This window comes from Providencia lanzhouensis (genome assembly GCF_050469745.1).
GTDB lineage: Bacteria > Pseudomonadota > Gammaproteobacteria > Enterobacterales > Enterobacteriaceae > Providencia > Providencia lanzhouensis.
Map to the genome: position 1 here is coordinate 3,574,588 of NZ_CP174123.1, position 57,671 is coordinate 3,632,258.

Below are 57,671 nucleotides of genomic sequence, written 5' to 3' on the forward strand. Positions count from 1 at the left end.
CTAAGCAGTGTTGGCAGTAAAGATATCTCACTGTTAAATAGCTCATTTATAAAGTAGGCATATATTTTCCCTACATGTTTAATTCATTATATCTTAACAATAAAGAATAACTTTTATTTTTATTATAGCAATACCCCTACACCAATGGAGCTTTACCAATAACAATATGATTTTATAAATAAAAATATTTTTAAAAGTCCTGTTTATCGTATTAATGATAAATATATTAAACATTTAAATTATTTCAGCACAGCTGAGAACTTAATCTAACCACCTAAACAGTTATTTATACTTAGCCATTAAATACATGTGAAAAAATTAATCTATTAAATATAGAAAATTAACACTCTGATAAATCCATGGAGCGCCATTCTATTCATATGGCGCCCGACTTTTCATGCTTATTTATTATAGGTTAGTGAATAATAAATCGATCACTAAGAATAAAGGTAATATTCTCTTTTTTAGAACAAGAGAGTATCCCCTTTATATCTAAGGAATGGAATAAAGGAAATTAGCGAAACTTTAAATTGAATGTTTATAACTGATTCAACCTAAATTTAGCCTAGGTAAATAGATAATATCGGTATCATACGTATAGATATCTATAACGAAATAAGTCATGGAATACGAGCATATACAATCAATTTAATTATTTAACTTTGGACAAATAGGAATACTAATTATGTCATTTAAAACAACGGCACTTTCTACTGCTTTATTTATGAGCCTGTCAGCTTTAAGCCTGAACGCAATGGCAGCACCTTCTGCAGAAGTGACGCTGCAAGGGATCCTGACCAACACAACCTGTGATGTCACCATCAATGGCGGTAAATCAGTCTTAAACGTGGGTGTTTTAAAAACGTCTGTGGGTGAAGCAGATTCAGATTTTGCCGCTGTCAATGCAATGTCCTCTACAACCGTTGATATGCCAGTGACTTTAGTGGGTTGTGCTGAGGGTGAGGAAGGTAACTTAATCATTCAAGGGATCACTTCTGTCGGTAACAACGAGCAAGACATCTTTGTTGCAACAGATTCACAAACTGTTGGTTTTATGATTGAAGATGAAGCTAATAACCGCATCACTAACGGTAACGGTGCAAAGGTTGAAATTGGCGCAGGCAAAACTGCCGCGCAATACACCTTCAAAGTGGGTATGGCAACAACCACAGCGACTCCGAAAGCAGGTTCCTACAGCGCACCTATCTTAGTGGCTTATATCGTTGACTAATTCGATTTAATTAACTCAGTCGATTGAGGTAAGGCGGGCATCGTCTTACCTCCATCTGCCACGAAAACTATGAGGATAGACAAATGCGAAATAACCGATTTATGCAAGGGATCTGCGGTGGCTTGCTATTGCTATCTGGTTCATCGATAGCCGGGATCGCTATCGACACCACTCGAATTATCTTTTCAGAAAGTGATAACACCACCGGAAAAAGTGTGGGGATCACCAGCTCAAGCCAGTCACTCACGCCTTATTTAGTCAAAGCACAAATGTTGCGTGACCCTTATGGCGAGCAAGGAGAAACCCCTTTTGTGGTGACGCCCTCCTTATTCCGCTTAGAAAAAGGGTCGACCAATCAAGTCCGTATAATGAAAAACAGTGTGGCGCTCCCGCAAGATAAAGAATCTGTTTTTTATTTTCGTACCATCGCCATGCCGACCAGCGAAAAAGGGCTGAATGCCCCACAAAATAATATTGATGGCGCCGTACAAGTGTCGACGGGAAATATCATCAAGCTGTTTTATCGCCCGAATCAGTTAGGCATGACCCAGCCACAAGCCATGAAATCGCTGAAATTTTCGAGTGTAAATAATGGGGTTCAAGTGTCCAATCCGTCCCCGTACTACATCACCTTAGACAGCTTAAAAATTGCCAATAAGCCCGTTTCTCTGAGTACCAAAAAGGGAAATAACATGATTGCGCCGTTTAGCAGCATCACCTATTCCCATGTTCAACGACAATGCTCGGTTGAATGGAAAGCCATTAATGACTATGGCGGAAAGGACGAGTTTCATGCGCAAATTCAATAAATGTCTCGTGTTTTTTTTCGCCGTTTTACTTAACGGATGGCACGTAGCACAGGCAGAAAATACTGAGATTAGAGCGGTGATCACCGATGATGTCGGGTGTGAAATTCGCATTCCCAACTCATTGCAATTTACACCACTGCGCACATCCGATTTTCAAGGCGCGGTGACCACCCATCAAATTAAGCCTTTGAAAGCGCAATTTATCTGTGTGGATAAAACGGGAAATCTCACCCCCAAGATTACGTTACAGGGGAATACCCCCTATAACGAAAGCACCATTTTCTTAGATGGAACCCCAAATAGCACGGGGTTTATGTTACGCCTCAGTGATGGCACGCCGCTCTCCCTGAGTGATTTTTATGACACAAGCAAAGCCTTTAAACGCGGTGAACAGATTGCCTTAACGCCACTGACCAAAGAGAACCATCACCAAACCGAAGAGACTTTTCTCGTAGGGTTAGTGGGGCCCGTGGATGGGGAAGCCATCCCCGGTGAATTCTCAGCCTCATTGACGTTTAACCTTATTTTTCAGTAAGACCTAAAAATAGGAAATCATCATGACACTGACTCAAAAGTCACTCTATTCCCTGCTCATCCCCACTGCATTGTATGCGGCAAGTCTGGGGCAATCCGCGATAGCGGCAACCTCGGCCACCACTAAAATCAGTGCCAGCATTGTCGGTGGTGGCTGCCAAATTACCGCGCCCTCAACTGTTTCGATCCGTAACGGGGATCTTATTCCTGCTGAAGAGATCACCACCACCAGTGATATCAGCGAAACCTTTGATCTCACCATTCTTGGCTGTAAAGGTTACGGGTTAACCCCCTCGATAACCATCGAAGGAGAAACCGCTAATGCCTCCGGTGAAGATCTGTTTGTGAGCACCAGCAGCACCAGTACAGGCTATGGCATTTTATTATCCACAGACGGTAACAGTAATTTTAACCAAAGTGACAACTTGGCAACGAATAAAGAAATCACGGCACTGGTCACCACAGAGTGGAATAAAACCTTTGCCAGCACATTGGATGGAACCATCCCACTGAAAGCTACCGTCAGTTGTGGAACCTGTGCCGCCAATAACTTACAAGGCGGCGAGTTAACCGCCTCATTAACATTTAATTTTATCTATCACTGATTTTAAAGGCTGCTAATAACAATGATACGAAAACTGTCTTTCTTTAGCGTGATTGTAGGGTTGCTATTACCAGCCGGTGAATTACAGGCAGGCAGTGCCTCAACCACCCTCTCCTTTTCCGCCTTTTTTTATGGCGGTAGCTGTGAAATTAACGTCCCGGCACAACTGCCTTATAACAACGGTAACCCGATTCCAGATAATTCGATTAGCGATGACAAACGTTTCCGCCAGTTCGAGGTCACTCTGGCAAACTGTCAAGGCTACTTTATGAAGCCTAGGATCACCGTGACAGGTAATACCATAACCACCAGCGACGGTGTGAAACTCTTTGCTGATGCAACCAGTACCACAAAAGGCTACGGTGTGCGTATAGCGGCAACGGGTAATAAGTATTTTAACGATAACACTAATGCCGCCATTAGCAATGTCATCAGCGCCAAAGACTGGTCAGTAGATAGTAGCAATAACGCCGCTTCGTTAAATGGATCTCTTGTATTTAGAGCCTATCTCTCCTGCGGCGCCTGTACCGCAGGTGACAATTTGCAAAACGGTGAACTCACAGCAACCGTCACGTTTAGCTTCTTATATGACTAATTGGGTAATCAGCATGTTTTCAAATCGTTTTTTTGACTATCGCGCGCTTATTATTTTATTGATATGCAGCAGTTTTTCGACGCTCACCTTCGCAGCAGAAGGCGGACTGCGTTTGGCTCAAACTCGCGTCGTCTTTGATGCAGCCAATCCAAATACAAAACTTGCCATCAAAAATAGCAGCCCGCAGGTCTACTTAATCAAAGCTGACGTCCTCAATACGCCAGAGGGGAATGCCCACAAACCCGCGCCCCCGTTTATTGTGACACCCCCCATGTCTCGCTTAGAAAAAGAGAGCCAAAGCACACTGCTTATTGTGCGTAATGGGGCTTCGGAGCTGCCGACAGACCGAGAATCCGTGTTTTATTTAAGTTTATTAGCGATCCCTTCCACCACAAAAGCGAGTGCCCCCGAAGGCGAGATGACCAGTGCGCAAGTTTCGGTGGGGATCCGCAACGTGATCAAACTGTTTTATCGCCCGAAAGGGTTACCCATGAGCGTCGAAAGCGCCTCAAGCCAACTGACGTTTCGCCAGCAAGGTCAACAGCTCGAAGTCAGTAACCCAACGCCGTATTACATAACCTTGGCACAATTGAGTGTGGATCAGCACCCCATTGATGTACGAGAACTGGACCCTATGATTGCGCCCTTCTCCACCCAAATTTACCCCGTCAAAGGCGGTGCTACACGTGCAGAGTGGAGAGTGATTACGGATTATGGGGATATGAGCCCCGCGTATCAGGGGAAGGTTCAATCAGGAGATATTCGCGATGAACAACATTAAGTTATTGAAGATTAAAAAACCTGCGTTGTATCGCCTGATTGGCGGGATTGCCCTATTGGCTTCACTTTTTACCCAGACTGTATGGGGAAATAACATCCAAGACCAAATTAATGGGCTCACACTGCATTCAACCCGTATTATCTACCCCCATGATGCCAAAAACGGGGTGACGTACACTATCACCAATAATACGGCGATACCGTATTTATTGCAGGCGCGCTTATTACCGTGGGAAGGAAATTCATCAAGCAAAACGGCGAACGATAATCCCGAAGTAGCCGATGAAAATTTAACGGCATTTATTGCTTTACCACCGTTACAGCGCTTCGAACCGGGTGAAACACTCACATTGCGCATTCGTCAAAAGCATAATTTACTCGCGCAAGATAAAGAGTCGATTGCGCAGTTGTCACTGACGGCGATCCCCGCGCAATCAAAAGAGGCGGCGGAAGGCGCGCAAATGATCCTTGCCGTACAAAATAATCTGAAGCTGTTTTATCGCCCCGCGGGATTACCGGAACATCATCTCGACAATATCGCCGAACAGCTGCAATTTCAGCGTACAAAAAACACGCTAACCCTGAAAAACCCGACGCCTTTTTATGTCACGTTAGCGTCACTGTCGGTGGGGAAGAACGCCCTGAATTTAAGTTCCTCACGCATGATCCCCCCCTTTGGGGAGGCGCAGTGGCCCCTTGATGCCAGCCATATGGGAAGCGACATTCATTGGCAGCTCATGGAAGACGATGGCGGAACCGACAAAATGAGAACACGCCAACTCTCAGCAATGTAACCACACCCGACAGATAAACACATTCACCCGATGCGCATTGGCAACGGGGGGATTCTTGCATTCGCAAGATAAAGGAAGACCATGAAAAAAGCCCATAAAATTGCTGAACACCAGCCAAAAAATCCTTTTTTCCGTTATCACCCGCTGGCGTGTGTATTGCTATTGGCGGTCGCTCCAACACAGGCCGAAGATTACTTTGATCCCAGTTTTTTAGGGGTTGCAGGTGAAAACACAGACGTGGATTTATCCGCCTTCTCACAAGCCGGTGGCGTTGCTGAAGGGGAATACACCGTTTCCGTATTTGTGAACCAACAGGACGTGGGGCAATTTACGCTTAATTTTATCAAAAATACCCACGGTGAAATCGCACCGGAATTAACCCCTGAGCAGCTCGACACATTTGGGGTCAATGTGTCGCAAATTCCTGTCCTGAAAGACTTACCTAACGGCGAGTTTATTTCAGATTTAGGCGCCCTGATCCCACAAGCGACAACCCGATTAGATTTGTCACGCTTACGATTAAACATCAGCGTGCCGCAAGTGGCGATGCAATCTCAAGTCAATCGTAATGCCGATCCGTCATTATGGGACGATGGGATTCCGGCGCTCATGGCGAACTATAACGTCAGTGCAGGTCGCACCACCAGTCGCTATGATCACGGCAAAAAAAACCAAAATACCAACGTCTTTGCGTCCGCACGCTTGGGTGCCAATGCAGGGCCGTGGCGTCTGCGCAGTAACCTCACCCATTCCCGTTTCGAATACAGCGGGAGCGAGAACCAATCGGCCACGACCAACACCCAAACCTACTTTTCCAATACCACCCTATCACGGGATATTCGGGCATTACGCTCGACATTGTTAGTCGGTGAAAGCAGCACGGGCAGCGATGTGTTTGATGGTGTGCCCTTTAAGGGCGTGCAGCTAACCTCTAACGAGCAAATGCTGCCAAGCCAATTACGCGGCTATGCGCCGGCGATCAGTGGTGTTGCCAACAGCAACGCTCGCGTCACTATTCGCCAAAATGGCAATATCGTGTATGAAGCCTATGTGGCTCCAGGGCCCTTTTATATCAATGATATCCAGCAAGCGGGCTTATCCGGGGATTATGACGTCACAGTCACCGAAGCCGATGGCGCTGAACGCCAGTTTGTGGTGCCCTACTCATCTTTACCCGTGATGCTGCGCCCCGGCGGCTGGAAATACGAAGTGGCCTCCGGTCGCTATAACGGTAACTTGACCACCAGCTCACGTCGTTCTGACTTTATTCTCGGTACCGCTGTCTATGGGCTGCATAACGATGTCACGGTGTATGGCGGCGCCTTGCTGGCAAAAGATTATCAATCTCTGAGTGTGGGAACAGGAGTCTCTTTAGGTGACTTCGGTGCTGTCTCCACGGACGTCACGCACTCATCGGCTAAATTTACTTATTCCAACCCAGTTACCAGCTCTAGCGAGCGAAAAACGGGGCAATCTTACCGTATCCGTTATTCAAAAAGCTTAATGGCAACCGGCACGTCGGTGGATTTAACCGCATTACGTTACTCCACCGAGCATTTCTATAATTTTAGCGAATTTAACAGCCAAGGTTATCGCCTTGAAGAGGGTCTTAGCCCGTGGACTTTACAGCGTCGTCGCAGCAGCTTCCAAACCCAGCTCAGCCAACAGATGCAACAGTATGGCTCACTGCATTTTCGTGCTAACCGCGATGATTACTGGGGCAGCAGCCGAACCTTAACGGGTTTATCCATGGGCTACAGCAACAGCTTTAAAGGGGTCAGTTACGGTGTGAACTACAATATCGACCGCGTGAAAGACAGCCGCAATAACTGGCCGGAAAACCGCCAGCTCTCTTTTAACTTAAGCGTGCCGTTCAGTGTGTTTACCCAAGACCGTGATTTGCAGTCCATTTATGCCACCTACTCCATGAGTCATGACCAAAATGGACGCACGCAAAATAATAGCGGCCTGAGCGGCAGCTTTATGGATGGCAAGCTGTCGTATGGCGCGTCACAAAGCTGGGGAAATAAAGGGCAAATCGCGAACACCAACCTAAATGCAGGCTACCAAGGCGATAAAGGCAGTATCAGTACCGGTTATAGCTATAGCAATAATTCCCAGTCAATCAATATGAATGCCAGCGGCGGCGCATTACTGCACGCCGAAGGGCTGACATTAAGCCGCTCTATGGGGGATTCAGTTGCGCTTATCAGCGCGCCGGGCGCCGAAGGGGTCAGTGTTAATGGCGGAACCGCCGTGACCGATTGGCGAGGCTATGCCGTGGCACCTTATCTTTCCGACTATAACAAAAACAGCATTGGCTTAGACCCAAGCACGCTGCCTGAAAACGTCGATTTACCGCAATCCAATACCAACGTTTACCCCACCAAAGGCGCAGTGGTGAAAGCCAGTTTCCGTACCCGTATCGGCTACCAAGTGCTCATGACCTTAAAACAGGGTGCCAAGTATGTGCCATTTGGGGCAATTGCCACCTTAACGTCCGATAACAGCGCTGACAACATTAGCAGCATTGTGGGGGATGCCGGGCAGGTGTACCTGACGGGATTACCAGAAACCGGGGAATTGTTAGTGAAGTGGGGAGAGACAGCCGCACAGCAATGTCAGGTGAGTTTTGACTTGCGCCATGTGGATGTCTCCGCAGATATGCCAATCCGCCAAGTGTCTTATCGCTGTGTGAGTGGGCAACCGCAAGCTCAGCCTGTGGTATCGAATACATCCCAAACGGCTCAGCAGGTACTTGCTCCAATGGAAAACATCGAACCTTTACATCAAATACCCAATAAAACACGTTGGTTACAGTCACCAGCAGGAGAAAAATAATGAAATTGAACAATCAAAAACGCTGGGGGAAAATGTGGTCAGCCGCAGCAGGTTTAATGGTATACAGCGCACTTACAGCAATTAGTTACAGTGCTGAGAGCTGGGATTTTCCCAACGGAGCAGTGTTTAAAGAAGTAGGAAAAATAGTATGGGAAAGTGAGCCTATCGATAAGAGTCAAAAACAAAAATATAAGGGAACTATGGGTCATGTTATTCATGGCAAAGTGCTTTCTAATATCCCAAGTGCTTCCTGGGGGGTTGTTGATGGCTATCACGGCGTGGTTATTGAGCCTGGAATAATACTCACTTTTTCAGGAGAATCTAACACATCAACCTCCGATGGCGGATTTTACATTAACGTTAATTATCAATATAAAGCAGAACCGAAAGTAACTAGCCTATCTAATTTTAATGTGAAAAAAAATAATGGGCTATATAAATATAGCGCTGAATTAGCCACTCATTACTCCCAGGATATTGACGGAACTAACCAATATAAAGCGAGAAATTTACGGGTTGCCCTATATATCAGTAATTCAGTGAAACCCAAAACTTATTCCTATCAAGGGATTGCTTATTTTGAAGTGGGCGATATGCGTATCCTTCCCAATAATCAACTTGAGTTTACCTATGCGCCACCAATCCAATGCACCATCGATACCCCAGCAAAAATTGATTTCGGTAAAGTGAATATTTGGGATTGGGAAGGTAACACTTCTGGTACACCAGGAGGAAATCGTAAGGATGTTTTAGGGGTAGTTGATGGGAATTTTATGATCAACTGTACTGGAGATAATGGTGCTCATACTCCAGCTAAATTAACACTTAAAGGTACAGTTCAAACATACTCAAACGACTTAAAAATGACGATGGATGCCACAGGTGATCTTGCGCCTGCTACTGTCCGCGCATCCATAAAATCGATTTTTGCACCCTGTAACAATGGAGGTACCCAGTTTGGACCTGGTACTAAGACCCCACCAGGAAATGAAGTTGATTTAGGTGATCTCACCGTTGGTTCACACCAAGTCCCTTACCGTTTTAGCCTCTGTGCGCTGGGTGAAGGTTTTAAATCTGGCGCCGCTTCTGCCACCGCCACCGTCACCATTGACTGGGAATAACCTGCCTAACCGCTTAGTGGTTTTCTTCACAAACCACTAAGCCTTTATCATTCAACGATGAGAATGCCATGATAGCCACTCACCGCCACCGTTTATTCACATTATTGCTCATGGGAATGTCGCTTCTGTTGTGTCGCCCTGCGCTATCAGCAGCATCGCCAACATCCTTGGAGCAAATTCACGACCTCGGCGTGCAATCCATCAATGGAGATGGCGTCCCTGTAGACCTCGCCAAAGGGCGTTACTATATTCAGCAATCTGCATTGCAGGGCTATCCCCTCGGTCAGTACCATTTAGGGATTCTGTTTTTCACGGGTGAAGGTGGCCCTCAAAATTCCGCCTGTGCAACGTGGTGGCTGGAAAAAGCCATTGCCGCGAATAATGAAGTGCGTGAAAGAGCGCAACAGGCATTGCATGACATTCAGGAAGATACCACTGTCACCACAGAAGCGGTTGATGAACAACGTTGCCAGCAATATTCGTACAACTTAGTCAGCTTACCAATTACCGAACCCGTTCACGCTGAACCGCAAGTTAATGCTATCGAGCTCTCTGCCAAGGAAAATCAGGTGCTACTGGGGGTTTTAAACAACCACCGACCGCATCGGATTTATGCCGCATTGCACCTATTGCAAAAGGAACTGACTAAAATATGGCAACCTATTGCCGAGCACCGTGAACGCTTAATGCTCGCCGCTGCACATAAAGCCCATATTCAGCAACAAGCAGCACCAGCGGTAAATGAAACCGTTTCTGACGAACCGACTGAAGTGATCATTACCCTTGTATTGCCCCCGTCAGAACACAAAGGTGAAACTGAACAGCTAGAATCAGTGCCAATCGATATGCCTAGCAAACCGATAGAGGTGACGATTCCGGTGGCGAAACACACCTCAGTGAGCACTAACTTAGGTGGCGATATTCGCTCAGCTTCCCCTCGCCATTACACATTACAATTAGGCAGCGCAAGCAGCCCTGAAGGGCTTTATGAACGTGCTCGTCGACATAAATTACGTAATTATTTGGTCTATGAAACGGTAAGAAATAACCGCCAATGGTATATATTAGTGTATGGCGAATACCCAACGCTCCGAGCCGCAAAACACGCCATACCAAGCTTACCCTCTGCATTTCAACGGGATAAACCGTGGGTGCGCAGCCTGCAACATGTTCAATCTGAGCTAAACTAACCAACAGTTAGGTCGGCGACTATCGCTTACCTAACCCCTTCTCCTGTTCCCATTCGCTTTAAAAACCGCTGCTGATAACGCCACAAGGTTTTGGCATCGACACAGTGATAATCCATACCAAACTGTGCGGCGGTTTGCTGAATAATACGGGCGAGCGCGGGGTAATGCCGGTGGTGCCAATTGGGAAATAAATGGTGGGTAAGATGTAAATTCAGCCCACCGAGCCAATATGTCAGGCACTTCGGCGTGGTTTGCCAATCATAGGTTGTTGAGAATGTATGGGTATAAAACCCTTGCTCCATACGCCCTGAATCTGGCGCGGTATAAAAAGTGGCTTTCGCCCAGTGAGTGCCCAAAATCAGCACCACAAAAATAAATGACGCGAACATTTGGCTAAGCAGATAAACACCCAACAATGTGCCAATACCGATGCCATACGGGGATAACACCCAATAGGGTAATAATATGGCCAAGGCAAGATGCAGGCTCTTACTCAGAAAAAATACCCCAATACCTTTCGCACCTTGATAGCGCATTTTTGGCGCGACGCGGGTGAAATGAAAACGGTCAAACCAATCGTAGCCCCAAATCAGCGCGGGAAACGTCATTGCCGCTATCAACGGCCAATACAAATGCTGCCAACGCATAAACGGATACCAGCGTTGGTATGGAGTTTGGCGCAGTAAAAAATTCTCTTCAATATCCAGATCATAATCACGAACATTAGTATGGGAATGGTGAAAAACAATGTGCCGCACACGCCAACAATCAGGATCTAACCCTAAAGGAATTGTCACCCAAAAGTTCACAATCCGGTTAAGTGCTCCTCGCTGAAAAACGGCGTTGTGGGAGGCATCGTGCACCATGTTAATCGCCAGCAATAAGGCAAAGAAAATAAACAGCGGATAGCCTACAAAAAACAGTATTCCGCCTTGGGAGCTGAGCATCAGCCCGTAGCTGCCTAAGCACACCAAAATCAGCATAAAACTTTTGAGATAGACCCAGCCATCGGCAAAGCGGTGATCGCCTTTTTCTTGCAGATACCCCTTTGCCGCTTGCTGCAATGCACGGTGAAAAGCCAAGTCATCCCGCTGGCGAAAAGCGAGGGGCGGTAATGGCTTAGGCTTGTACATCACGTCTATCCACAGGCGTTGTTCCTACGCCCATTAGCACAGCGGCGCTGTGCAACCATAATAGCGCCCCCACTACCAACCAGAATGGCGTCAACCAACCTGCGATTATGATCAATAACAGCATCAGGCTGGCCACCGTAAACCAACTCCATTTCCCCCAGCCATAACCGCTTGATAAGCCAGATAATGCGACAGTTCCTGCCGCTAACAGAATAAATAACCCGACTTGCTCAAGGGTCGTGCCATTAAAACCGTACCCATAGCGATACACATAGCCAATCACCAACGCGAACAGCAGCAATGTCCCGCCTACAAGCCCCATTTTTCCGATGTGATAACGAGGGGAATGCGTTGGTTTATTCGTTTTTTTCACACCCAAAATACGCAAGAATGGGCGATTACTATCAATCAACGGGTTTTCCGTTGCCGCCTCACCACCAATACCGTATTGATGGGGCGTTTCAGGAGATTCAGAAAACGTCCCAAATAGCTTGTCCCAAATAATAAAGCTGCCGCCAAAGTTACGATTGGCGTATCCGCCCGTTTTTATATGGTGAACTCGATGATGATGCGGCGTCACCATCCATGATTCCAGCCATTTAAAACGGGGAATTAACCCACTGTGGTTAAAAAATTGAATCGTATAATGAAGCACAGATACCGTCATAAAGACGGTAAGCGGCACGCCCATTAACGCCAATAACAGAAAGAACGGAATCGAAGTGAGTGAGGAATACCACGAATTACGTACCCCTAATGAGAGATTAAAATGCTCCCCTTGATGGTGCACCACATGCACTGCCCACAAAAGACGGTAACGATGATGTAAGCGATGAAGCCAATAAAACCCTAAATCCCAAGCGATTAACGTAAACAACCACACTAGCCATGTTGGCCAGCTATCGGTAAGGTCGAAAGAAAAATGCGTGACCACAAAACCGTAGCAAAATAGTTCTAACCCACGGAACAGCCACAGCATGATATGCCCAGAATTAAGGTTAAAAACTACATCTTGCCAACTGAATGAAACGCGCTTTTGGCGAGCAATAATCAGCGCTTCCACCATCACAATCAACACCATAAAGATAATGGGAAATGTCAGTTCATTCATCGCTCTCTCCGTGACGGATTAGCCGCCCATAAGCGAACAACCGTTATCGCTATCCACGCACAAACCGCGCCGCCAACCATATCAATAAACAGGTGCCGCTTCAGCATTAAGACAGAAAAAATAATCATCAACGCCCACAATAGCCACAGGAGGTTTCTCAAAAATTGACCTTTTCGACACAAAGCCCCCCACGCAATTAATGTTAACGACACATGGAGCGAAGGCAGCATATTTTGCGACGTATCCACCTGCAATAACCCGGAAAGTGCCTGCTGAGTCAATCCACTCCCTATATTTTGAGGGAATTCTGCCGTGGTTGGATAAATCAAATACACCGTGCCAGATAGCACCGCACAGAGGATCATCTGCCACATTAACGGCTTCACTTTTTCTGCGTGACTCAGCAGATAACCGCAAGGAATAAAAAGGAAAAATGAGAGATAAAGCCATATCGCATTTGGCGAATAACCGATGGCATCATCAATTATCGAGGGGGAAATAACGTGCGCAGAGGAATAAATATGCCCCGTCAAAGAGTAGATAACCCCAACACATCCCCAACCTAATAGTAAATACCCCACGCGCTGCCACACTGACATCGACGTTATCATGGTACCTCCCGCGTGATCCGCCGACGTTTGATTGCCATTGTCGTCTCGGGCAAGGCGGTGTTGAGTTGCCACTGAAGATGCTCAGTCACTGCGCCTTGCAGTTCGAAGTAGTCAGTTAGTGCTTGCTTACATGCCAACAGCGCCGTGTCTTCACAATCCGCGGATAAGGTGAATAACTTCCCCTGTTGATGAAGTCGGTAATCTGTTTCTATCGGTAACGTATTACACATCACTCGGTTACAGGCGTCCGCAAACAGGGTTATTGGTTCACCTTGTTGATTGGTTAAAACTATTTGGTCATCACTACGCCCTTCGATGCATTCAATGGCTATTTGCACATCACCACAGGGACATGGAGTCTCTCTAACGACCAAAATATCATCCAGCTGATAACGCACTATGGGCTGAGTTTGCCGCGTAAAATCGGTGATAATCGGTAAAAAACGGCGTTCATCAATCCACTGTTTTTCAATATGCAAAAAAGCTTCATTCAGATGCAATGTGCCATGAGGGCAGGTGCAGCCAAGAAAACCTTCCGTCGCTTGGTACACTTCGCCAACATCTGCAAAAACGGTTTTTAGCAGGGCTTTATCATCCGAATTTAGCACTTCCGCCACTGATATCACCCTTTTCGGGGTTAGTGAGCACTCATTTCGCTGCTGGCGCTTTGCAATTTCTACCAGCACCTGTGCAGGAGCAACAATAATGGTAGGCTGCCATTGATTAAGCTCAGCAAGATGCTCATCAAAATCCCCCAGCAGGTCGTAAAACTGAAATGAGAGCCAGCGGTTATTCACGCTTTCATATAAGTTATTGTTTGCACGTAGAAACAGTGCAACGCGCTCTCCGGCAAATAACCCATCCGGCAACATTTTAGCCAGCATGGTTCCCGACCAGCGAGCTTGTTCGTCAGGGCTGACCACAAACACCCCGCGTTTTCCTGATGTTCCAGACGATAACCCCACACTGAATTTCCCCACTGTTGGAGAAAAATCACGGGAGGATTCGCTCTGTTTCGCGCAGGCAAGCAGCTCATCCACTTTCAGCCCTTGGGTGTTCATGCGGTCAAAATGCTGCATCATCAAAGCTTTATTCATCACAGGCCACTGAGTAAGTGCTTGCTGACAATATGCCGCAAAATAGGGACTACGCCGTAAAAAACGCTGCGTAAATGCCGATAATTTTCGCTGTTGATATGCCTCTAGCGCTGCGCTATCCGTAAAACGCAGTCGGCGAGCCTGCCAGTAATACCACAGAATTTTCAGCAGTTTCACAGCTCACTCTCATGACACAGTTGGATCGGTATCTGGCGTTTATCAATCTGATGCAATTTATTGAGCGTGTCGTAATAGGCTTGGCGGTCATCCATAATTAAGTTCGCCACCGCCATTGGTCCGCGCAATTCTCGGTAATTCGTTGGTGACCATGCCGCATCTCCCGCCAGCAAAATCCAGCCATCATCCGTTGCCACGCATAACCCAGTATGCCCCGCGGCATGACCCGGTAATGGCACCGCAATTAAGGTTTTTTCTGGGTTTATTGCGTAGCCAAATCCTAATTCGGCTAAGGCTTCAGGCAGCTCAATACGCTCAAAGCCTTCATAAAACCGTGCTCTTTCTTCGAAATCTTCAGGGATTAACCCACGCACAAAAGCTTTACGTAATGCGGAAAATCCGGTTAGGTTACGCGTTTTTTTCCACCCTTCCCCCGAACAGATCAGCGGTACTGAAGGGAAATCCCGCAGCCCCGCAATATGGTCGCCATGGAAATGGGAAATAATGACGCCTGTAATATCAGCAGGCGTGATACCATCCGCCTTGAGCTGAGAAACGAGAGCATCTTTGGTATCAAAATAAACCGGCGTAACCGCTCGATACAACCGAATGATGCCTTCACGGGTATGATCATAAAAATGGTCGGCATACCCCGTATCAAACAGCCAGCGCTGGTCATGCCCCTCAATCAGCCATGCCCGCGCGGGGAATTTACACGCTTTCATACTCGCACCTTTAAGGGCAACACAACCGGGATGGGTGCAATATCCCACTTCAAATACCCGAATGTTCATCATAGTTTGCCCTCTTGGTTTTCATTAAGCCATTTTGCGGTGCGTGCGATGCCCTCCGCCATGGAATAGCGTGGGATGTAACCGAGTTCCTGCTGAGCGCGTTGATTGTTTAAAATCATCGTGAAATAAGCAGCGCCGAGGCTATAACGGGTTAATAACGGCTCTTTTCGCTGCATAATCGCTAATTTTTCTAAACAAAACGCCACACCGTATAATAGCGAATAAGGGGCTGATTTAATCTGGCACTCAGTGCCTGTTTGCTTAAATAGCATTTTTAATGTGGTGGCTAACGGTTGAGGATCTTGGTTAGTAATATTAAATATCGAGCCATTTTTTAACGGTTTTTGGGTTGCCAACATCATGGCATCCACCACATTTTCAACGTAGGTCAAATCGAAGGCATTTTTGCCCCCTGCCGGCAGCACCAATTTGCCATGGCGGGCGCGGACTTGCGCCATCAAACGCGGCAATAAAACCCGATCATGAGGCCCAAATAATCCTCGAGGACGCAAAATCACAAAGGTGGTTGAGGGATAATTCGGTACTATCTTGGCAATTTCTTGCTCGGCAAGGAACTTCGTTCGCGCATAATCATTAGCAAATTGCGTGTTATTCGTTGATTCGAAAATATTGTGCTGGTGAGTAAAATTAAAATAGATTGCAGGGGTGGAGATATGCACAAACCGCTCGATACCTTGCTCTGCCGCAGTCTGCGCCAAGGTTTTGGTGGCTTGCCAATTAATGGCTTCGAATGTTTCACGCGTACCCCATGGCGCCGACAGTGCGGCGCAGTGCCAAATTACCTGACACCCTGCCATCAATTCACGCGCGGTTTCCGGTGTTAATGTTGCCAGTTCTACGGGAATAAATACCGCCCCCGCATCCGTTAACTCCTGACCAATAGCCAAATCACGCCCGCAAGCCACCACCTGATGCCCATCACGTAGCAAGATTTCTGTGGCATTGCGCCCAAGCCCGCTGGTCGCACCTGTGACTAAGATTTTCATGGTATAAGAACCAGTGCGGATAACGCTAAACCGGCTGCGGTTCCTACCAGCATTACGTGGGATTTGCCATAAAAACGGTCGGTAATAATGGCTTCATGCAGCGCGGAAGGAATTGATGCCGCGACTTGGTTGCCGTGTGTGGCATAGATATCGACTAACTGCTCGGCGGTAACACCCAGGCGTTTACGCATATGTTCCAAGGATAAGTGGCTCGCTTGATGGGGAACCACCGTATCAATCTGCGCTAAGCTCACTCCCGCTTGAGACAGTATTCTCTCCATAAAATCCTCAACCATGGCGGATGCCATCTTGAATAGAGGTTTGCCTTTCATGTGGAATAAGAAATCGCTCGGCTCCATCCCTGAACGTGGATTACGACGAGTGCCCCCCGCGCGAATTTCACAGAGATCTAATCCTTCAGGATAGGTTTCTAGACGAAATGCCAAAATACCGCTATTCCCATCACCGCGTTCAACAAGAGTACAAGCCGCACCATCCCCAAAAATAAGCGAGGATTCTTCATGTTCCCAATCGATCCCCCGAGAGGCAATATCCGCAGAGACAATTGCAATTCGGCGATACTGATGGGTAGTGAGTAGCCCACCCGCAATTTGCAACGCCGATAAGTAACTCACACAGCTCGCATTCACATCAAAGCAGGCAATACCCGAATGAAGTGCTGAACTTGCAAGAATATGAGCTGCGCTACAAGGTAGGGCTTGGACAGGAATAGCTGATGCACAAATCAAGGCATCCACTGAAGCAGGGTCAATATGGTGGCGAGTTAATGCATCGTGAATTGCTGAAGCAGCTAATTCAGCTTGGCTATCGGTATTTGATGCATGGTAGCGCCAGCTAATCCCCGAACGTTTTTCAACATAACCGTTCGGTTTATTCAGCTGCTTATCCAAATCCATCGACAATACTTTATGTGCGGGTAGTGCGATGCCAGAAGCAATAATTTTCAGTGGCACAAACGTGTTGGGGTTAAGCATTTTTTACCTATTCTTGTAGTTTATTGCTTTATTACCCTTCATTTACCAAATAACCCGCCATCATGGTATCGGAAAAAGTGCATATAACATAAATATTGGATAAGTCAGATTATTTTTCATCAAATAAATAGGTTCGCTTTTATTTCAAAGGTGGCGACCCATATTTAATACTCGAGCCACATTGCATGCTGTATTTTCTAAGTTTTCAGCCCCCTGATTGAGCGCCTCACTAAGGGAAGACAATCTTGGCAGAATGCTAAATACCGCCGTTACACCCTCTTGGTGCAATCCTTCTACCCCATCCCCTAACACACCGCTTAATGCAATAACCGGAACCTGATGTTTTGCCGCGAGTCTCGCAATGCCGATGGGCGCTTTTCCTCCTGCGGTCTGCCCATCCATACTACCTTCCCCGATGATCACCAAGTTAGCATCTTGTAAGTGTTGCTCAAACGCTAAAGCGTCCATCACAATCTCAATACCAGATTTAAGCTCACCGCCGAGTAGTGCAGCTGCTGCAACGGCGATCCCCCCCGCCGCGCCGCCACCGGCAAGATAACGATAGTCAGTCCCCGTTAACTGTTGAAGAAGCGCCGCAAACTGGTTTAATCCATTATCCAACTCAGCCACCATTTCTGGCGTTGCCCCTTTTTGTGGACCAAAAACCGCCGCTGAGCCGTGTTCTCCTACCAATGGGTTACTCACATCGCAAGCAATGTCGATTTTGCACTGAGATAACCGCGGGTCAAGTTGCTGAATATCGATATGCGATATCTGTGAAAGGATATTACCCGTGGTTCCCAGTAATTGATGATTTTCATCATAAAATCGCACACCCAGCGCCTGCAACATACCAACGCCGCCATCCACTGTAGCGCTCCCGCCAATCCCTAGAATAATCCGCTCAACCCCTTGAGCAAGCGCATTGGCGATCAACTCTCCCGTACCATAGCTGTTCGTCAGCATCGGGTTTCGCTTGGCAATAGGCACTAGCATCAACCCACTGGCTTGTGCCATTTCAATCACCGCCGTCTTACTTTCAGCTAATAGCCCATAGTAAGCCATGACAGGGAGACCCAATGGATCTGCCACGGTAACCGATATTTTTTCACCGTGCAGTGCCGCAATAAGCGCATCCACGGTTCCCTCTCCACCATCAGCCACTGGCAGTGAAATATATACCGCGTCAGGAAACACACGTCGAAAGCCTTTTATGACTGATTGAGCCGCAAGCTCGGCGCTCATACTCTCTTTAAAAGAATCAGGTGCAATGATAATTTTCATTAATCCGCATTCCTTATTTGCACGATGTCATATTTATTCTTATTTCTATAAACTATTTAAAATAATACCGATAATCAATAAACAAATCTGTATCTTTATGACGAAGTAAATATAAATCTTTCTCTCGAAACATATTTATGAATAATATATATATAAGTGTAACAGCCCATTACCCAATTCATACTTCATTATTATTTTTTGCGTTATTTTTATAAAAAATAAGTCAGTAATTATCGCCATAAAAAACCAATCAAAACTCAGAAAACTAGATTATTAGACTGATTAAATTAAAATAATCAAACATAAAATCCATAATTATTTATACCTTTACTCACTAACTGAGTGATCGAAATAGCTATTAACTATCGAAAATAGCCTATCAATCCGTCATAAATATTGGTAATTAATTTAACTTAGCGGTTAAATACTCCTAAATTGAACCAGTCAATTTTAGATTACTCTCGCCAATTAAAGATAATAATATTTAATTATCTTTGAATACTATTATCTCAATAAAACTCGCATGGAGGGATCATGCTAGCTAATCAACAATTTGATAACCATGAAGTATCCAATTACATTGGTTCATTTCTTAAACGACGACGTAAAGTCGTTGGGCTCACGGGCGCTGAGCTCGCTTCTCGTTTAAGCATCAGCCAACAACAGATTTCTCGCTATGAGCGAGGTGTCAATGCGATTACTATTCAAAATCTTTTGGGAATTTTGCATGCTTTAGAATTAAAAAAGCACGATATTGATGAGTTCCTGCAAAATATTTTTAATTTTTATCATATCGATATTGATATGGAGAAAAAGTTGTTTAACTAGAAATTAATTTCTACTAAACAACTCGTTAGGTATAGAGAGGGTAATGCCTCTCTACCTCTTCTCTCTTTGACTTCCCCGTAATTCCCCTCTATCACCCTCATACTTGTGACAAAATCAACGCCTATAAATCAACTTTGAACATTGCTATGATGGAAAAATTAGCAAATCTTGTGATGGAGATAACGATGAGTATCCAGCGCGACACTATTTTGAGCCATGCGTTAAACCAGTTAGAGCAACAGGGGTTATCTGCCTCGACAGAAAGTTTACTCACTGAAATTGAATCCGATTTTACGACCTTACGCCAATTTTGGCCTGATGATGAAGCCCTCGTTTATGATTCTCTACGCTATCACGGGCAGCAAATTGAAGTGTGGCAGCGCCAAACCTTATTAGATGAGCGACTCAGCCCACAACTTAAACTCATGGCTCGTTATCAACAGCTGGCAGAGAAAGTCCGCGAAGGGCGTTTCCCTGGCTGTCTGTTTATTTCTGCCTGCAACTATTACCCAGACCCAGAACACCCTATCCACCAATTAAGCCGCCTGCAAAAATCCAACTCATTCAGCTTTACTAAGCAGCTGCTCGATGAGCTAGATATTGAAGATGCAGAACTCGTCGCCAATCAGATGGAGTTGGTTTTAGAAGGCTGTTTAAATCGCTTGTTGGTTAATCGCGATATCCGTGATGTGGAAATTGCTCAACAGCTTTCTGAAGATATTTTGGCTATAGCTCTGTGCCGTAAAAAAGGCGCATTAAGTTAAAATTCGTACACTCGCGCGTTAAACAGGCGTTTTTTGTCGAAAAAGAAAACACTCAGTCAGAAAATGGTTTTTTTTATAAAAAATGCATTGACGAGAACAGCCTAATACGGTTTAATGCGCCCCGTTGCCCGGATAGCTCAGTCGGTAGAGCAGGGGATTGAAAATCCCCGTGTCCTTGGTTCGATTCCGAGTCCGGGCACCACTATTTAAAGAACCCGCCCTAGTGGCGGGTTTTTGCTTTCTAGCGAATCACCTCAGTCTTTACTTCTCAAAAACCACTTTCTTCATTCACCACAACCCCCCCCTAGAAAATTGCGCGAAATCGTGACTACAGGCTTTTGAGTAAATCTTGACGATATGGCAATGCGGTCATTGCTCCCTTCGCCGTGGTGGCTAATGCGCCACAAATTTGTGCTTGTCCAATAATCATGCCCAGCGTATTTTCATCGCGCGGCAGACCATAAACTGCCAACCCTGCTAATAGACCTGCGACAAAGGCATCTCCCGCACCTGTCGTATCAACCACCACCACGGGTCTAGCTGAATAATGCAGAATATCTCCCTGCCAACACACCATCACCCCATTTTTCCCTAGAGTCACAAGTAGTAAATCAAAAGAATACTGTGTGGAAAGTTGTGCAATACCTTGCTGAATATCGGTTTTGCCGCTTAAGAAAAATAATTCTTCTTCGGATAACTTCACCACCGAAGCGAAAGTTAACGCTTTATGTAAACATTCACGCAATAGATTTTCATCCTGCCAAAGATCCGTTCGGATATTAGGATCAAAACTAACGCGCCCACCTGCACGACGAATTTTTTCCATAGCATAAAATGTGGTACTACGGCTCGGCTCGGCACTCAGCGCGATAGAGCACGCATGTAGCCATTCATTTTCCTGAAATACCGGTAAATCCTCTATTTCTAAAAAAAGATCCGCTGCGGGACGAACCATAAACGTAAAAGTCCGTTCTCCCTCTTCATCCAGTTCAACCACCACCGTTGATGTACGATGTTGCGGATCCAACTTCATATAGTCAGTGTCCACTCTCTCTTGATCTAGCGTGCGGCACATAAAGCGACCAAAAGGATCATTCCCGACACGACCAATAAACCCACTTCGTCCATCAAGGCGAGCAACCCCAGCCGCCACATTCGCAGGCGCACCACCCGGCAGCTGAAGTAAGCAGCCTTCTCTTTCGGGGATCAAATCAACAACAGCATCACCGAGAACCCACACTTTATCGGTCATAAATTACTCCACAAGCAATATTGAAAATAGTCAGTATGATTAAATTGAATCCCTTGGTAACCAAGGCGATGAAATATAGACAGTTTCTCGATGCGTCTCCCCGTTAATGATATGTAGCGCGCTACGCTTACCAATCTCATAATGCGGAAGTTGTACCGTCGAAAGCGGTGGAATAAATAATTCACCGATCCCAACCATATTGTCGTAGCCCACAACAGCGACATCTTTTGGGATCTTCAATCCACTTTCTAACAAGATCTGATAAACGATGAATGCGATCCGATCGTTTCCACAAATAACTGAATCAAAACCCGCTTTTCCATGGTGGATCTGCTTGCGTACAATCTCAGGAATATCTGCATAATTTTCTGTATTTAAAAAATGATGAGATAACGCATCGGCATTGATTCCATGTTCTTCACAAGCGCGCTTAACACCAAGAGCTCGACGGAGAGTCGCCGGGTGGTTAGCTGGGAGATATAAACATAGCGGTTGGCGGTATCCCGCATTTAATAGCGCTTTCACCGCGTTATATTGGCCATCTTCATCATCGGGTACATAGCTGGCCGTTGGTACATTTAGGCTTTCACAGTTAGCGAGTACTAATGGTACCTTCATCATGTGCTTGGTAATTTCAACCTGCCTAAGCCCCATTGCCGTGTAAATAATGCCATCTGGGCGATGAGAAAAAAGTAAGCTCGCGATAGCTTCAGGATCATCACCTTCTAGCATATTCACCACATAGCTATTCCAGCCGTGTGAACGCGCGGTTTCTTCAATAGACAGCGTAATATCGACAGAAAAAGGGGACGTTGCCGTATCTAGCGCCAATACCCCAATCGTTCGAGGTTTTTGCCCTGACCGTGTACCGCGGATCATCCGAGCTGAAAGATCAGGCGTATAACCCGTTTCATTAATGGCTTTTTGAATGCGTTCTAGTGTCTCTTTTTTCAGCTTTTCAGGATTATTGATAGCTCTTGAGACCGTCATCATTGAAACGCCCGCCAGCTTTGCGACATCTTTTAAGAGTACCATTTTGCCCTCTTTACTCTGTTTTCAACGTCTTTGTTTTCAACGTCTTTGGTTCCAACGTCTTTTCGTCGGAGTATATCAACCAATAAATCGCCACATGATTGCGAGAATCAGAAACCTGTGACATCCCTCACATACCGTCAATGTTAATGTTAACATTGGTGATTAACATCATATTTATGCACTATACCGTCTTTTATAAAATGAATGTTAACATTAACAATATAGACATTCTGACAGTAGGAGAATATCTATGGGCAAAAAAACACGCGCTAACATGCATGCCTATCTCACATTAAGTGGTTTGTTATTTACTTTCTTTTGGACATGGTCATCCGTGTTTTCCTTGGTATCTCTGTGGCTCAGCCAAAAAATTGGCTTAAAGGGCACCGATACGGGCATTATTTTTTCTGTTATCAGCTTAACCGCATTTTGTGCTCAGCCTCTTTACGGGTTTATCCAAGACAGGCTTGGCTTACGCAAAAATCTATTATGGTTTCTGGGGGGATTGCTATTAATCAGCGGACCTTGGTTTATTTTTGTCTGTACCCCCTTATTGAAATGGAATATTTTTGCGGGAGCGGCCGCGTTGGGCATTTATGTTGGCGCGACTTTCTTTGCCGGTATTGGCGCTCTTGAATCCTATACTGAACGCGTCAGTCGTATTGCAAGTTTTGAATATGGTCGTGCCCGTATGTGGGGCTCACTGGGCTGGGCGGGCGCCACCTTTTTTGCTGGGTTATTATTTAATATCGATCCCAACTTAAATTTTGCCATGGGTTCTGCCAGCGCACTTCTGTTCATCATTTTGTTATGGCGTTTACGCAACGTTCGCCCTCATACCATGAATGAACTTGAGTTCGGAAAAACTCAGTCGCTGACTATCACTGATGCGCTGGGATTATTACGCATGCGCTCATTTTGGTCTTTGGTGATATTTGTCTGCGGGGTAAGTGTTTATAACGTCTACGACCAACAATTTCCGGTCTATTTTGCTTCGTTGTTTGCAAGCCAAAACGAAGGCAACGAGATGTTTGGCTACTTAAACTCGCTTCAGGTCTTTTTAGAGGCAGGTGGTATGTTCTTAGCACCTTTCCTCGTCAATCGGATTGGTGCCAAACGTGGTCTGCTTTTGAGTGGTGTCATCATGGCACTGCGCATTTTAGGTTCGGGGCTTGCTGACGATGCAATCACGATTTCATTTATGAAGCTGCTACATGCGGTTGAACTCCCTATCCTATTAATTTCATTATTTAAATACATTACATCCGTATTTGATAAACGTTTATCTGCAACCATCTACTTAGTGGGTTTCCAGTTTGTAGCGTCGCTCTGCGCCTCATTCTTATCCCCGCTCGCAGGCTACAGTTATGACACATTAGGCTTTGCAGATACCTATATGATCCTCGCCGCTATCGTCATTTTGATGACGATAATTTCAAGTGTCCTTCTGCAATCAGAGGACGCATCAACCGTCAATCGTATGACAACATCGAAAAAAACGGTGGAACTATGAAACAAAAACTTCAGCAAGCACAATTTGCTCTTGAGCAACTTAAAGCTCAACGTGGAAATACCTATTACCCTGACCTCCATCTTGCGCCACCCGCTGGCTGGATGAATGATCCCAATGGCTTGATCTGCTTTGATGGGTTATATCACGCATTTTATCAACATCATCCAATGAGTGCTGACTGGGGACCAATGCATTGGGGTCACGCCACCAGCCACGACATGATCCATTGGCAACATGAACCTATCGCCCTAGCACCCGGTGATGACTATGATCGTGATGGCTGTTTTTCAGGTTGTGCCGTAAATGATAATGGAACCCTTTCACTCATTTATACGGGGCATGTGTGGCTAAAAGAAGCTGGTGACGATAGCGCTATCCGTGAAGTTCAATGTTTAGCAACCAGTACTGACGGTATTCACTTTGAAAAACAAGGTATTGTGCTAACGCCTCCCGATGGCATTATGCATTTCCGTGATCCTAAAATTTGGCAAGAAAACGGCACTTGGTGGATGGTGATAGGTGCACGAGACGCGGCAAATTGTGGGCAAACGTTGCTTTATAAGGGAAATTCACTACGCGAATGGCAACTTGATCGAATCCTCGCTCACGCTGATGTTGATGGTGGCTATATGTGGGAATGCCCAGATTTCTTCCCGTGTGGCGACCACCACTATTTGATGTTTTCACCGCAAGGTATTCAACAAAATACAGGTTATCAGTATCGTAATCGCTTCCAATCCGGTGTGATCCAAGGTCACTGGCAAGAAGGAAGCGCTTTTATACAAAGTCAAAAATTTACTGAACTGGATAATGGGCACGATTTCTACGCGCCACAATCATTCACGACAGCTGATGGACGACGTGTCATTATAGCTTGGATGGATATGTGGGAATCTGCTATGCCATCCAAACAAGAAGGCTGGGCAGGCTGCTTAACCCTACCACGCGAGTTATTTGTACGAGATGGGCATTTATGCCAACGTCCAGTGATTGAAGCCAAATCACTGCGCCAACAGAGCCAACTCATTGAGCCTCACTCGGTTAGTCAAACAGAAGTGCTACTCGAACATTCCAGCGCCATCGAGTTAGAGCTTGTTTGGGATAGAAACCAAAGTAATGCTGAACGATATGGCATAGCGCTAGGTAATAAGGTAGGCGATGGATTAGAGCTGTATATTGATAGCCAATCTCAACGCTTAGTGCTCTGGCGGCACTACCCAGAATATGAGCTGGACGGTTATCGCAGCATTCCATTACCCACAAACGATAAACTTTCATTGCGTATTTTTATTGACCGCTCCTCCGTTGAAGTCTTTGTCAACGATGGTGACGCCGCAATGTCTAGCCGCATTTATCCCCAACCTAATGAACGCAAGCTAATGTTATTTGCTTCTCATGGTAGCGCGGTTATTTCTGAAGGAACGCTTTGGCAGCTCAAATAATGATTGAGCCGGAATTGGGATAAACAAAATCGCCTTGTGATGTGCTTTATCACAAGGCGTTTTTAATCCTTTAGACTCTGGTTGAGGTTCGTTTCACTTTTATATTCTTAGCTTAAATAGATAAGTATTATTATCGACCTTATAAGTTATTCACATCAAAAAAACTCCCGGAAAACCTGCATAAAATACGGCTTTAACGTATAATCAACGCTGTTGAGCTTTTGCTCACTTCACACAGTGTCGATATCATCATAAATAACACGCGAACCCAGACTAAAATGGGCTTTTGATACTCTATTGATCAGGTGAGATATGCTGGATTTTCTAAAGAATTATGACAACTTAACCGTCAGTGAAAAAAAAGTATTAAAATATCTTACCGATAATATTGCCGATATTCCCTACTTGAATATTAATGAATTAGTCGCCAAAACGTTTGTCTCTAAGACTGTCATTATTAATTTGTCCCAGAAATTAGGCTTTAGTGGGTTTAAAGAACTCAAATTTCAAATTAATAACCATATCCTTTCGCAAAATAAAGCGGAAAAAAATAACCCGGCATCGTATAAAAAGCAGCTTGAAAATAATATCCATAAAACCTTCACGTTGATTAATGAAGAGCAAATTCGCGACTGTGCGAAAACATTACGCGGCTCGCGTAATATCTTTTTAGTGGCACGTGGCACCAGTAAAGCCGTCGGTTATTATCTTGAACACTTGCTATTCTCCCTTGGATTACACTGCTTTTTTATCAACGATTACAATCTCTCCGACTCGTTTACTCGTCTGGTTAACCAAAATGACACCGTGATTTTTATTTCGCTGTCTGGCGGAACCAAAAAAATCATCGAAACCGCTAAAATCGTGCAGTTGAAAGAGGCCAACATCATCAGTATGACCGCCTTTCACACAAACGAACTCACTGCCTACGCCAATAACACCCTTTTCTGCTTCGCGGATAGCTATGACACTAAACGGGATGATTCAAAATCCAGAACCGGATTTTTCATTCTGGTGGACTTGTTAATTAATGAATTGGAAAATCTGCTGTAAATAAACGCCTCCCTCACCTTATTTATTTAGCTTAAAGTTAATTAAATACTTTTCATTCAATTATTTTTGTTATTCTTCAAATAATTATTTATTTAAAAAATCATCAACACATTGATGACAAAATTATTATTAGCATGATTTTTAAAGCTTTATTCAATAATAATGACCTAGGTCTTAATCTGTGACCTGAGATAATATTTAAAACCGTAACATCATTTCATTTAAAAAACCCAGTGCTAGTATTCCAGTTAATTTCAATAATTCTTCGTCATTAGGAAAAAATATGGCTAAAAGAAAATTCGGTGAGTCAATCCAGCGCTTTGGTAGGACACTGCTCCTGCCAATCGGGGTTCTGGCTCCAATTGGTATGATACTGGGGATCAGTGGTGCATTAGTTCAAACCTACATGATTGCTCGATTCCCTTTCCTCGGCAATGAAACCGTTAACGCATTACTTGTCAGCATCCGTTCTATTGCGGGCGTTATCTTCGACAACATCCCATTACTGTTCGCCATGGGGGTTGCCTACGGCATGAGCCAGCGCGATAAGGGGATCGCGGTCTTCGCCTCCGTTGTCGGTTACCTTTCGTTGATTATCACCATGAATATTTGGTTGGTACTCACCGGTAAACTGGCGGATCCGGCGATTATGGGTCAAGTGGGACAGATTAAAGTTTTAGGTATTCAAACCTTAAACATCAGTGCCGCTGGGGGGATTATTACAGGGTTAATTGGTGCATGGGCCACCGATAAATTCTACAACCTCGAGCTACCGACCGCCTTCGCCTTCTTCTCAGGTAAAAAATCGGTTGCAATTATCATGGTCGGTTTAATGATCATGGTCGGTGGAACATTACCGTTTATCTGGGAAGTCTTAGTACAAGGCTTGATGAAGCTTTCTGCCGTCTTCCTAAGTCCTGTCGGTCCATTCTTTACCGCAGGGGGTGAACGTCTGTTTATTCCATTCGGGTTACACCATGTTTGGAACGTTCTGTTTAGATTTACCGAAGCCGGTGGTACCTATGTTATTGATGGACAAACCTTTGTTGGTGTCGTTCCAGCCTTAACGGAAGTGTTATTTAAGCAAGGTCCAAGTAGTGAATACTGGGCAATGATGCCAAGCCTGACGCGCTTTATGGCACAGCAACAAATGCTGGTGACGCTGTTCCTGTTCCCTGCGATTGCATTAGCTATCTATAAAACATCGAAAAAAGAGAACCGCGCTGAAGTTAAATCGATGTTGGTGACCATGGTATTGACCGCGATGCTCGGTAACGTGACCGAACCGCTCGAATTTACCTTCGTGTTTATCGCACCGCTGCTGTACTTAATCTATGCCATCATCGTCGGTATTGGTGCAGTGTTGTTGTCATTCGCTGGGGTTGCTATCGGGTATATCCGTGGAACCGTGTTTGACTTCACTATCTTCGGTCTGCTGTACGAGCACACTAACTGGATATTCTTAGTCCTGATTGGTGGCGGTTTAGCGGTAGTGACTTACTTCATCTTCTACTGGGCGATTATCAAATTTGATATCAAAACCCCAGGTCGTGAAGAGTCGAGCAACCTGAAAAATACCTTAATTAAAGAAAAACGTTATGGTGAAATCGCTGAGATCCTTGTTGAAGCCTTAGGCGGTAAAGAGAACATTCGTAACGTAGATAACTGTATTACCCGTATGCGTATTGATGTCGCAGAAGTGAATAAAATTGATAAAGATTTAATGTTGGAATCAGGATGTACCGCATTCTTCTTTCCATCGGCAAACCACGTCCACGTAGTTTATGGACCGAAAGTTGAATTTGTTCGCAACGCTGTTGATGAGTTCATGAAGAAATAAAAGGATATATGATGAGAGCCTTATATGATTCTAAGAGTAAAACCATCGATGACCGCGGTATAAAAGCCCTGTTATCGGATGAAGCCAAATACAATACTTGGCTGATGTTTGAATCCATGTTAGCTCAAGCGCAGGCTGAAGCGGGGTTTATTCCCCAATCAGCGGCCGATGAAATTAAAGAAAAAGCGGTTATTGAGAACATTGATTTTGAAGAGATGAGCCGCATTTACCAAAAAATTGGGCACGGCTTCGTTCCCTTCTTAAAAGTCTTGGTGAATGCATGTTCTGAGGAGAGTGGTAAATACATCCATTACGGAATTACCACCCAAAATATTCAGCAAAGCTCGCAGCTGTACATGATGAAAACGGTACATAATAAATTTATGTTGCTGTTAAGTGAGATCATCGAAAACCTGTCGGGTCTTGCTGAAAAAACTAAGCATATGGTGATGCCAGGTAGAACCCATGGGCGCCATGCGATCCCAATTACTTACGGCTACAAAGTGTCCGTGTGGATCAGCGATTTCATTGACTGCTACCAGCGTATGAAAGAGTGTGAAAAGCGCGTATTTACCATCATGATGGGCGGCGCTGTGGGCGCGTTTAACTCCATGCCGGGGATTGGTTTAGAAGTGCAAAAACGCGTTGCTGAACTGACGGGTATGCATGCGATGGAAGTCCCATCGCGCAACCTAAGCACCCATAAACTCGAGTACATGGCGAACTTAGCGCTGATGGCGAATATCTGTCATAAAATCGGGGAAGAAGTTTACAGCACGACGCTGGAAGAAATAGCGGAAGTGTCTGAAGGCTTCACCAAAGGCACAGTGGGCAGCAGCACCATGCCACACAAAATCAACCCAAAACTGGCGAAAGGGATTATTGCTAACTCCCAAAAACTGTATTCGTTACCGAGTGTTGGGATGTATTCTGCCGTCAGACCGTATGAAGGTGATAGCAGCTCTTATATGTTATTCGATGGGCTTATCGAAGAAGCGCTGGAACTGACTACTGAAATTTTATTAAGAACCGAAGAGCTTTCGAGAACTCTGGTACCTCACGAAGAGAGAATGCTGCATAACGTTCTGAGAAATAAAGGGTTAGATAATACCGAATACGTGATGATGAAAATGGCTGAGAAGCTGGGTAAAGATAAAGCACACTCATTGCTGTATGAAGAAGCCATCAAAACCGCAGCGGATGGTGAGGATTTCTACACTAACCTCACCAAGAACGAAACCATTACGGCAGCATTTAGCAATGATGAAATCAAAGCGATGCTAGACCCACGTTCGTATATTGGTTTGTCCGTTGAAATCGCAGAAAAAGAAGCGAAACGTGGTTTAGCCGCAGCCCAAGAAATTAAACAGATTTATCAGTAATTATTCGCTTAATAATTTAACTTAATTCTGTTATTTGAAGCCGCCATTTTAAAACAATGGCGGCTTTTTTTGGTTATAAAAATATGAATATTGCTAAATAATAGAAAAATAATTCATTACTTTAAATTAGTTATTAATACTTAAAAAATAATTAGCAAGAATGACTGTTAATAAATAATGTGAATTTGTTACCACAACTGATTTATTCTCAATAAATTTATCTAAATTTTAATTCCTGTATTCAAAAGCAAAAATTAATTTAATTCCCCACGTAGAACTATCATTTAATTTGTTCTGTTCACGTTCTATTCATCTGCATTTGATGTGATTAGCTAGTCAATAAATCTACTTTTTCGATAAATAAAAAGATTTTGAGATAGCGCTCAAGTATTTATTTTTATAAAACACAGATTATCTCTGCGATTCTGTTTTTGATTCTTAATGATGTTTTTTGATTGATAACAAAGGTATCAGAATGAACAAAGCACATAAATTTGCGTCATCTTCTCGTTATAAAAATAAAGCTGCAATAAATAAAAATATTTTTCAGCTTTCTATTATTACTTCTGCGCTATTATTTTCCGGCTATACGCTGGCTTACTCTGAAACAGGGCAACTCGGTGATAAAAATAGTTGGGAAAGCCAAGAATATAAAAATGACTGGGGTTTAGCCGCCATGAATGCCTCCAGTGCTTATGCGCTGGGATATCATGGGCAAGGCGCTAAAATCGGCGTAATGGATTCAGGCGCATTGTTATCTCACCAAGAGCTAAGTGGCTCTCGCTTCCACGCGGTCAAAGCCAAAGGTGAATACGGCTCCACGGGGATGCGTTATCCTCAAGAGTTAGGCGGTCACTATGAAAAAGGTCAAGCCTTCGATGTGACTGGAGATTGGATCAAAGGCGTGAATGATACTCACGGTACCCACGTGACAGGTACCGTCGGTGCTAACCGTGATGGCGAAGGTATGCACGGCGTTGCCTGGGGTTCCGATGTGTATGTGGGTAACACAGGTGCCACCGACAGCAATAACTATGGTCCTTATCAAGATTACCAATATTTCTATACTGGCTGGAAAGCCATGGTGGATGCTGGTGCCCAAGTGATCAATAACAGTTGGGGTACCAACCCAAGAATTATTGATGCAGGGAAAACGGTCGGTCCTGATGGTGGTAACACCACGGTACATTTACCCGTTGATACCACCCAACAAACTGAGTACGAATATTTCTATTTCAAAAAAATCTACGGGGATAACCCATCCTTTGTAGATGCCGCCTATGATGCCGTGAAAGGCACCAATGTTGTTCAAGTCTTCACCACAGGTAACCGCGATTTTAAAAACCCGTACTATCGCCCTCTTTACCCTTATTTCAATCCACAAGCAGAGAAACATTGGATTGCGGTTGCAGGGTTAAAACAGACGGCAGATAAAACAGGCTATGAAATTGAGGGTATGTTTAACGAGGCGGGAAATGCCAAATGGTGGACCGTCGTTGCCCCTAGCCGCTATATCTACTCCAGCGTCGTAGATGCTGACGGCAATCCGGGTTGGGATACCTTTAGCGGAACATCAATGGCAGCACCACACGTCACTGGTGCCATGGGCGTTTTAATGTCTCGTTATCAATCCATGAATGCCCTGCAAGTTCGTGATGTGATGTTCACGACTGCCAACCGTTATAACCCAGATGGCAGCCTCTATAAAGGCTGGACGTCCGCGGATGGCGTACCTGATGAGCGCTATGGTTGGGGTACTCCTGATCTCGAAAAAGGTATGTATGGCCCAGGTCAATTCTTAGGTAAATTCGAATACCAACTGGATGCTGTCCCACTTGATGTCTGGACAAATGATATTAGCCAAGCGGCGTTAGATCAGCGTGAAACCGAAGATTTGGCGTGGTTAGCCGATTATAAAGCCAACGGTATCGATGCCGGTGGCGATTATAATCTTGGTACCGATTTTGTCGTCAATGATGGCAATCCAGACCCAACTTCTCACATTGTCGATAAAGAAGATGCTAAAAAATGGCGTCAGGAATATTACCAAAAACGCGCTGAGGCCATTCAAGCCAAAATCGATGCAGGTTTGTATGATGGCGCGTTAGTCAAAGCGGGTGAAGGCACATTGGTGATGACGGGGGATAACACCTACCGAGGCGGTACAACCGTCGAACAAGGCTCTCTGTACGGTTTTACTGAATCCTTTGGTACTGCAGACGTGAATGTTAACGGCGGCACAATTAGCGTGCTTAATCGTTATAACGACAAATTTACTCAAAAAGGTCAGTTAGTCTCCAATGAAAGCCATAAAGCCAATATCAACATCAACGATAAAGGTACCTATTTAGTCACCGCAGGTCATGATGTGAATGTCGGTAATATGACCTTAAATCAAGGCGCTAAACTGGATGTTGCTGCCGATAACATTGGGCAACTGAAAGATGTTTATCTTAATGATAAATCAATCCAAGGTACGGTTAACGCAGATAATTTAGCTGACAATCGCGCTAAAACCAAAATGCTGGCGACAAATGCCAATAATGCTGCCGCAGATGATTATGCGTTATTCCAAAAAGACGTTTCTGTAAAAGATAACACCATTACGGGCACTCTGAGTAAAAAAGCGGATGCCTCATTTGCTTCATTTGCTAATAATGAAAATGGTCGTTCGATTGCTAATTCATTAGAAAGTAACGCTAAAGGTCAGCTATTTGATGCAACACTACCGATGAGCGAACGTGACCTTCGTAATACTTATCAATCACTCGGTAGTGATATGTACCTTAATGCGAATAATGCCAGTGTGGTGAACGTATTGGGTCTAACTCGTACCGTGAAAGATCAGGCTATCGGCGTGGGTCATGGTCGCTATGCTAACCTTGAAAATAGCAATGCACGCATTTGGATGACAGGTGTTGGTCAATGGGGCAACCTTGACTATGGCTACAGCAATATGGATACCGATTTCTATGCAGCATTAGTGGGTGCAGAAATTGATGTCGCTGAGCATACCAAAGCGGGACTGTTCTTTGGTGCGGGTTCATCTAAATATAAAGCTCATGAGTACGGCAAAATTGACAGCAATGATCTGCATGTCGGTGCCTACGGTGTATCCAATATCAAGAATGTAGCTGCGATTAACTATGGTGTAACGCATACAAACCAAGACCGAGATGCAAAACGCACGCTGTGGGTAGGCCAAGAGTCCGGTTATAACTCCACCAGCTATGATGCAAAAATCACGCAATTCTTCGTGGAAGGTGCTTATACCCAGCTGAATAATGACCGATATTCTGTTGAGCCTTATGCTGGATTTAACTGGCTGCATGTCACCAGCGATAATCTGCATGAGCAAGTCGGCAATATGCAATTCACCACCAAAACAGATAACCAAGATATCCAAGTTGGTACCGTTGGTTTACGTGGTGACTATCCATTCAGCGCGGGTAATGTGAATCTCACACTGAAAGGTGACGTATCTGCGAGCCATTTATTTGGCGATACTCGCCCAGAAGCGATGTTGTTCCTGTCAGACACTGGCGAAGCCAAAATTCGTGGTGGCAAGTTAGATAACTTATTCGGTGTAGGCTTAGGGGTTGATGCTCAACTGAATAAATCCACGACTTTCGGTGTTTCTTACCAAGGTCAATATAACAGTGATGTCAGTTCAAGCGGTGTGAATGCCACATTAAAAATTAACTTTTAATTCAATTAATTAAAAAAGGGCAGAATCAATTTTATGTTGATTCCGCCCTTCACAGTTTTTTATCAATACAGTTTTTCGATAAATACAGCGTATGTTAATTAGCTCATATCTTGAATTTCAGAATGAGATAAGCCTGTAATTTTGCTAATGATATCAATGTCTAAACCTAGGCTTAAACTGGTCAAAACTTGGGTGTAAGTGCGTTGTTTGGCCTTCTCCTGCTCTTCTTGTCGAGCTTCTTCTCTTCCTTTGACTAACCCTCTTTTTACTCCTCTCTTTAATCCTTTTTTTAACCCCTCATTTCGTAAACGATCGGCAATGGTCATAACAGTCTCCTGATATCCTTCGGTTTTTTCTATTAATGTTTTGACTATCTTCTTGTATGTCGGCGTATCCATCACACTAAACAGATAGTTGATGATTAAAATAACGTCATCACGGTGGTTTTCGTTCTCCTTGATTACCTGCGCTAAGCGCTTTGATAGAACCATCAGGTCATCTTTCAAAGAAGCATGTTTGAGAACTAGCTCCATCGCGGCGACTTTTCGGTGATTCACAAGTTCATCGTCGCTTGCCACCGTGACATCCACTAATGGCAGTGGATTACAGTACAAATCATGCGCTAAATCAGACCACTCAAAGCAATCCGTCCATGACTGGGAATAAGGATAAGGAGATTGATTACCATGATAAAACAGGATGGGAACCACCAGCGGCAAAGTTTGGTGCCCTTGCTGCAAATGCTGATTCATCGCGCAAAATGCGTAATGCATCAGCCGCCAGCCCATCAGCTTATCGGGGGAAGATTGATGCTCAACCAAGAAATAAAAATACCCCTTCCCCCTGAGTGTTTGAACGGAATAGAGCATGTCCGAGAAACGAGAGCGCAATGTTTTATCCACAAATGAAGCACTGGCCAACTTCAAGGTATCAAAATTGCAGAGGTGCTTAATGCGATTAGGAAGATGGACTTCAAAAAAATCCCGCGCATTATCCACTTTGCTCATAAAGCCTTTAAAGGTTGAATCATGAGGAGCTACAATTGATTGGGTCGCCATCTCGGTCTCGTCTTGGTTCATAAGATGACGAGATACTAACCAATATTTTCGGGAGAGTGAGAAAAAGTTATTCCTAATTAATGAGAATCACTTGACATACTAACCCTTTGCTTTTAATCGAATTATTTACTTGTTTTAGCCATAAAAAAACACCTCAATCAGCGTATTGCTTATTGAGGTGTCATTAAAAATAAACGAATTTTTTAATTTATTCTGCGGGGAAATTTGGACCGATTAAATCAATACGATCAGTACAAATGGCATCAACGCCCCACGCTAATAATAATTTAGCGCGTTCAGGGTCATTCACCGTATACACCAGAATATATAAGCCCGCTTGCTTCAATAGCTCGACCCGAGCTTTATCCAATAAGAGATGATCTAAATGGATAGAGACACAGCCTAAGCGAGTTGTCAGTTCACGCCAATTCTCTCGCCACTCCTCCAGCAATAAACCGCGTGGCAATTCAGGTGCTGCGGCTTGAGCAGCTTCAAGGGACTCAATGGAAAATGAAGAGAGTAACGGTGCAGTTTGTCCTTCCCATAATTGTCGAGCCGCTAATGCCACCACGGTTCCTGTTTCTCTCTCCAAGCCGGTGGTTGGCTTAATTTCAATATTCGCCATCATGCGATGTTGTTGGCAACGCTCAGCCACTTGCGATAATAGCGGCAAATGTTCGTTAGCAAATTCTTGGCTATACCAGCTTCCAGCATCAATATTGACTAACTGGCTCCAGTCAAAATTCCCTGCAACCCCATGCCCGTTACTCGTGCGCTCAAGGGTATCATCATGCAGAAGGAATATGTGACCATCACGGGATAATTTGGTATCAAACTCAATCATGGTATGACCATATTTCGCCCCAACATCAATCGCTGCGAGCGTATTTTCAGGGGCTAATTTACCACCACCGCGATGGGCGACAATTTTAGGATAAGGCCAAAGATTCATAAACGGTGTCCATATTGAGTATCAAAAAAATGCTGATGGGCTTCAGGAAGATGAAGCCATAACGTGGAGCCAATCTGAGGGCGATGCTCGTGCCCAAGGCGCACAATCACTTTTTGCCCTGCCCACTGACCATGCACTAAATTATCAGCGCCTAACATTTCGATGGTCTCGACGACCAGCGGGATCCCCCCTGACGATTCAGAGCCTAACTGTAAATGTTCCGGTCGGGTACCTAACGTTAGCGCATGCCCTACCCACTGTAAATACGTTCTACCCAACGGTAATTGCATTCCGCCGTCGAGCTCAAAGCGAGAACCATCCGCACTCAGTTTTCCTTCCAGCAAATTCATGGCAGGAGAGCCAATAAAACTCGCCACAAAACGGCTGGCAGGACGCTCGTACACTTCAACTGGGGAGCCAATCTGTTCCGCAACGCCTTTATTCATCACCATCACTCGCTGCGCCAAGGTCATCGCTTCCACCTGATCGTGTGTCACATACAAGCTGGTGGTTTTTAAACGACGATGCAGCTGTTGCAGTTCAAGGCGCATCTGTACCCGCAACTTTGCATCGAGGTTAGAAAGCGGTTCATCAAATAAGAATACGGCGGGGTCACGCACAATGGCACGCCCCATTGCCACGCGCTGACGTTGACCACCGGAAAGCTCTCTCGGTTGACGCTTTAATAATCCATCAAGCTCTAAAATCCGTGCGGCATCCGCCACTTTTTGGCGAATGATCTCTTTTCCTAGCCCACGAATTTTTAGCCCCCATGCCATATTCTCTTCAACGCTCATATGAGGATAAAGCGCGTAATTTTGGAATACCATCGCAATGCCACGCTCTTTGGGTTCTAGATGCGTGACTCGCTTTCGGTCAATCCAAATATCCCCGCTCGTCACTTGCTCTAACCCTGCCACCATACGTAATAGCGTGGATTTACCACACCCAGAAGGCCCTACCATCACGATAAATTCGCCATCTGCCACATCCACTGTCAGCGGCTTGATCACTTGATTTTTTCCGTCCCAACTTTTAGTGACGGCTTGAAGTTTTAATTCTGCCATGCTTATTTCTCACTATCGACCAAGCCACGCACAAACGCCCTCTGCATAGCTAATACCACAAGAACGGGTGGAATCAGCGTGAGCAACATTGCCGCCATCACTTGATTCCATTGAGTCGTACCTTCACCCGATGCGATCATGCCTTTGATCCCCGCAACTGCTGTTCCTAAGCTGGGATCTGCAACGATCAAGATTGGCCACAAATATTGGTTCCAACCATAAATAAACGTGATCACAAACAACGCGGCTAAGTTTGTTTTGGACAACGGCAACACAATGTCGATGAAAAACCGCATTGGTGAAGCACCATCAATACGCGCTGCCTCTATCAGTTCATCCGGCAACGTCATAAAAAATTGGCGAAATAAAAAAGTCGCCGTCGCGGAAGCCATCAACGGCAAAGTTAGCCCAGCGTAACTATCCACCATGTTTAAGTTAGAAATCACCTCTACTGTGGGGAAAATTCGCACTTCGACAGGCAACATTAATGTGATGAAAATCATCCAAAAAAATAGGCTACGGCACGGAAAACGGAACCAAACGATGGCAAATGCCGATAATATCGAAATCGTAATTTTTCCAATCGCTATCACCAGCGCCATAACGGTGCTATTTACCAGCATCAACCAAAATGGGGCGCTGTTCGCTGCCACACCGTTATTCCAAATATGTAGAATGTTCTCCCATAAATGAGAGCCAGGTATTAGGGTAATGGGGGTATCGAAGACCGCTTTATCATCGAGTGTCGCGGCAACAAAGGCCACATACAGCGGGAATAAAATCACTAAAATCCCAATTACCAACATGGAATGACTGAATACGCTCAGTCCACGATTTTTCTCTATCATTGGTAACGTACCTTACGCTCGATAAAACGGAATTGAATCACCGTTAGGACGATCACCAAGCCCATCAAAATCACAGATTGAGCTGCGGATGAAGAGAGGTCGAGCCCTGAAAAACCTTCACGGTAAATCTTATAAATTAGTGTCGTCGTCGCTTGTACTGGCCCCCCGCCCGTTGCCGCGTCAATCACAGGGAAAGTATCAAAGAAGGCATACACCAAATTCACCACCAATAAAAAGAAACTCACCGGAGTGATTAATGGTAAGGATATTTTAAAGAAACGGCGGATAGGTCCCGCACCGTCGATAGCAGCCGCTTCCATCAAAGAGCGTGGAATAGATTGCAAAGCAGCGAAGAAAAACAAAAAGTTATAACTGATTTGTTTCCAAACTGAGGCTAAAACAACTAAAAACATCGCCTGACCGCTATTTTGTGCATGGTTCCAGTCATAGCCAATGGATTCCAAACCATAGGTTATCAATCCTCTGCCGGGACTAAACAAAAACATCCATAAAACCGCCGCAACAGCAGGTGCAACGGCGTAGGGTAGTAGCATCAATGTTTGGTAAAAACGGTTTCCTCTTACCACATAATCAACCAAAGCCGCGAAAAACAGCGAGACGACAAGCCCACTTCCTGCTACCCAGCCACTAAAAATCATCGTGGTATAGAAAGAGTCTACATAGTAGCTATCGCTAAAGAGTTGAGTGAAGTTTTCTAACCCCACAAACTCACTGGATAATCCAAAAGGATCAATACTTTGTAATGAATACCAAAGCGCTTGTCCGGCTGGCAAAATAAAGAAAATCACCGTAATGATGAGCTGTGGTAATACTAGCGCATAAGGTAACCAGCGGGAGCGAAATACGGGACGAGATGATGACATAAGCAACCCAATAAATCAGATGTGATGCAGCGCCCCTCTTAATTCCATCAAGAGGGGCAAAAGAACTCATTACTGAGTGGATTTTTCGAAACGGCGCAGTAATTGGTTACCACGCTCAACAGAGGCATCGAGGGCTTGTTGCGGTGTCTTTTTACCTGACCACACGGATTCCAGCTCTTCGTCCACGATGGTACGAATTTGTGGCATATTACCTAAGCGTAATCCTTTGGTATAAGGTAACGGCGCTTTGTTTAACATTTGGCGAGTCGCAATATCCGCCCCCGGATTTTTGTCATAAAAGCCGGATTTTTGGGTTAACTCATACGCTGCCGTTGTAATCGGTAAATATCCTGTATTTTGATGCCATTTTGCGGCATTTTCAGGCTCAGCTAAGAATTTCATAAATTCCGCAACACCTTTATAGGTCTCAGGATCTTTACCCCCCATTACCCACAAGCTTGCACCACCAATGATGGCATTTTGTGGTGCCGTTGGAATTTGTGCATCGTAAGGCATCATGCCAACACCAAAATCAAACTTAGCATGCTTGCGAATATTCGCCAGAGAACCGGAGGAACCAGTAATAATGGCACAATCCCCGTTATAGAATTTCTCAGTTGGCTCGTCTTTACGCCCTAAATAGCTGAAGGTGCCTTTTTTATTCATATCTTGCAGCTGCTCGATATGCCTAACGTGATCTGGGGTGTTAAACTCCAGTACTGCATCAGTGCCGTCAAAGCCATTATTCTTCGATGCGACAGGCAACCCGTTCCATGCACTGAAGTTTTCAATTTGTATCCAGCCCTGCCAACCACTGGCGTAGCCGCACTTCATTCCTGATTCACGTAGCTTTTCAGTATATTGGGCAAGATCTTGCCATGTTTTTGGTGGGGTATCTGGATTTAAACCGGCTTTTTTGAAGGCTTCTTTATTGTAATAAAGCACCGGAGTGGAGCTATTGAAAGGCTGGGATAGCAGATGCCCCGTTTTCGCATCGCTGTAATAACCCGAAACGGTAGGCACAAACTGAGATTCATCAAAATCAATTCCAGCTTCTTGGAAAACTTCGTAGACAGGTTTGATGGCTTTGGATGACATCATCGTCGCAGTACCAACTTCATAAACCTGTAGTATCGCAGGTGCATTGCCAGAACGAAATGCCGCAATCCCTGCAGCGAGGCTTTGCTCGTAATTTCCTTTATAAGTGGGCACCACGTTGTAATCTGGGTGAGTTTCATTAAAGCGAGTGACAAGGTCATTCACTTCTTCACCAAGCTGACCTTCCATTGAATGCCAGAATGGGATTGTGGTGACTGCCATTCCTTGACTACTAAAAGCCAAGCCTAACATCATTGCTAAAGCGGACTGTTTGATCGATGCCATGCCAATTCTCTCTTTTATATGACTGAAGTTTATCCGCAGAGATTTACACCAAAATGTGCGAATTCACGCAGTTTATGTTCGAGAGAGAATTTATCACCGAGAAATGACAGAAATATCGCCAACACATGACAGATTAATGACAACCATATCTCTAGCAAATGACGCTTACATGACAATCGACGTGTTTTATTTTCACGGTATATCGGAAAAAAACACTCAATTTAAATAATAAAATTTTGATTATTGAAAAATGATTAAATAACAAAAAATAGGAAACATGAATAAAAAAGTAAAAAAAGATGCCAGAAATAATTTTGCAGAAATTGTCATTCTATACATATTATTCACCTTATTTTTATTAAAAATAACAAATAAAAAGAAATTTGAAAACAAGTCTATTATTGACATAGCCATTAAAAACAAACTGACCTTCTAAATTAACTTTAGAATAATATTAATGGAACAACAAACATTTAATGCTATAAAATTAGCAAACTAATAAGCAGCCATAAAACAATCTATCTTATGATTATCACTTTATAGCCAATTTAAGATTCACATTCGAAAACAATAAAGAGCAAATAAAAATCTATTTGCCCTTATAAATTAATTATTAGATTAACTTCCAGGAGTAAAATAAATTGGTGATCCAGGTCCTACCGGTAATCCCAAAATAAATACCCAGATAATAAAGAACAGAGACCAACCAATAAAGAAAATAATCGAGTATGGCAGCATCATTGAAACCAGAGTACCAATCCCTGCATCTTTCTTATACTTGACGACAATGGCCATGATTAAGCCAAAATAGCTCATCATTGGCGTAATAATATTGGTCACTGAATCACCAATACGATAAGCCGCTTGGATAGTTTCAGGGGAATAGCCTGCCAACATTAACATTGGTACAAATATCGGTGCTGTCACAGCCCATTGTGCGGACGCGGAGCCAATCATTAAGTTAATAAAGGCACAAATCAGAATAAAGCCAACAAATAGTATTCCACCATGTAAATCAATACTATTTAAGAAATTAGCGCCTTTGACCGCAATCACTTGCCCGATGTTGGTCCAGCCAAAAAATGCAACGAACTGCGCCGCAAAGAAAATGATGACTAAATAGAGACCCAAAGTGCTCATTGCGCTTGCCATCGCATCAACCACATCTTTGTCGCTACGCATGGTCTTTGCAATATAGCCGTAAACAATTCCCGGAATCGCAAAGAAAATAAAGATAAACACCACGATTGCTTTTAAGAAAGGTGAATTACTCACTAACCCAGTTTCTTGGTTACGTAAAATCCCACTTTCAGGCACCACCATTAAGGCTAATACTGCCGCTAATCCCCAGAAAGTCACCGATGCCCAGAACAACGCTTTTTTCTCAAGCGGTGTCACTTCAGCTGAGGCACGGAGTTTATCTTCATCTTCATCGACACCACCGCCCTGATAAGGGCCTAACTGCGGCTCCACGATTTTCTCTGTGATGAAATAACCCAAGATAGTGATCAAGAAAGTACTGGCAAACATAAAGTACCAGTTTGCTTCTGCCCCGACGATATAGGTGGGGTCAATAATTCGAGCTGCTTGCTGAGTGATCCCTGACAATAACGGATCCACTGTACCTAATAGTAAGTTCGCTGAATATCCACCGGATACCCCTGCAAATGCAGCAGCAAGCCCAGCTAATGGATGGCGACCTAATGAATGGAAAATAATCGCAGCCAGTGGAATCAGTACCACATACCCGAGTTCTGCCGCGGTATTAGACATAATCCCAGCAAAAACAATCGCAACGGTGGTTAATTTACGAGGTGCTTTGATAACAATCAGACGCATTGCCGCAGATAATAAACCGGCACGTTCCGCGATCCCAACCCCTAAAAGAGCAACTAATACCGTGCCAAGAGGCGCGAACCCGGTAAAATTGGTGACCACATTAGACAGAATTTTACGGATGCCTTCCGCATCTAATAGGCTAACAATATGAATGATCCCGTCTTCAGCGCGACCTTTCGCACCTTCAGGGCGAGGATCCGGCACACTAATACCAAAATACTGACCAACGGCGGAAGAGACTAATAAAATCCCAATTAAGATAATGAATAGAATAACAGGATGTGGCAGAGCATTTCCCAGCCACTCAACCGTTCGTAAAAAACGGCTACCCTCTTGTCTTTTTTGTTCCATGTATTCTCCTTATAAACAAGAGAAATGAACATTACACAATGTTTTTCTCTTCACCTAATTACAAGCATATAAATTCAAACCAACAAATTTGATACAAATCGAATACATTAACTAACAATAAACGTGCTGATAGTAAAAATAGAATATTTACTTTGTTAAATTTTATTTATGTTAAAAATTAAAACCATAAAAATTAAATATCATAAAAATACAAAAATGTGGTCAAGCTAACATTTTAATAATATTAACCAGCCGTTTCTTATTATTTTTAACCAAATAGATATCAAATTTCGTCGGTTTTATTCCATTTAATTCGATTAATACCTATTTTTACAGTTACAATAAATTTGAGTTAGATAAAACAAAGTAAAACACCAATTAGCCTGATTAATGTACGTTTTTAATCTAGATTAATCAGCGTTATAATCGAAGCCTATTCACTACAGGGCGAGCCATAATGTCTGTCATTGATCTTTGGGCAGAGCGTCATATTCAAGACGCTTTAAATAAAGGGGAGTTATCCAATCTCAATGGTGAAGGGAAACCTTTGCAGCTTGATGATGACAGCCAAGTTCCTGAAGAATTAAGGGCGAGTTATCGTATTCTTAAAAATTCTGGGTATCTGCCGCCTGAACTGCAACAGAAAAAAGAAGCGTTGAATTTATGCCATATGCTGCAGCAACTCTCTGCTGATGACCCCAATTATGTTGCCATCAGCAAGCAATTGGCATTACTCGAACTAAAACTCAAGCAAGCAAATATCAATACCGACTTTTTATATGGCGAATACGCCGTGACAATTTCAGAACACTTAGAGTCTAAATAGCGAAGAATTAACGTTTGGGTAGGGATTGTAGGCGATATTCCTGAGGAGTTTTACCGTAAAACTTACGAAATGCTTGGCTAAAAGCAGAGTGAGAATCATACCCCACCAAGGTAGCAATATGTTCAATGGTTTGGTGAGTTAATAATAGACTTCCCGCGGCTTCCATCCGTTTTTGCAATAAAAATTGCATGACGGTGATCCCCATTTCAGCTTTCACCTTACGTTGTAAGGTACTGACTGACATATAAAACGCGCAGGCGATGTCTTCGCAGCTTATCGGTAAATGCAGACGTAATTCCACCCAATGAACTAGCTCATCAACCCAACGGTTTTCTGGTTTTAACTGGGCTAATAACAGGCGAGCAATGGCAAAGTTTTGTTCCGGTGCTTGCGGAAAGCGTTGCAACCAATTTAATAACCCCGCCGCCGCTGGCGTCAGCGTGAAATGCGTCATTTTTTCATTTAATGACCATTGCGCCGTTGCAGGCATTTCCAATACATAATTTTGATTCCCATCTTGTCCACTAAAAGCATGGCTAACACTCGGCGGGATCACGACACCTTGACCTGCATTTAGCAGCCAGTGTTGACGATGCATATTGATTTCCATCGCCCCTGATAACGCAAATACCACCTGCCATTGCCCATCATGTTGATGAGAAATAACCTCTTGGGAATATTGGCGATAGTGCAATTCAGGTAATAACAAGGCAAGCTCCTACTGGGTGGCATACAGTAGGAGTATACGGTTTTAATCAAAAAAATGCAGCCTGACAGCTTAGGTAGAGGGATAAAAGCGTGGTTTTTCCCTCTTTGTGTTATTAGGCGAAAATCAATAAATTGATTTTCCTCGTTAATTTTACAACCCAAACGAGCCATTTCCAAACCTGATGGGTTTGTCTATGGTCTGCGCCTTACGGCTTAAGCTAGGCGAGAACCATTCGGCACAGGTAGATTAAATTCAGCTAATACAATTGCACCTGTTTCATCAGGAGCACCTGTAATTAACACTTCAGATTTTATGCCAGCAATACGTTTAACTTCAAAATTACACACACATAAAACCTGTTTACCAATTAAACTTTCAGGGGTGTAATGCACGGTAATTTGAGCGCTTGAACACTTAACTCCCAATTCCCCTAAATCCACTTCCATCACATAAGCGGGCTTTTTTGCTTTACTGTTTACTTCTGCACGAATAATCGTACCAACACGCATTTCCACTTTCGTAAAGTCGTCCCACTCAATAATTTGCATATCTTTATTCCTAAATTAAACGATGGTAATGGCTTAAATTAACATAGGATAGATAGCGGCTCTTAGCGTCAAACATTCATTTTATGTTGTGAAACAGTCATTGATTATCACCTGATAATGGCAGGCAATAATCAATGGGTACAAGAGAGATAAAACGTGAAGTTACATATTTGAAAAAGTATTCATAATGATGCCGCCGGAGATAATTAATCCCATCGCGAAGACGGCTGGTACGTCTGGTTTTTGTTTATATAAAATCATCGAAACTAACGTCACACCGACAATACCAAACCCACACCATAAAGAATACGCAACCCCAACAGGGATATACCCCATTGCACGTGTTAACGCGAAATAGCAAAGGCAATAAGCCACAATCACTAAAATTGATGGGCCTAATTTGCTAAAGCTATTGGTTTTTTTGATCATCGATGTACCCGTGATTTCTGAACCAATTGATAATGCCAACCATAAAAATCCAGTAAACATAATATTTCTCTCTTCTTATTAATGAGCAACTTTGTTGGTTGAAGACAGTGACGCATCCGAATTTTCAGCCGGTTCCGCCTCATCCGAGCCCATTTTAGAAAACAGGTTCATAATCACGATCCCAGAGGCAATAACCCCCATTCCAATCATTGCTGCCATATCTGGGTGCTGCCCATAAAACAACATACCTAAAGTTGACACCATCAAAATACCGGTACCTGACCAAGTCGCATATGCTAACCCAACTGGAATATATTTTACTGCGCGGGAAAGAGAGTAATAACAGATAACATAAAGAATCACTATCAGACCTAATAATAATGATTTAGTTGTTCCTTCACTATTATCGAACATTTTCAATGTGGATGTTGCTGAGGTTTCAGAAATAATAACCGCTAGCATCCAAAGCCATGATTTTGCTTTAGAAGACATAGATAATACTCCTACATAGATAGATGTTTAAAATATTAAATTGAAATAAAATTTATTTTTTTAGAGACTTTAAATAATCCATTGCCGAATCTGTTAATTTATTTTTATTTAGGGAATATTCCTTTGGGTCATTCATTACTTCTCTCAAAGTAATATAGCGATTCTGGTTTGTTTTATTTTCACTCGATATCTCATCATTTTTAATGAGCATTTTGTTTTCAATATTATTAAATGTATCGAATTGAATACCTAATGAGATAGCCTTATTTATATTCTCTTTAATAAGGCGGTTATAATGTTCATTTTTATTCAAACCTAATATTTGGTTCAAATCACTGTCAGGGTAGCAATGATACTTCAATGCCATAATAGGAATATTTCGAGAAAGTGTTTGGATAATAATTTCGCTCTCTTCGCTAATTGCCAAGCCATTCACAACTTCATTCAGTACTTTAGTTCCTATAAAAGGGAGAAAAACCCCATGAAACTCTGCGAGTTTTTCCATATTAAAGGTATAAATATCAAAACATTGCCCAATTTCTTTCCATTGATTTATCGTCGATTGCGTTAGCATCTCCTTGGTGGCATAGAAAGAAAAAGACATTGAAGGTAACTGCAATAAACGCTGATAAACCGCCTGTTGATAATCTTGGCTTGGTGACAATAACACCAATACTCGCCGTTTCAGCCGTTGCAGTACCTGTAATACTATCTGCTCAATCATTTTTTCGTTCATATTGCCACCGCTCGTTTAGTCCTTAGCTGACAACAAACACGCTGTCACTGTTGCGTAACCCTGCCGCATTTGCTTCATCTGTATCAATATGAAATTCCAGGGAAAACCTTGCATCCACTCGAACAACTACCTCATCAAATACGAGGCTACGTTCCCCTTCAGTGCGAACACATACTCGCTGTCCATTGGAGACATTTAGCGACCTTGCATCCATTAAATTCATGTGGATATGGCGCTGAGCACAAATGACTTGTTCACAAAGATTAACGTGCCCAGCAGGACCGATTAACAGCGCACTCCCCGATTGGTTTAAATCTCCAGATTCACGCACTGGCGCTTTAATACCTAATGCAAAACAGTCTGCTTTCGAGACTTCCAGTTGAGTGGTTGGTCGTGTTGGTCCTAACACTCGTACTTTACTGATCGACCCTTTAGGTCCAACCACCATCACACACTCTTTTGCCGCAAATTGACCAGGTTGCTTCAAATCTTTAAATGGCGTCAGTTGATAGCCTTCACCAAAAAGCGCGGTAACATCTTCTTGCGAAAGATGGACATGACGGTTCGAAACACCCACAGGGATAGCAATGGGGCTATCAATCATTGAGGCTGGGTTTGACATAGCTAAGCGAGACAGAATTTTTCCCATCAGCTGCTGGTTTATCATGATTTTTTCCCTTTACGCACGTCAGCTTTTGGCTCCACAACGGCAGTCTCGACAGTCATCGTCACAGGCGCCTCAACGGCCGGTTTTTCAACATTGTTCTCTTCTTCGCTCGCTTTATTCTTAGTGGATAACAGCTGGGTGATCACTCGCTCTTCTGGGCGAGCAATGACTAATGTGCCTTTTAATAGGTCTTGATGGCTGATAACCGATGCACCATGATCAACGGCGGTTCTTACTGCACTAATTTCCCCTTGAAAACAAACAGAAACTAAGCCAGAACCGATTTTACGGTAGCCAACAATCTCGACACTCGCCGCTTTGCATGCAGCATCCGCAGCTTGTATTGCTGATGTCAGCCCGTAAGTCTCAATGACGCCTAAACTTTTCATTTTTTTCTCCTACTTAGTGACGAACCAGTCGAATATCGAAATCGAATTTTTTAAAGAAAGCCTCTAATTGATCTAACTCTTCCGCGCTGTAGGTTGGGTCTTTCTTGATGGGATAAATCATGTCGAGTTTGTCGTATTTTCCGCGACCAAGCTGGTGATAAGGCAGAATATCAATTCGACTTAAATTGCCGCGTTTCGACAATTCCATGGCGTATTCAATTGCGCCTGTTATTGCATCAAAAGAATCGTTATATCCGCGAACTAAAGGCATACGCATCACCACATTTGCCCCTAGTTCCATTAATCTTTCGAGGTTACGACGCACATTTTCATTACCAATACCAAACAGGCTTTTGTGCTCAACGGTATCGATATGTTTAACATCAAACAGGAATAGGTCGACAACTTCGGCTAACTTTTCATAATTCGCTAATGACGTTGTACCTTGTGTTTCAATCGCCGTATTGATCATCATTTTTTTGCATTCACGCAAAAGCTCAACGGCAAAATCTGTCTGTAAACTCATTTCACCGCCACCAATCGTGACACCACCACCAGAGGAAATATAAAAATCGTAGTCCTGCATGATGATCTCCATCATTTCAGAGACCGTGACATCTTTTCCCATAATGTCTAGCGCATCAGAAATGCACACTTCCTCACATTTGCGGCAACCGATGCAGTCAATACTACGATTCACGCGGTGGACTGCTTCCCCTTGTTCATTGGTGGTCATGTAATGGATCCCCGCAGGGCAAACATCCACACATTTCCCACACCCAACGCATTTATCGTGGGAAAACATCACTTGGAACTGGCTACTTAGCCCTTCAGGGTTAGCGCACCAAGGGCAACGAATATTGCATCCTTTAAGAAAGATCAGGGTTCGAATGCCATCACCGTCATAAATTGAGTATTTCTGGATATTAAATATCCGCCCTCTGATTTCTGCCGCTGTGTTCATCATTGCATCTCCAAAACAGTTTCAAACTTATTGTTTTTATTATGTACGGTGGGAATAGCAGCCTATCCCCACCCAGATTTGGTTTAGAATTTCTCAATCACGGTACGGCTGATGATTTCGTCCTGAACCTCTTTACATAACTCAACGAAGTAAGCACTGTAGCCAGCAACACGAACGATTAAGTCACGATATTTCTCAGGTTCTTGCTGTGCTTTTTTCAGCATTTCGTTATCAACGTAGCTGAACTGCATTTGACCGTTACCCAAAATAGATGCCGTTCTTAACAACGTGATTAACCCATTGCGACCTTCTGGTGTATCCAATAAGCCTTTTAAGAACTTAAAGTTATGCACCATACCGATGTTCATCGTTTCCACGTTCATCTTACTGATGGATTTAATAATTGCTGTTGGGCCTTGTTTATCTGCCCCTTGAGTTGGGCTGATCCCATCTGACAACGGCATCCACGCTAAACGACCATTCGCAGTCGCTGCGGTTAGCTCGCCAATCGGTGTGTTGTTAGAAATGGATAATGTGCCGTGACTCAATGTGGAATACAGCATGTCGTACTTACGGCACTCGCGTTCCGTCCATTCAGTAATATCCAATGCATATTGGTCGACATAGTTGTCATCATTACCGAACTTAGGTGCATTCAGGCAATCACGACGTAACTCTTCATAACCTTCAAAGTTAGCAAGCAGACCATCACGCACTTGCTCTAAGGTATAGCGCCCCTCTTCATAAACCACTTTGCGAATAGCCGCCATTGAGTCAACGTAAGTTGCTAGACCAGAGAAAATCAGCCCCGGACCGTGGTTAATCATTGCACCACCCGCCGCAACATCTTTTCCTTTCTCCATACAACCTTCCACCAGCAAAGACATCAATGGTTTTGGCGCGACATCACGGTGAACACGCTGACTGATGACCGTACCAATCGCCGACAGGCGAACAATATGGGCAATTTGCGCTTTCACAGCATTATCGAAATCTTCGAAGGTTTTCAGGTTACGCAGATCCCCGGTATCTAAACCTTGGTGGCTATCAAACAGCACCATCCGACCACGGTTCAGAACAAACTCAATGGCGATTGGCCACTGGGTGTAACCCGTTGATGTCCACTGATAAATTCGACCTGATTTTTGTGGTTCCACGCAGCCCATTAAGCAATAGTCGCGAGCATCTTCAAAATCAAAGCCTTTACGCAGCATCATTTTGATATGGGAATCGTCAAAGTGACAGGCAGGGAAGCCCATACCGGCTTTCACTACATCCACGATTTTTTCCATATATTTTTGTGGAGATTGGTTATGAATACGGCATGCTAATGATGGCTGGTAAACTTTAACGAAACGGACTGCATCCATAATTAAGTACGTTAAATCGTTACACGCATCACCACCCGAGCGTTTTTGACCACCCACAGTTAAGTTGATAAATGGCTGATATCCAGCGAAATATTTAGCGCCCAGCTCACTGGACATCCACATTAATTCCGCACATTTGATGATAAACGCCTGCATCATTTCCAGTGCTTGGTCTTGAGTTAAACGACCAGATTGAATATCGCTTTCATACATTGGGAAACAGTATTGGTCTAAACGACCTAATGATAATCCTGTTTGGTTTTCTTCAATTTCAAACAAGGACTCCACAGTCCAAATACTTTGCAGCGCTTCTTGCAATGTTTTTGGAGGGTTCGCCGGTACATTTTCGTTCACTTGAGCAATTGTCAGTAACTCTTCACGTCGTTTCTGATCTGTCTCTTTAGAAGCCAGTTCACGAGCATGTTCAGCAATACGATGAGCATAAGCCACCACACCTTCACAGGTTTCAATTGAGGCTTTATAGAAATAGATGCGATCGATGTCATCTGGATTTTGCATGCTTAACTCAGCCAGTTTTGCCTGAGCATCCGCTTTAATGCCATTCATGCCTTTAGTGAAAAGCAATACGTCATAACCAGGGCAAGTATCACCTCCGCCATTGATTTGGTGATAAGACAAGTCACTCACAAAGGTTTCGCCGCTGAATTCCCAAACCCCGGCTTCACGATATTGCGCTTCACAAATTTCATCCAGAGAACGACCTTCCCAGAATGGCGCGATTTCTTCACGAATCACTTTTTTATCTTCTTCGGAGATCACAAATGGATCTTGTGGGCGGGTGCTCATTGTATCGAGCTCGTCCACCACCCAGCGCCATGCAATATCAGGTGAAAATGCACCTGCTCGCGCTTTACCACATGGATGACCGACAATCAGCTCTTCAGGCTGAATCAAGATAGGCGCAGTTTCACACGCACGACGGAACGCTTTTGCACGTAATAAAATCGGCGGTAAACCAGGGTTATTCTTCACCACTTCCGTAAAGGCTAATGCGCGATAGATAGACACGCTTGGACGCGCTTCTAAATAACGGTTACGCAAACGCTGTAAGCGAGGCGTTAACCCTTCCATCACTTTGACTTCATTATCTTGTTGAGCTGCTGGTGCTACATTGCTGGCTGAAGCCGCAGAATATTGAGGCTGCGTGCTTGCTTGACCACAATATAAACGAACTTTTAACCCAGCATTAATTGCACTGATATTTTCATGAGCAGAAAGCATCATCGCGGAAAGTTCGTTGATGCAGACTTGCGGATCATTAAGGTAGACTCCACCTTTAAGTGCATCAAACATTGGATAACCATCAATGGCGCGCGTTGCACGCACTTCTGACAACTCAGCCAGTTTTAGCCATAAGCTTTCAACAATCTCGTAAGCCTGTTGTTGAGTTAATCGACCTTGCTCAATATCGCGCTGATAGAATGGATAAACGGCTTTGTCGAAGCCCATTGGGTTCACGGCATAGCTGCCATTTTCTAAATGCAAAATCAGTTGTAATAGGTAGAACGCTTGGCATGCTTCTTTAAAGGTTTGTGCAGGTTTTGCAGGAACTTGGCGTAATACTTCCGCGCTTTCTTGTAATTCAGCACGACGATATGGGTTAGCTTCTGTGGCCGCAAGATTTTCTGCTCTTACTGCTAAGGCGTTTGCAAAATGGATAGCAGCATCACAGGCATAAATTGCCGCACGGCAGTTGTTTGCCTCATCGATACTATTACGGCTAACGGCACTACCAATATTTCTGACGCGATTTTCTAGCTGATTTTTAATTTCTGCAAACCCGACATTCAGAACGACTAAATAATCCGGTGCGGCGATTGTGCTATCCCCCGCTAAAAACTCATAAATACTCTGGCTGTGTACTTCATCTTCCGTATGGAAGATTGCACCGCGAGGTGTTGAAGATTGGCTACCAATAATCAATTCATCTTGTGCAATAAAAGCGGGGAAATTACGAATAAACTCATAAAAACGCTGAGCGGGTTTAATCGCTTGAGGCGCCCCTGTTAATTGATTTCTGACAGTTTCAAGAATGTTGGCACGTTCGGTAATGATTGAGCAATTGCGAGCACTTAAACGTTCAGCCAGTGTTTTTACACGTGGGGTCAAAGCATATTTGGCCATGTTAGCCTCTCCTGATGTTCTTTCTAGTTCGTTATTCATCACATAAAAAGCGTTAACTATTAAAAAGACTGTCTGTACAGTGCTTCTAGCTGCTTTTCATTTACGTCCCGTGGATTAGTCGGAGTGCAACTATCGCGTAACGCCTGTCCAACCATTTCCCCTAAACGGGCATTAAAATCAGTTTCATTGACGCCTGTAGCGTGAATGCCTTTCGGCATATTCATTTCATCTTTCAATACGTTGATTGCCATAATTAAGCTCTCAACGCCTTCACGTATATTTGAAGCCGGTAAATTAAGTTTTCTGGCTAAATCGGCATAACGCTTCGCCGCGTTGGTTTCACAGCACCCTTCCAGGCCCGCGTTAAACGCCACCACTTGAGCCATCAATAGCGCATTCGCGCGACCATGTGGAATGTGGAACACGCCGCCAAGTGCGTGCGCTAAGCTATGGGTGATCCCAAGGGATGCGTTGGTAAATGCCATTCCTGCAATACACGATGCGTTATGCATTTTTTCACGAGCCACTAAGTTACTGCCGTCGCGATAGCAATCTATTAAGTGAGCAAACACCAACTGAACAGCTTTCTCGGCAAGCGCATCTGAAAAGTCAGAGGCACTGCGTGAAACATAAGCTTCTAGGGCATGGCATAGCACATCCATTCCCGTATCTGCCGTGATAGCGGCAGGGACTGACTTCACTAAAACAGGGTCTAAAATCGCCACATCGGGCAACATAAATTCATCAACCAACACCAACTTCTCAGAGTGAGACTTGATCACTGAAAAAGACGTGACTTCAGAGCCTGTTCCGCTGGTTGTCGGAATAGCCACAAAATGAGGTTTGGCTCTATGGCTGTCTTGGCGGGTATGCCATAGGGAGTAAATAACCGCTTTTGCCGCATCAATCACCGAACCACCGCCCAGTGCAATCACTAAATCTGGATATTGGCTATCCATGATTTTCATGCCTTTTACGATGGACGAGATTTCCGGGTCAGGCACGACATCGTCATACAGAGAAAATGAAATTCCCTGTTGAGATAATCGATGAATCACCTCGTCGGCTAACCCAAATTTCACCATCGCTTTATCGGTTACGATAAACGCGTGCTGGGCGTTAACCTGAGATAAATAATCCAAAGCATTCGCACCGAATTGCACCCTTGGTTTAATCAAAAACTGGTTCATGCGTTATTTACTCCCTACCGTCTCGATACACTTTTTCAACAATGGCAACCACGGACATAGCTTTGTATTTGTCTTTATTCAATGCGAAGTACTCTTCCGCCAGAACAAGGTCATTAATACCTGCGCCTACACTGTCCACCGCAACATACGTTTTGTCCTTCAACGGTTTGAGATCATCGCCAAGCGCCGTGATCATCAGTAAATTACTGCCACTAAGCTCTTGGCATTTCTGCGTTGCGACAACATGCCCTATTACCTTTGCCAAAATCATGATTTACCCGCCTTATCTCAATGAATTACTTATTTAGGCGTCCGAGAACGGCCTTAATAATCTGCTCGACATTCTCTTCCGTGATATCCCCATGAGTGGCAACCGCTTCAACAACATCAGCATGACTCACTGCATTAGCAAATCGGTTATCCGCAGCGCTATTACTCTGAGCTTTTACTGGTTGAGCCTGACGAAAACGGTCATCATCGAGAATGCTGACAGACGCTTGATTTCCATGCCCAGTAGATGCAATTGGCGATGTTGAGTAAGCCGGAGCACTCACTGGTGCGGGTTGTCTCAAATCATCAATGGAACGCACGCCATAACCGACTTTACGGATATTGAGCAAGTTCATCGGACCGACGTTGTCAGAACTAGAACCACCTCCAATCGCTCCACATCCTAATGTCAGCGCTGGCGTAATATTGGTGGTTGCACCAATTCCACCCAGTGCGGCTGGCGTATTAATCAAAATACGGTTAACCGGTTTTTCGAGAGAAAACTGGCGAATAACATCTTCATTTTGAGTGTGGATCACCAGCGTGTGTCCTAAGCCTTCGTTAGTCAGCAAATCAACAACGCGGTGGCACGCAGAGCGCCAATCCTCTTCAACATACATGCCTAAGATTGGGCACAGTTTTTCCCGTGAATACGGGTTTTTCGGTGAGACAGTGTCTTGTAATGCAATTAATACTCGAGTGTTAGCAGGAACACTAAAGCCTGCACGTTGGCTCAACGTAATCGCGTCTTTTCCGACGACTTCAGGGTTAATCGTGCCATTCGCTCTCAGTAGCATGGAAGCCATACGTTTCGCTTCATCTTCATTCATGAAGTAAGCGCCTTGAGCTAATAATTCGCGGTGAACATCGTTGTAAATACAGCGTTCAACAATGATGGATTGCTCTGATGCGCAAATCACACCGTTATCAAACGTTTTGCTGGTAATAATGTCACTGACTGCTTTTTTGATATCCGCGCTACGTTCAATGAAAGCAGGACCGTTACCAGGACCACCACTGATTGTTGGTGTGCCAGATGCATAAGCGGCGCGTACCATGCCTTCCCCACCCGTTGCCAGAATGAGAGAAACATCTTTGCTGTGCATTAATTCTTTTGTCGCTTCCAGTGTCAGCATCGTCACGCCATCGACGATACCTGCTGGCGCACCCGCTTCAAGAGCCGCTTTTTTTACGATATCAAGCGTTCTAAAACTACATGCTTTCGCATTTGGATGAGGGGAGAAGACGATTGCGTTACCGGCTTTCAAGGCAATCAATGTTTTATAGATAATAGTTGAGGTTGGGTTAGTCGAAGGCACCAGTGCCGTGATCACCCCTAACGGAACACCCACATCCATAACTTTATTGATTTTGTCATCATTAATGATGCCAACTGTTTTCAGATCTTTAATATGTTCATACACACGAACTGAAGCGAACGTATTTTTCAGGACCTTGTCTTGCCACTTCCCAAAACCCGTCTCTTCATTCGCCATTTTTGCTAACTCTTCTGCATGACGAGCAGATTCTGTCGCAATGTGTTTAACAATACTGTCGATTTTCTCCTGCGAAAAAGTCGCAAAGATTTTTTGTGCTTGTTTCGCATTTCTAACCAGCTCTCTAGCCAGTTGTCTGGATTGCAGATCTTTATCTAATGCAACCATGTCTTCCCCCGTACCGGAGTCAAAAGATTAAACTTACTAATTTGTTGTTTTATCTAATACTTCTAATGATTAAGCTTTGTGCTGCTGCGCAATTTTGCCGATATCATTGTGTGGTCTTGCTATCACACGAGAAGTCACTACGGTGCCAACACGCTTCGCAGCTTCGACACCGGATTCAACCGCAGCATTAACGGCACCCACATCGCCTTTTACCATGGCGGTGACGAGCCCAGAACCGACATTTTCATAGCCGATTAGCTCGACGTTAGCGGCTTTACACATTGCATCAGCAGCTTCGATACACGCCACTAAACCTTTGGTTTCAATTAAGCCAAGAGCTTCTTTCATAAGTAAATTTCCTATTTATTCTGCGACTTTATACTGAGAGACAATTTTCTGGATGTCGCTATGTGGACGAGCGATAACCAGAGAGGTCACGACGGTGCCAATGCGAGATGCAGATTCAACGCCAGAATCAACTGCCGCTTTAACTGCGCCAACATCCCCTTTCACCATGGCGGTGACTAACCCAGAACCCACATTTTCATAGCCAATCAGTACCACGTTAGCGGCTTTACACATCGCATCAGCTGCTTCGATACAAGCAACGAGTCCTTGTGTTTCAATAAGACCTAATGCATCACCCATATTTCCCCCGCAAACGCTATGCTTTATGTTTAATCACGATTTTGTTGATATCGTTATGTGGACGGGCGATGACTAACGATGTCACCACTTCACCAACACGCTGTGCAGATTCAACACCGGAATCTACTGCCGCCTTTACTGCGCCAACATCACCTTTCACCATGGCAGTCACGAGACCAGAACCCACGTTTTCATAGCCGATTAGCTCGACGTTAGCGGCTTTGCACATTGCATCAGCTGCTTCAATACAAGCCACCAAACCTTTTGTTTCAATAAGTCCTAATGCATCACCCATTGTTGTTTCCTCCAAGGAAGCCGTTACGTTTTTCTCTACCCGCAGCACCTAAGAGCCATGTTCCAGAACGTTGATGCCTCTTAACTGTGAGTAAACATTTATGCCAATTGAGTCTGCGTGGTGATTAATTGAACGCAGCTTTTGGCTTCAAAATCACTATAATCCCCAAAAAATAAAACAAAATATAAATCCATGAAGTGAAGATAATTAGAATAAAAATCCAGAATTTATAATTAACAGACAGCAAATTCACACCTCTATGCTAATAAAATGGAAAATTCACGTGTCTATCTGGTGGAAGAAAAAACCATAAATGCGGATAACAGGTTTATTGGAGGAATGGTTAACAAGATGTGATTGAGCTGATGCGAGAAGGTAATTTGGTCAATAATAAGTGTGGTTTGCCTCACGCCCGAGCCATAAGCTAATGAGAAATGGGAGGATCAGAATATAAGAAGAAAGGGGAATACTGTGTTTTACGAGGCACACCGCGTGATAGCACTGATTGCCAGACAGTAAAATCATATCAACGTGTTAGTTAACGTTGCCCAGTAAACCAATAGGAATGAATGTGTGGGTAAGCCCCCACGCTGTATGGACTATCAATCAAGCCCACGCGCTTATTTAGGCGTACAGATAAACAAAGGGGAATTAATTGAACTCAAGAGTAGCGCTTTATCATTGAGTTTTTGGGCATTGATAAATAAGCCATCATGGCTATCTGACATTTCCCGCATAAAATAATCAAAAATCACATTAGGGGATTCATCAATCGAGGAAGCACTGGCTTCCCAGTGGCTAATATTATAGTGCTGTTCCGTTGGCGAAATACGTTTGCTGGTGTATTTGAATTTGACATATCGTTGTAAATAAAGCCATCCAGCGCTGGAGGTCGTATATCCCTCGACAACAATAGAGCCCTCGCCGTTCGCCCCAAAATTAAAGTGAATATTACCGTTAACGTTTTCATCTTTCATATTCTCAAAACGCATAATCCCCTTGGTTGAACACGCCATTTGACCGGAATTTTTATTGGCCAATACAACTGACTGTGTATAAATCACAACACATGCGAAGATCAGCGCACTCACGAGACATAATAGCTTTCCCGATATTTTCATTGTGGCTTCCAAGAATAATAAAAGTAATTATCGCAATAACTAAATGGATTGGATTCATTGGCAGCGCAATGAGCGAGAAAGACGCGCCCTAAACCATTTTTTTGTAATTTATCCCCATAAAAGAAGACAAAACGCTCTTTATCATTACACGCCAAATTTAAATTTTTTCTAACTTTATCAAAATTTTGCACATAGTTATCAGCAACTGAAGCGTTAATCATTTTTTCATTAGATAACACATCGCAGCTGGTATGTTCTAACGTTGGCAAAATCATTGGTGCGGAGGGCTGAGATGAGAAATAGCTCATCGTTGCCAATAAAATGGAGCAACATAAAAAAGCCGCACTGGCTAGATACCAGCAAACTTCACGTTTCTGTTTTGGTAATGAATGCGGTAATTTTTCAGAAGGAGATTCGGTAGGTTTAGTCTCTAAAGAAGGTGCCAGAACCACTTCGGCTTTTTGTATTTCACTTAAACTGTTTAATAAGCGAGTGGTATTGAGCGTCTCTTCATCGAGTAATTCCAATAAAATCTCAGAATTAAACTCTAAACGCCCACGTGCAACGGTGACAATAATATTTTCAATACCGTATTGTCGAAATGTTTTCCTTAGCAGGCTGAGATATTGATTTAAATTACTATTTGATGAAACCAGACCATTATCATCCCAAACCGCCTTAAGTACTTCATCACGGGAAACTACGCCTTTTTTTTGAATCAAATAGAATAAGAGTGCATTAGCCGTAATAGACAACTGAGTATCCACCTCATCTTTTTTTAAAGATAAAGTGCCATCAACAGCATCATAAATAATGAAGGCATTGATTTTATATTTCATTATCGCCTCATTGTATGTTTAGACGTATTTTCCCTTAGAAAACTAACCCATTTCTTCAAACGAAATTTGTGTTAATCGCTGAATGATGGCATTACGCTCTTGGCTCGATAATGTAGGACCTTCCGTTAACGCAGATAACCACAGTCCATCGGCGGCATAGCGCACTAAAGCCCCCAAATAGCCATTATCAAATGCATCACCTTGGGCTAGATGCCCTAACATCCAATCACGCCAGCATTTACGCAACACTGGCTCTGTGGGCATAGCCAATGATAAAAGTGCGAGCTGAAAACTTTCATCGGAGTCTTTAAGCTCGCCAACGTAGTGCAAATAGGCGCGAGAAAATCGCCCATAAGGATCGGAATCATTCGCCATAATGGCGGCAATACGCACGTCCATAATGTCTAATAGCTGAATAAACAATGCATGAATAAGTTCTTGTTTGCTGGGGAAATGGTGCA

55 protein-coding genes and 1 tRNA gene (2 of these 56 only partly in view) are annotated in these 57,671 nt (G+C 44.0%); 21 read left to right on the forward strand and 35 right to left on the reverse strand.

Going from position 1 to position 57,671, the window contains the following annotated elements:
• The 11 genes from ACIH2S_RS16760 to ACIH2S_RS16810 all read left to right on the forward strand — a co-directional run.
• Positions 1 to 57: the 3' portion of a helix-turn-helix domain-containing protein gene (locus ACIH2S_RS16760; RefSeq protein ID WP_036955937.1), read on the forward strand. It extends 282 nt beyond the left edge of the window; 57 of the gene's 339 nt are visible here — the last part of the coding sequence; its start codon lies off the left edge, out of view; its stop codon occupies positions 55 to 57.
• Positions 58 to 685: 628 nt separating this feature from the next.
• Positions 686 to 1,231, forward strand: a complete 546-nt coding sequence (locus ACIH2S_RS16765; RefSeq protein ID WP_430247756.1) for a fimbrial protein — start codon at positions 686 to 688, stop codon at positions 1,229 to 1,231.
• 83 nt (positions 1,232 to 1,314) lie between these two features.
• Entirely contained in the window at positions 1,315 to 2,040 is a 726-nt protein-coding gene (locus tag ACIH2S_RS16770) for a fimbrial biogenesis chaperone (RefSeq protein ID WP_430247758.1), read from the forward strand.
• On the forward strand, positions 2,024 to 2,575 hold the full coding sequence (locus ACIH2S_RS16775; protein ID WP_349488227.1) for a fimbrial protein: 552 nt from the start codon (positions 2,024 to 2,026) through the stop codon (positions 2,573 to 2,575). The genes ACIH2S_RS16770 and ACIH2S_RS16775 overlap by 17 nt, the downstream gene beginning before the upstream one ends.
• 22 nt (positions 2,576 to 2,597) lie before the next feature.
• The gene (locus tag ACIH2S_RS16780; RefSeq protein ID WP_430247759.1) at positions 2,598 to 3,179 is read left to right on the forward strand and encodes a fimbrial protein; all 582 of its coding nucleotides are present in this window, start codon (positions 2,598 to 2,600) and stop codon (positions 3,177 to 3,179) included.
• Positions 3,180 to 3,200: 21 nt separating this feature from the next.
• Positions 3,201 to 3,773 carry a type 1 fimbrial protein gene (locus ACIH2S_RS16785; RefSeq protein ID WP_108479730.1) on the forward strand — a complete coding sequence of 191 codons (573 nt, stop codon included), beginning with the start codon at positions 3,201 to 3,203 and terminating at the stop codon, positions 3,771 to 3,773.
• 13 nt (positions 3,774 to 3,786) lie between these two features.
• Entirely contained in the window at positions 3,787 to 4,554 is a 768-nt protein-coding gene (locus ACIH2S_RS16790) for a fimbrial biogenesis chaperone (RefSeq protein ID WP_430247761.1), read from the forward strand.
• Positions 4,541 to 5,347, forward strand: coding sequence for a fimbrial biogenesis chaperone (locus ACIH2S_RS16795; RefSeq protein ID WP_321146766.1), 807 nt, complete (start codon positions 4,541 to 4,543; stop codon positions 5,345 to 5,347). The genes ACIH2S_RS16790 and ACIH2S_RS16795 overlap by 14 nt, the downstream gene beginning before the upstream one ends.
• Positions 5,348 to 5,428: 81 nt before the next feature.
• Positions 5,429 to 8,188, forward strand: a complete 2,760-nt coding sequence (locus ACIH2S_RS16800; protein WP_430247762.1) for a fimbria/pilus outer membrane usher protein — start codon at positions 5,429 to 5,431, stop codon at positions 8,186 to 8,188.
• The gene (locus ACIH2S_RS16805; RefSeq protein WP_430247764.1) at positions 8,188 to 9,309 is read left to right on the forward strand and encodes a hypothetical protein; all 1,122 of its coding nucleotides are present in this window, start codon (positions 8,188 to 8,190) and stop codon (positions 9,307 to 9,309) included. Before ACIH2S_RS16800 ends, ACIH2S_RS16805 begins: the two co-directional genes overlap by 1 nt.
• Before the next feature lie 68 nt (positions 9,310 to 9,377).
• The gene (locus tag ACIH2S_RS16810) at positions 9,378 to 10,499 is read left to right on the forward strand and encodes an SPOR domain-containing protein (protein WP_272535915.1); all 1,122 of its coding nucleotides are present in this window, start codon (positions 9,378 to 9,380) and stop codon (positions 10,497 to 10,499) included.
• Positions 10,500 to 10,525: 26 nt separating this feature from the next.
• On the opposite strand, the gene ACIH2S_RS16815 is transcribed toward ACIH2S_RS16810, so the two are convergent.
• From ACIH2S_RS16815 to ACIH2S_RS16850, 8 genes are all read right to left on the reverse strand, one after another.
• On the reverse strand, positions 10,526 to 11,632 hold the full coding sequence (locus ACIH2S_RS16815) for a fatty acid desaturase family protein (protein ID WP_036949617.1): 1,107 nt from the start codon (positions 11,630 to 11,632) through the stop codon (positions 10,526 to 10,528).
• Complete coding sequence (locus ACIH2S_RS16820) at positions 11,619 to 12,743, reverse strand: sterol desaturase family protein (RefSeq protein WP_430247765.1); 1,125 nt, start codon at positions 12,741 to 12,743, stop codon at positions 11,619 to 11,621. Before ACIH2S_RS16820 ends, ACIH2S_RS16815 begins: the two co-directional genes overlap by 14 nt.
• Positions 12,740 to 13,354 carry a phosphatase PAP2 family protein gene (locus tag ACIH2S_RS16825; RefSeq protein ID WP_430247767.1) on the reverse strand — a complete coding sequence of 205 codons (615 nt, stop codon included), beginning with the start codon at positions 13,352 to 13,354 and terminating at the stop codon, positions 12,740 to 12,742. Before ACIH2S_RS16825 ends, ACIH2S_RS16820 begins: the two co-directional genes overlap by 4 nt.
• Positions 13,351 to 14,628 carry a F390 synthetase-related protein gene (locus ACIH2S_RS16830; protein ID WP_430247769.1) on the reverse strand — a complete coding sequence of 426 codons (1,278 nt, stop codon included), beginning with the start codon at positions 14,626 to 14,628 and terminating at the stop codon, positions 13,351 to 13,353. The genes ACIH2S_RS16825 and ACIH2S_RS16830 overlap by 4 nt, the downstream gene beginning before the upstream one ends.
• Positions 14,625 to 15,425, reverse strand: coding sequence for an MBL fold metallo-hydrolase (locus tag ACIH2S_RS16835; RefSeq protein ID WP_430247771.1), 801 nt, complete (start codon positions 15,423 to 15,425; stop codon positions 14,625 to 14,627). Before ACIH2S_RS16835 ends, ACIH2S_RS16830 begins: the two co-directional genes overlap by 4 nt.
• Positions 15,422 to 16,429, reverse strand: a complete 1,008-nt coding sequence (locus tag ACIH2S_RS16840) for an NAD-dependent epimerase/dehydratase family protein (protein WP_321146370.1) — start codon at positions 16,427 to 16,429, stop codon at positions 15,422 to 15,424. Before ACIH2S_RS16840 ends, ACIH2S_RS16835 begins: the two co-directional genes overlap by 4 nt.
• The gene (locus ACIH2S_RS16845) at positions 16,426 to 17,424 is read right to left on the reverse strand and encodes a 3-oxoacyl-[acyl-carrier-protein] synthase III C-terminal domain-containing protein (protein ID WP_154599948.1); all 999 of its coding nucleotides are present in this window, start codon (positions 17,422 to 17,424) and stop codon (positions 16,426 to 16,428) included. Before ACIH2S_RS16845 ends, ACIH2S_RS16840 begins: the two co-directional genes overlap by 4 nt.
• Before the next feature lie 144 nt (positions 17,425 to 17,568).
• On the reverse strand, positions 17,569 to 18,708 hold the full coding sequence (locus ACIH2S_RS16850) for a glycerate kinase family protein (protein WP_036949598.1): 1,140 nt from the start codon (positions 18,706 to 18,708) through the stop codon (positions 17,569 to 17,571).
• 534 nt (positions 18,709 to 19,242) lie between these two features.
• Here ACIH2S_RS16850 and ACIH2S_RS16855 point away from each other — a divergent pair.
• The 3 genes from ACIH2S_RS16855 to ACIH2S_RS16865 all read left to right on the forward strand — a co-directional run bounded on the left by ACIH2S_RS16855 (position 19,243) and on the right by ACIH2S_RS16865 (position 20,502).
• Positions 19,243 to 19,536, forward strand: coding sequence for a helix-turn-helix domain-containing protein (locus tag ACIH2S_RS16855; RefSeq protein ID WP_036949597.1), 294 nt, complete (start codon positions 19,243 to 19,245; stop codon positions 19,534 to 19,536).
• 191 nt (positions 19,537 to 19,727) lie between these two features.
• Entirely contained in the window at positions 19,728 to 20,300 is a 573-nt protein-coding gene (gene dicD, locus ACIH2S_RS16860; protein WP_413784995.1) for a division control transcriptional repressor DicD, read from the forward strand.
• Positions 20,301 to 20,426: 126 nt separating this feature from the next.
• Positions 20,427 to 20,502 (forward strand) — tRNA-Phe (locus tag ACIH2S_RS16865).
• Between the two features lie 126 nt (positions 20,503 to 20,628).
• On the opposite strand, the gene ACIH2S_RS16870 is transcribed toward ACIH2S_RS16865, so the two are convergent.
• Together ACIH2S_RS16870 and ACIH2S_RS16875 are read right to left on the reverse strand one after the other, a co-directional pair.
• Positions 20,629 to 21,552: an aminoimidazole riboside kinase gene (locus tag ACIH2S_RS16870; RefSeq protein ID WP_036949595.1), complete on the reverse strand. Its 924-nt coding sequence runs from the start codon at positions 21,550 to 21,552 to the stop codon at positions 20,629 to 20,631.
• Positions 21,553 to 21,591: 39 nt separating this feature from the next.
• Positions 21,592 to 22,587: a LacI family DNA-binding transcriptional regulator gene (locus tag ACIH2S_RS16875; RefSeq protein WP_036949589.1), complete on the reverse strand. Its 996-nt coding sequence runs from the start codon at positions 22,585 to 22,587 to the stop codon at positions 21,592 to 21,594.
• A 250-nt stretch (positions 22,588 to 22,837) separates the two neighbouring features.
• Between ACIH2S_RS16875 and ACIH2S_RS16880 the strand changes: the two genes are divergently transcribed.
• The 6 genes from ACIH2S_RS16880 to pta all read left to right on the forward strand — a co-directional run bounded on the left by ACIH2S_RS16880 (position 22,838) and on the right by pta (position 33,526).
• Positions 22,838 to 24,100 (forward strand): MFS transporter, encoded by a 1,263-nt coding sequence (locus ACIH2S_RS16880; protein ID WP_036949587.1) that lies wholly within the window; start codon positions 22,838 to 22,840, stop codon positions 24,098 to 24,100.
• Complete coding sequence (locus tag ACIH2S_RS16885) at positions 24,097 to 25,542, forward strand: glycoside hydrolase family 32 protein (protein WP_272535933.1); 1,446 nt, start codon at positions 24,097 to 24,099, stop codon at positions 25,540 to 25,542. Before ACIH2S_RS16880 ends, ACIH2S_RS16885 begins: the two co-directional genes overlap by 4 nt.
• Positions 25,543 to 25,854: 312 nt before the next feature.
• Complete coding sequence (locus ACIH2S_RS16890; RefSeq protein WP_036949583.1) at positions 25,855 to 26,595, forward strand: MurR/RpiR family transcriptional regulator; 741 nt, start codon at positions 25,855 to 25,857, stop codon at positions 26,593 to 26,595.
• 283 nt (positions 26,596 to 26,878) lie between these two features.
• Positions 26,879 to 28,435 carry a PTS transporter subunit EIIC gene (locus ACIH2S_RS16895; RefSeq protein ID WP_006658525.1) on the forward strand — a complete coding sequence of 519 codons (1,557 nt, stop codon included), beginning with the start codon at positions 26,879 to 26,881 and terminating at the stop codon, positions 28,433 to 28,435.
• Positions 28,436 to 28,446: 11 nt separating this feature from the next.
• Positions 28,447 to 29,817, forward strand: coding sequence for a class-II fumarase/aspartase family protein (locus ACIH2S_RS16900; RefSeq protein WP_108479502.1), 1,371 nt, complete (start codon positions 28,447 to 28,449; stop codon positions 29,815 to 29,817).
• 475 nt (positions 29,818 to 30,292) lie between these two features.
• The gene (pta, locus tag ACIH2S_RS16905) at positions 30,293 to 33,526 is read left to right on the forward strand and encodes an autotransporter Pta (protein WP_430247775.1); all 3,234 of its coding nucleotides are present in this window, start codon (positions 30,293 to 30,295) and stop codon (positions 33,524 to 33,526) included.
• 98 nt (positions 33,527 to 33,624) lie between these two features.
• Here the strand turns inward: pta and ACIH2S_RS16910 are convergent, their stop codons facing one another.
• The 7 genes from ACIH2S_RS16910 to ACIH2S_RS16940 all read right to left on the reverse strand — a co-directional run bounded on the left by ACIH2S_RS16910 (position 33,625) and on the right by ACIH2S_RS16940 (position 41,908).
• Positions 33,625 to 34,584 carry an Rpn family recombination-promoting nuclease/putative transposase gene (locus ACIH2S_RS16910; protein ID WP_036949578.1) on the reverse strand — a complete coding sequence of 320 codons (960 nt, stop codon included), beginning with the start codon at positions 34,582 to 34,584 and terminating at the stop codon, positions 33,625 to 33,627.
• Between the two features lie 208 nt (positions 34,585 to 34,792).
• Complete coding sequence (gene ugpQ, locus ACIH2S_RS16915; RefSeq protein WP_108479505.1) at positions 34,793 to 35,536, reverse strand: glycerophosphodiester phosphodiesterase; 744 nt, start codon at positions 35,534 to 35,536, stop codon at positions 34,793 to 34,795.
• Entirely contained in the window at positions 35,533 to 36,603 is a 1,071-nt protein-coding gene (locus tag ACIH2S_RS16920; RefSeq protein WP_430247776.1) for a sn-glycerol-3-phosphate import ATP-binding protein UgpC, read from the reverse strand. The genes ugpQ and ACIH2S_RS16920 overlap by 4 nt, the downstream gene beginning before the upstream one ends.
• A 2-nt stretch (positions 36,604 to 36,605) precedes the next feature.
• Positions 36,606 to 37,451, reverse strand: coding sequence for a sn-glycerol-3-phosphate ABC transporter permease UgpE (gene ugpE, locus ACIH2S_RS16925; RefSeq protein WP_036949570.1), 846 nt, complete (start codon positions 37,449 to 37,451; stop codon positions 36,606 to 36,608).
• Positions 37,448 to 38,335, reverse strand: coding sequence for a sn-glycerol-3-phosphate ABC transporter permease UgpA (gene ugpA / locus ACIH2S_RS16930; RefSeq protein ID WP_349488098.1), 888 nt, complete (start codon positions 38,333 to 38,335; stop codon positions 37,448 to 37,450). Before ugpA ends, ugpE begins: the two co-directional genes overlap by 4 nt.
• 69 nt (positions 38,336 to 38,404) lie before the next feature.
• Positions 38,405 to 39,718 carry a sn-glycerol-3-phosphate ABC transporter substrate-binding protein UgpB gene (gene ugpB / locus ACIH2S_RS16935; protein ID WP_108479508.1) on the reverse strand — a complete coding sequence of 438 codons (1,314 nt, stop codon included), beginning with the start codon at positions 39,716 to 39,718 and terminating at the stop codon, positions 38,405 to 38,407.
• Positions 39,719 to 40,336: 618 nt separating this feature from the next.
• Positions 40,337 to 41,908 carry an AbgT family transporter gene (locus ACIH2S_RS16940; protein ID WP_036949567.1) on the reverse strand — a complete coding sequence of 524 codons (1,572 nt, stop codon included), beginning with the start codon at positions 41,906 to 41,908 and terminating at the stop codon, positions 40,337 to 40,339.
• Positions 41,909 to 42,365: 457 nt separating this feature from the next.
• On the opposite strand from ACIH2S_RS16940, the gene ACIH2S_RS16945 reads away from it, so the two are divergent.
• Positions 42,366 to 42,734, forward strand: a complete 369-nt coding sequence (locus ACIH2S_RS16945) for a DUF1992 domain-containing protein (protein WP_036949565.1) — start codon at positions 42,366 to 42,368, stop codon at positions 42,732 to 42,734.
• Between the two features lie 7 nt (positions 42,735 to 42,741).
• Here the strand turns inward: ACIH2S_RS16945 and ACIH2S_RS16950 are convergent, their stop codons facing one another.
• The 18 genes from ACIH2S_RS16950 to ACIH2S_RS17035 form a co-directional block, all read right to left on the reverse strand.
• Positions 42,742 to 43,443 carry a helix-turn-helix transcriptional regulator gene (locus tag ACIH2S_RS16950; RefSeq protein WP_108479509.1) on the reverse strand — a complete coding sequence of 234 codons (702 nt, stop codon included), beginning with the start codon at positions 43,441 to 43,443 and terminating at the stop codon, positions 42,742 to 42,744.
• Between the two features lie 212 nt (positions 43,444 to 43,655).
• On the reverse strand, positions 43,656 to 43,991 hold the full coding sequence (locus tag ACIH2S_RS16955; protein WP_036949256.1) for a tRNA-binding protein: 336 nt from the start codon (positions 43,989 to 43,991) through the stop codon (positions 43,656 to 43,658).
• Between the two features lie 162 nt (positions 43,992 to 44,153).
• On the reverse strand, positions 44,154 to 44,480 hold the full coding sequence (locus ACIH2S_RS16960; RefSeq protein ID WP_036949254.1) for a DMT family transporter: 327 nt from the start codon (positions 44,478 to 44,480) through the stop codon (positions 44,154 to 44,156).
• A gap of 18 nt (positions 44,481 to 44,498) precedes the next feature.
• A complete protein-coding gene (locus ACIH2S_RS16965; protein WP_036949253.1) occupies positions 44,499 to 44,912 on the reverse strand; it encodes a DMT family transporter in 414 nt (137 codons plus the stop codon).
• Positions 44,913 to 44,964: 52 nt separating this feature from the next.
• Positions 44,965 to 45,648 (reverse strand): hypothetical protein, encoded by a 684-nt coding sequence (locus ACIH2S_RS16970; protein ID WP_272535953.1) that lies wholly within the window; start codon positions 45,646 to 45,648, stop codon positions 44,965 to 44,967.
• A gap of 22 nt (positions 45,649 to 45,670) precedes the next feature.
• Positions 45,671 to 46,315, reverse strand: coding sequence for a phosphate propanoyltransferase (locus tag ACIH2S_RS16975; RefSeq protein WP_036949251.1), 645 nt, complete (start codon positions 46,313 to 46,315; stop codon positions 45,671 to 45,673).
• On the reverse strand, positions 46,312 to 46,704 hold the full coding sequence (locus ACIH2S_RS16980; RefSeq protein ID WP_108479511.1) for a BMC domain-containing protein: 393 nt from the start codon (positions 46,702 to 46,704) through the stop codon (positions 46,312 to 46,314). Before ACIH2S_RS16980 ends, ACIH2S_RS16975 begins: the two co-directional genes overlap by 4 nt.
• A 13-nt stretch (positions 46,705 to 46,717) precedes the next feature.
• Positions 46,718 to 47,668 (reverse strand): choline TMA-lyase-activating enzyme, encoded by a 951-nt coding sequence (gene cutD / locus ACIH2S_RS16985; protein WP_036949291.1) that lies wholly within the window; start codon positions 47,666 to 47,668, stop codon positions 46,718 to 46,720.
• 83 nt (positions 47,669 to 47,751) lie between these two features.
• Positions 47,752 to 51,183: a choline trimethylamine-lyase gene (gene cutC / locus ACIH2S_RS16990; protein ID WP_108479512.1), complete on the reverse strand. Its 3,432-nt coding sequence runs from the start codon at positions 51,181 to 51,183 to the stop codon at positions 47,752 to 47,754.
• Positions 51,184 to 51,242: 59 nt separating this feature from the next.
• Positions 51,243 to 52,373: a 1-propanol dehydrogenase PduQ gene (locus ACIH2S_RS16995; protein ID WP_036949247.1), complete on the reverse strand. Its 1,131-nt coding sequence runs from the start codon at positions 52,371 to 52,373 to the stop codon at positions 51,243 to 51,245.
• A gap of 7 nt (positions 52,374 to 52,380) precedes the next feature.
• Positions 52,381 to 52,644: a EutN/CcmL family microcompartment protein gene (locus tag ACIH2S_RS17000; RefSeq protein WP_036949246.1), complete on the reverse strand. Its 264-nt coding sequence runs from the start codon at positions 52,642 to 52,644 to the stop codon at positions 52,381 to 52,383.
• A 25-nt stretch (positions 52,645 to 52,669) separates the two neighbouring features.
• Positions 52,670 to 54,307, reverse strand: a complete 1,638-nt coding sequence (locus ACIH2S_RS17005) for an acetaldehyde dehydrogenase (acetylating) (protein ID WP_108479513.1) — start codon at positions 54,305 to 54,307, stop codon at positions 52,670 to 52,672.
• Positions 54,308 to 54,376: 69 nt separating this feature from the next.
• Positions 54,377 to 54,655, reverse strand: coding sequence for a BMC domain-containing protein (locus ACIH2S_RS17010; RefSeq protein ID WP_006658501.1), 279 nt, complete (start codon positions 54,653 to 54,655; stop codon positions 54,377 to 54,379).
• 15 nt (positions 54,656 to 54,670) lie between these two features.
• Complete coding sequence (locus ACIH2S_RS17015) at positions 54,671 to 54,955, reverse strand: BMC domain-containing protein (RefSeq protein WP_006658500.1); 285 nt, start codon at positions 54,953 to 54,955, stop codon at positions 54,671 to 54,673.
• Positions 54,956 to 54,971: 16 nt separating this feature from the next.
• Positions 54,972 to 55,250: a BMC domain-containing protein gene (locus tag ACIH2S_RS17020; protein ID WP_004249182.1), complete on the reverse strand. Its 279-nt coding sequence runs from the start codon at positions 55,248 to 55,250 to the stop codon at positions 54,972 to 54,974.
• Between the two features lie 620 nt (positions 55,251 to 55,870).
• Positions 55,871 to 56,371: a FidL-like protein gene (locus ACIH2S_RS17025; RefSeq protein ID WP_108479514.1), complete on the reverse strand. Its 501-nt coding sequence runs from the start codon at positions 56,369 to 56,371 to the stop codon at positions 55,871 to 55,873.
• Positions 56,368 to 57,210, reverse strand: coding sequence for a transcriptional regulator (locus ACIH2S_RS17030; protein WP_108479515.1), 843 nt, complete (start codon positions 57,208 to 57,210; stop codon positions 56,368 to 56,370). The genes ACIH2S_RS17025 and ACIH2S_RS17030 overlap by 4 nt, the downstream gene beginning before the upstream one ends.
• Positions 57,211 to 57,252: 42 nt before the next feature.
• Positions 57,253 to 57,671, reverse strand: partial view of a TetR/AcrR family transcriptional regulator gene (locus tag ACIH2S_RS17035; RefSeq protein WP_036949239.1) — the 3' portion only. The gene runs 154 nt beyond the window's last position; 419 of the gene's 573 nt are visible here — the last part of the coding sequence; its start codon lies beyond the right edge, outside the window — the gene reads right to left on this strand; the stop codon is at positions 57,253 to 57,255.

Excerpts from the sequence above, each read along its gene's own strand:
- cutC (WP_108479512.1), bottom strand. The coding sequence starts at position 51,183 with ATGGCCAAATATGCTTTGACCCCACGTGTAAAAACACTGGCTGAACGT.
- ACIH2S_RS16805 (WP_430247764.1), top strand. The coding sequence starts at position 8,188 with ATGAAATTGAACAATCAAAAACGCTGGGGGAAAATGTGGTCAGCCGCA.
- ACIH2S_RS17000 (WP_036949246.1), bottom strand. The coding sequence starts at position 52,644 with ATGATTTTGGCAAAGGTAATAGGGCATGTTGTCGCAACGCAGAAATGC.
- ACIH2S_RS16835 (WP_430247771.1), bottom strand. The coding sequence starts at position 15,425 with ATGATGAACATTCGGGTATTTGAAGTGGGATATTGCACCCATCCCGGT.
- ACIH2S_RS16765 (WP_430247756.1), top strand. The coding sequence starts at position 686 with ATGTCATTTAAAACAACGGCACTTTCTACTGCTTTATTTATGAGCCTG.
- ACIH2S_RS16965 (WP_036949253.1), bottom strand. The coding sequence starts at position 44,912 with ATGTCTTCTAAAGCAAAATCATGGCTTTGGATGCTAGCGGTTATTATT.
- ACIH2S_RS16820 (WP_430247765.1), bottom strand. The coding sequence starts at position 12,743 with ATGAATGAACTGACATTTCCCATTATCTTTATGGTGTTGATTGTGATG.
- ACIH2S_RS16815 (WP_036949617.1), bottom strand. The coding sequence starts at position 11,632 with ATGTACAAGCCTAAGCCATTACCGCCCCTCGCTTTTCGCCAGCGGGAT.
- ACIH2S_RS16940 (WP_036949567.1), bottom strand. The coding sequence starts at position 41,908 with ATGGAACAAAAAAGACAAGAGGGTAGCCGTTTTTTACGAACGGTTGAG.
- ACIH2S_RS16945 (WP_036949565.1), top strand. The coding sequence starts at position 42,366 with ATGTCTGTCATTGATCTTTGGGCAGAGCGTCATATTCAAGACGCTTTA.
- ACIH2S_RS16840 (WP_321146370.1), bottom strand. The coding sequence starts at position 16,429 with ATGAAAATCTTAGTCACAGGTGCGACCAGCGGGCTTGGGCGCAATGCC.
- ACIH2S_RS16850 (WP_036949598.1), bottom strand. The coding sequence starts at position 18,708 with ATGAAAATTATCATTGCACCTGATTCTTTTAAAGAGAGTATGAGCGCC.
- pta (WP_430247775.1), top strand. The coding sequence starts at position 30,293 with ATGAACAAAGCACATAAATTTGCGTCATCTTCTCGTTATAAAAATAAA.
- ACIH2S_RS16980 (WP_108479511.1), bottom strand. The coding sequence starts at position 46,704 with ATGAAAAGTTTAGGCGTCATTGAGACTTACGGGCTGACATCAGCAATA.
- ACIH2S_RS17015 (WP_006658500.1), bottom strand. The coding sequence starts at position 54,955 with ATGGGTGATGCATTAGGTCTTATTGAAACACAAGGACTCGTTGCTTGT.
- ugpB (WP_108479508.1), bottom strand. The coding sequence starts at position 39,718 with ATGGCATCGATCAAACAGTCCGCTTTAGCAATGATGTTAGGCTTGGCT.
- ACIH2S_RS16780 (WP_430247759.1), top strand. The coding sequence starts at position 2,598 with ATGACACTGACTCAAAAGTCACTCTATTCCCTGCTCATCCCCACTGCA.
- ugpQ (WP_108479505.1), bottom strand. The coding sequence starts at position 35,536 with ATGAATCTTTGGCCTTATCCTAAAATTGTCGCCCATCGCGGTGGTGGT.
- ACIH2S_RS16885 (WP_272535933.1), top strand. The coding sequence starts at position 24,097 with ATGAAACAAAAACTTCAGCAAGCACAATTTGCTCTTGAGCAACTTAAA.
- ACIH2S_RS16855 (WP_036949597.1), top strand. The coding sequence starts at position 19,243 with ATGCTAGCTAATCAACAATTTGATAACCATGAAGTATCCAATTACATT.
- ACIH2S_RS16770 (WP_430247758.1), top strand. The coding sequence starts at position 1,315 with ATGCGAAATAACCGATTTATGCAAGGGATCTGCGGTGGCTTGCTATTG.
- ACIH2S_RS16995 (WP_036949247.1), bottom strand. The coding sequence starts at position 52,373 with ATGAACCAGTTTTTGATTAAACCAAGGGTGCAATTCGGTGCGAATGCT.
- ACIH2S_RS16970 (WP_272535953.1), bottom strand. The coding sequence starts at position 45,648 with ATGAACGAAAAAATGATTGAGCAGATAGTATTACAGGTACTGCAACGG.
- ACIH2S_RS17030 (WP_108479515.1), bottom strand. The coding sequence starts at position 57,210 with ATGAAATATAAAATCAATGCCTTCATTATTTATGATGCTGTTGATGGC.
- ACIH2S_RS16920 (WP_430247776.1), bottom strand. The coding sequence starts at position 36,603 with ATGGCAGAATTAAAACTTCAAGCCGTCACTAAAAGTTGGGACGGAAAA.
- ACIH2S_RS16795 (WP_321146766.1), top strand. The coding sequence starts at position 4,541 with ATGAACAACATTAAGTTATTGAAGATTAAAAAACCTGCGTTGTATCGC.
- ACIH2S_RS16790 (WP_430247761.1), top strand. The coding sequence starts at position 3,787 with ATGTTTTCAAATCGTTTTTTTGACTATCGCGCGCTTATTATTTTATTG.
- ACIH2S_RS17020 (WP_004249182.1), bottom strand. The coding sequence starts at position 55,250 with ATGGGTGATGCATTAGGACTTATTGAAACAAAAGGTTTGGTGGCTTGT.
- ACIH2S_RS16890 (WP_036949583.1), top strand. The coding sequence starts at position 25,855 with ATGCTGGATTTTCTAAAGAATTATGACAACTTAACCGTCAGTGAAAAA.
- ACIH2S_RS16775 (WP_349488227.1), top strand. The coding sequence starts at position 2,024 with ATGCGCAAATTCAATAAATGTCTCGTGTTTTTTTTCGCCGTTTTACTT.
- ACIH2S_RS16845 (WP_154599948.1), bottom strand. The coding sequence starts at position 17,424 with ATGCTTAACCCCAACACGTTTGTGCCACTGAAAATTATTGCTTCTGGC.
- ACIH2S_RS16910 (WP_036949578.1), bottom strand. The coding sequence starts at position 34,584 with ATGGCGACCCAATCAATTGTAGCTCCTCATGATTCAACCTTTAAAGGC.
- ACIH2S_RS16900 (WP_108479502.1), top strand. The coding sequence starts at position 28,447 with ATGAGAGCCTTATATGATTCTAAGAGTAAAACCATCGATGACCGCGGT.
- ACIH2S_RS16960 (WP_036949254.1), bottom strand. The coding sequence starts at position 44,480 with ATGTTTACTGGATTTTTATGGTTGGCATTATCAATTGGTTCAGAAATC.
- ugpA (WP_349488098.1), bottom strand. The coding sequence starts at position 38,335 with ATGTCATCATCTCGTCCCGTATTTCGCTCCCGCTGGTTACCTTATGCG.
- ACIH2S_RS16955 (WP_036949256.1), bottom strand. The coding sequence starts at position 43,991 with ATGCAAATTATTGAGTGGGACGACTTTACGAAAGTGGAAATGCGTGTT.
- ACIH2S_RS16895 (WP_006658525.1), top strand. The coding sequence starts at position 26,879 with ATGGCTAAAAGAAAATTCGGTGAGTCAATCCAGCGCTTTGGTAGGACA.
- ACIH2S_RS16785 (WP_108479730.1), top strand. The coding sequence starts at position 3,201 with ATGATACGAAAACTGTCTTTCTTTAGCGTGATTGTAGGGTTGCTATTA.
- ACIH2S_RS16880 (WP_036949587.1), top strand. The coding sequence starts at position 22,838 with ATGGGCAAAAAAACACGCGCTAACATGCATGCCTATCTCACATTAAGT.
- ACIH2S_RS16825 (WP_430247767.1), bottom strand. The coding sequence starts at position 13,354 with ATGATAACGTCGATGTCAGTGTGGCAGCGCGTGGGGTATTTACTATTA.
- ACIH2S_RS16975 (WP_036949251.1), bottom strand. The coding sequence starts at position 46,315 with ATGATAAACCAGCAGCTGATGGGAAAAATTCTGTCTCGCTTAGCTATG.
- ACIH2S_RS16875 (WP_036949589.1), bottom strand. The coding sequence starts at position 22,587 with ATGGTACTCTTAAAAGATGTCGCAAAGCTGGCGGGCGTTTCAATGATG.
- ACIH2S_RS17005 (WP_108479513.1), bottom strand. The coding sequence starts at position 54,307 with ATGGTTGCATTAGATAAAGATCTGCAATCCAGACAACTGGCTAGAGAG.
- ACIH2S_RS16810 (WP_272535915.1), top strand. The coding sequence starts at position 9,378 with ATGATAGCCACTCACCGCCACCGTTTATTCACATTATTGCTCATGGGA.
- ACIH2S_RS17025 (WP_108479514.1), bottom strand. The coding sequence starts at position 56,371 with ATGAAAATATCGGGAAAGCTATTATGTCTCGTGAGTGCGCTGATCTTC.
- cutD (WP_036949291.1), bottom strand. The coding sequence starts at position 47,668 with ATGAACACAGCGGCAGAAATCAGAGGGCGGATATTTAATATCCAGAAA.
- ACIH2S_RS17010 (WP_006658501.1), bottom strand. The coding sequence starts at position 54,655 with ATGAAAGAAGCTCTTGGCTTAATTGAAACCAAAGGTTTAGTGGCGTGT.
- ACIH2S_RS16870 (WP_036949595.1), bottom strand. The coding sequence starts at position 21,552 with ATGACCGATAAAGTGTGGGTTCTCGGTGATGCTGTTGTTGATTTGATC.
- ugpE (WP_036949570.1), bottom strand. The coding sequence starts at position 37,451 with ATGATAGAGAAAAATCGTGGACTGAGCGTATTCAGTCATTCCATGTTG.
- ACIH2S_RS16800 (WP_430247762.1), top strand. The coding sequence starts at position 5,429 with ATGAAAAAAGCCCATAAAATTGCTGAACACCAGCCAAAAAATCCTTTT.